The 56,197-nt window shown below is 67.1% G+C and carries 51 protein-coding genes (2 of these 51 cut by a window edge); 9 read left to right on the plus strand and 42 right to left on the minus strand.

Features of this window, described 5'->3' with window-relative positions:
- A protein-coding gene (locus tag AC6JAM_RS06940) for an alpha/beta hydrolase fold domain-containing protein (RefSeq protein ID WP_497934346.1) crosses the window boundary here: on the minus strand, positions 1–19 show its beginning. Its footprint begins 893 nt before the window's first position; the window shows 19 of its 912 coding nt (coding positions 1–19); its start codon is at positions 17–19; its stop codon lies off the left edge, out of view.
- A gap of 255 nt (positions 20–274) precedes the next feature.
- On the opposite strand from AC6JAM_RS06940, the gene AC6JAM_RS06945 reads away from it, so the two are divergent.
- Positions 275–1,027: a MerR family transcriptional regulator gene (locus AC6JAM_RS06945; RefSeq protein ID WP_018772154.1), complete on the plus strand. Its 753-nt coding sequence runs from the start codon at positions 275–277 to the stop codon at positions 1,025–1,027.
- A gap of 67 nt (positions 1,028–1,094) precedes the next feature.
- Here the strand turns inward: AC6JAM_RS06945 and AC6JAM_RS06950 are convergent, their stop codons facing one another.
- From AC6JAM_RS06950 to AC6JAM_RS06990, 9 genes are all read right to left on the minus strand, one after another.
- Positions 1,095–1,577 carry a hypothetical protein gene (locus AC6JAM_RS06950; protein WP_497934348.1) on the minus strand — a complete coding sequence of 161 codons (483 nt, stop codon included), beginning with the start codon at positions 1,575–1,577 and terminating at the stop codon, positions 1,095–1,097.
- Positions 1,574–4,039 (minus strand): molybdopterin oxidoreductase family protein, encoded by a 2,466-nt coding sequence (locus AC6JAM_RS06955; RefSeq protein WP_497934349.1) that lies wholly within the window; start codon positions 4,037–4,039, stop codon positions 1,574–1,576. Before AC6JAM_RS06955 ends, AC6JAM_RS06950 begins: the two co-directional genes overlap by 4 nt.
- A 126-nt stretch (positions 4,040–4,165) precedes the next feature.
- The gene (locus AC6JAM_RS06960; protein ID WP_056388250.1) at positions 4,166–5,164 is read right to left on the minus strand and encodes a bile acid:sodium symporter family protein; all 999 of its coding nucleotides are present in this window, start codon (positions 5,162–5,164) and stop codon (positions 4,166–4,168) included.
- 105 nt (positions 5,165–5,269) lie between these two features.
- Positions 5,270–6,829, minus strand: a complete 1,560-nt coding sequence (gene menE / locus AC6JAM_RS06965) for an o-succinylbenzoate--CoA ligase (RefSeq protein WP_497934350.1) — start codon at positions 6,827–6,829, stop codon at positions 5,270–5,272.
- Between the two features lie 7 nt (positions 6,830–6,836).
- Positions 6,837–8,165: an MFS transporter gene (locus AC6JAM_RS06970; RefSeq protein ID WP_018772159.1), complete on the minus strand. Its 1,329-nt coding sequence runs from the start codon at positions 8,163–8,165 to the stop codon at positions 6,837–6,839.
- Between the two features lie 119 nt (positions 8,166–8,284).
- Complete coding sequence (locus AC6JAM_RS06975) at positions 8,285–8,740, minus strand: MaoC family dehydratase (RefSeq protein WP_018772160.1); 456 nt, start codon at positions 8,738–8,740, stop codon at positions 8,285–8,287.
- Between the two features lie 58 nt (positions 8,741–8,798).
- Positions 8,799–10,013 carry an acyl-CoA dehydrogenase family protein gene (locus AC6JAM_RS06980; protein ID WP_497934352.1) on the minus strand — a complete coding sequence of 405 codons (1,215 nt, stop codon included), beginning with the start codon at positions 10,011–10,013 and terminating at the stop codon, positions 8,799–8,801.
- Position 10,014: 1 nt separating this feature from the next.
- On the minus strand, positions 10,015–10,905 hold the full coding sequence (locus AC6JAM_RS06985) for an amidohydrolase family protein (RefSeq protein WP_497934353.1): 891 nt from the start codon (positions 10,903–10,905) through the stop codon (positions 10,015–10,017).
- 2 nt (positions 10,906–10,907) lie between these two features.
- A complete protein-coding gene (locus tag AC6JAM_RS06990) occupies positions 10,908–11,846 on the minus strand; it encodes an SDR family NAD(P)-dependent oxidoreductase (protein ID WP_223993480.1) in 939 nt (312 codons plus the stop codon).
- Between the two features lie 133 nt (positions 11,847–11,979).
- Between AC6JAM_RS06990 and AC6JAM_RS06995 the strand changes: the two genes are divergently transcribed.
- Positions 11,980–12,447: a MarR family winged helix-turn-helix transcriptional regulator gene (locus tag AC6JAM_RS06995; protein ID WP_497935931.1), complete on the plus strand. Its 468-nt coding sequence runs from the start codon at positions 11,980–11,982 to the stop codon at positions 12,445–12,447.
- Positions 12,448–12,498: 51 nt separating this feature from the next.
- Here AC6JAM_RS06995 and AC6JAM_RS07000 read toward each other — a convergent pair whose 3' ends face one another.
- The 3 genes from AC6JAM_RS07000 to AC6JAM_RS07010 are packed head-to-tail and all read right to left on the minus strand — an operon-like array spanning position 12,499 to position 16,104.
- Positions 12,499–12,966 (minus strand): DUF3237 domain-containing protein, encoded by a 468-nt coding sequence (locus AC6JAM_RS07000; RefSeq protein ID WP_497934354.1) that lies wholly within the window; start codon positions 12,964–12,966, stop codon positions 12,499–12,501.
- Entirely contained in the window at positions 12,963–14,708 is a 1,746-nt protein-coding gene (locus AC6JAM_RS07005) for a CocE/NonD family hydrolase (protein WP_478222485.1), read from the minus strand. The genes AC6JAM_RS07000 and AC6JAM_RS07005 overlap by 4 nt, the downstream gene beginning before the upstream one ends.
- 28 nt (positions 14,709–14,736) lie before the next feature.
- Entirely contained in the window at positions 14,737–16,104 is a 1,368-nt protein-coding gene (locus tag AC6JAM_RS07010) for an MFS transporter (protein WP_018772239.1), read from the minus strand.
- A 177-nt stretch (positions 16,105–16,281) separates the two neighbouring features.
- On the opposite strand from AC6JAM_RS07010, the gene AC6JAM_RS07015 reads away from it, so the two are divergent.
- Complete coding sequence (locus AC6JAM_RS07015) at positions 16,282–17,217, plus strand: PaaX family transcriptional regulator (protein WP_134166162.1); 936 nt, start codon at positions 16,282–16,284, stop codon at positions 17,215–17,217.
- A gap of 77 nt (positions 17,218–17,294) precedes the next feature.
- Here AC6JAM_RS07015 and manD read toward each other — a convergent pair whose 3' ends face one another.
- The 7 genes from manD to AC6JAM_RS07050 all read right to left on the minus strand — a co-directional run bounded on the left by manD (position 17,295) and on the right by AC6JAM_RS07050 (position 24,623).
- Positions 17,295–18,524, minus strand: a complete 1,230-nt coding sequence (gene manD / locus AC6JAM_RS07020) for a D-mannonate dehydratase ManD (protein WP_478222488.1) — start codon at positions 18,522–18,524, stop codon at positions 17,295–17,297.
- 61 nt (positions 18,525–18,585) lie between these two features.
- Complete coding sequence (locus AC6JAM_RS07025) at positions 18,586–19,557, minus strand: sugar kinase (RefSeq protein WP_497934357.1); 972 nt, start codon at positions 19,555–19,557, stop codon at positions 18,586–18,588.
- Positions 19,554–20,237 carry a bifunctional 4-hydroxy-2-oxoglutarate aldolase/2-dehydro-3-deoxy-phosphogluconate aldolase gene (locus tag AC6JAM_RS07030; RefSeq protein ID WP_497934358.1) on the minus strand — a complete coding sequence of 228 codons (684 nt, stop codon included), beginning with the start codon at positions 20,235–20,237 and terminating at the stop codon, positions 19,554–19,556. The genes AC6JAM_RS07025 and AC6JAM_RS07030 overlap by 4 nt, the downstream gene beginning before the upstream one ends.
- Before the next feature lie 5 nt (positions 20,238–20,242).
- Positions 20,243–21,391 carry a galactonate dehydratase gene (dgoD, locus tag AC6JAM_RS07035; protein WP_497934360.1) on the minus strand — a complete coding sequence of 383 codons (1,149 nt, stop codon included), beginning with the start codon at positions 21,389–21,391 and terminating at the stop codon, positions 20,243–20,245.
- A 9-nt stretch (positions 21,392–21,400) separates the two neighbouring features.
- Positions 21,401–22,279 carry a carbohydrate ABC transporter permease gene (locus tag AC6JAM_RS07040; protein ID WP_497934362.1) on the minus strand — a complete coding sequence of 293 codons (879 nt, stop codon included), beginning with the start codon at positions 22,277–22,279 and terminating at the stop codon, positions 21,401–21,403.
- Entirely contained in the window at positions 22,276–23,229 is a 954-nt protein-coding gene (locus AC6JAM_RS07045; protein WP_497934363.1) for a carbohydrate ABC transporter permease, read from the minus strand. Before AC6JAM_RS07045 ends, AC6JAM_RS07040 begins: the two co-directional genes overlap by 4 nt.
- Before the next feature lie 95 nt (positions 23,230–23,324).
- Complete coding sequence (locus AC6JAM_RS07050) at positions 23,325–24,623, minus strand: ABC transporter substrate-binding protein (RefSeq protein WP_134165247.1); 1,299 nt, start codon at positions 24,621–24,623, stop codon at positions 23,325–23,327.
- 137 nt (positions 24,624–24,760) lie between these two features.
- Here AC6JAM_RS07050 and AC6JAM_RS07055 point away from each other — a divergent pair, with 137 nt between their 5' ends.
- Complete coding sequence (locus AC6JAM_RS07055; protein WP_497934364.1) at positions 24,761–25,516, plus strand: FadR/GntR family transcriptional regulator; 756 nt, start codon at positions 24,761–24,763, stop codon at positions 25,514–25,516.
- A gap of 36 nt (positions 25,517–25,552) precedes the next feature.
- Here AC6JAM_RS07055 and AC6JAM_RS07060 read toward each other — a convergent pair whose 3' ends face one another.
- From AC6JAM_RS07060 to AC6JAM_RS07070, 3 genes are read right to left on the minus strand one after another with little or no spacing between them, the layout of a single operon-like run.
- Complete coding sequence (locus AC6JAM_RS07060) at positions 25,553–26,497, minus strand: alpha/beta hydrolase (protein WP_488315207.1); 945 nt, start codon at positions 26,495–26,497, stop codon at positions 25,553–25,555.
- A 20-nt stretch (positions 26,498–26,517) separates the two neighbouring features.
- Positions 26,518–27,540, minus strand: coding sequence for an alpha/beta hydrolase fold domain-containing protein (locus AC6JAM_RS07065; RefSeq protein WP_488315208.1), 1,023 nt, complete (start codon positions 27,538–27,540; stop codon positions 26,518–26,520).
- On the minus strand, positions 27,537–30,269 hold the full coding sequence (locus tag AC6JAM_RS07070) for an alpha-L-rhamnosidase (protein WP_488315209.1): 2,733 nt from the start codon (positions 30,267–30,269) through the stop codon (positions 27,537–27,539). The genes AC6JAM_RS07065 and AC6JAM_RS07070 overlap by 4 nt, the downstream gene beginning before the upstream one ends.
- A 137-nt stretch (positions 30,270–30,406) precedes the next feature.
- Between AC6JAM_RS07070 and AC6JAM_RS07075 the strand changes: the two genes are divergently transcribed.
- Positions 30,407–31,237 (plus strand): IclR family transcriptional regulator, encoded by an 831-nt coding sequence (locus AC6JAM_RS07075; protein ID WP_488315210.1) that lies wholly within the window; start codon positions 30,407–30,409, stop codon positions 31,235–31,237.
- A gap of 5 nt (positions 31,238–31,242) precedes the next feature.
- Here AC6JAM_RS07075 and AC6JAM_RS07080 read toward each other — a convergent pair whose 3' ends face one another.
- The 10 genes from AC6JAM_RS07080 to AC6JAM_RS07125 all read right to left on the minus strand — a co-directional run bounded on the left by AC6JAM_RS07080 (position 31,243) and on the right by AC6JAM_RS07125 (position 43,754).
- Positions 31,243–32,394, minus strand: coding sequence for a cation:proton antiporter (locus AC6JAM_RS07080; protein ID WP_134165252.1), 1,152 nt, complete (start codon positions 32,392–32,394; stop codon positions 31,243–31,245).
- A 273-nt stretch (positions 32,395–32,667) separates the two neighbouring features.
- On the minus strand, positions 32,668–34,155 hold the full coding sequence (locus tag AC6JAM_RS07085) for a glycoside hydrolase family 43 protein (protein WP_497934365.1): 1,488 nt from the start codon (positions 34,153–34,155) through the stop codon (positions 32,668–32,670).
- A 77-nt stretch (positions 34,156–34,232) separates the two neighbouring features.
- A complete protein-coding gene (locus AC6JAM_RS07090) occupies positions 34,233–34,697 on the minus strand; it encodes a DUF8821 family protein (protein ID WP_497934366.1) in 465 nt (154 codons plus the stop codon).
- Between the two features lie 60 nt (positions 34,698–34,757).
- Entirely contained in the window at positions 34,758–35,210 is a 453-nt protein-coding gene (locus AC6JAM_RS07095) for a glycoside hydrolase family protein (protein ID WP_497934368.1), read from the minus strand.
- A 75-nt stretch (positions 35,211–35,285) separates the two neighbouring features.
- A complete protein-coding gene (locus AC6JAM_RS07100; RefSeq protein ID WP_497934369.1) occupies positions 35,286–35,714 on the minus strand; it encodes a family 43 glycosylhydrolase in 429 nt (142 codons plus the stop codon).
- Complete coding sequence (locus AC6JAM_RS07105; RefSeq protein WP_497934370.1) at positions 35,714–38,008, minus strand: family 78 glycoside hydrolase catalytic domain; 2,295 nt, start codon at positions 38,006–38,008, stop codon at positions 35,714–35,716. Before AC6JAM_RS07105 ends, AC6JAM_RS07100 begins: the two co-directional genes overlap by 1 nt.
- Before the next feature lie 57 nt (positions 38,009–38,065).
- The gene (locus AC6JAM_RS07110; RefSeq protein ID WP_497934371.1) at positions 38,066–39,073 is read right to left on the minus strand and encodes an oligopeptide/dipeptide ABC transporter ATP-binding protein; all 1,008 of its coding nucleotides are present in this window, start codon (positions 39,071–39,073) and stop codon (positions 38,066–38,068) included.
- Positions 39,070–41,184, minus strand: coding sequence for a dipeptide/oligopeptide/nickel ABC transporter permease/ATP-binding protein (locus tag AC6JAM_RS07115; RefSeq protein WP_056388288.1), 2,115 nt, complete (start codon positions 41,182–41,184; stop codon positions 39,070–39,072). Before AC6JAM_RS07115 ends, AC6JAM_RS07110 begins: the two co-directional genes overlap by 4 nt.
- Complete coding sequence (locus tag AC6JAM_RS07120) at positions 41,181–42,134, minus strand: ABC transporter permease (RefSeq protein WP_018770873.1); 954 nt, start codon at positions 42,132–42,134, stop codon at positions 41,181–41,183. The genes AC6JAM_RS07115 and AC6JAM_RS07120 overlap by 4 nt, the downstream gene beginning before the upstream one ends.
- A gap of 63 nt (positions 42,135–42,197) precedes the next feature.
- On the minus strand, positions 42,198–43,754 hold the full coding sequence (locus tag AC6JAM_RS07125; protein WP_018770874.1) for an ABC transporter substrate-binding protein: 1,557 nt from the start codon (positions 43,752–43,754) through the stop codon (positions 42,198–42,200).
- A 218-nt stretch (positions 43,755–43,972) separates the two neighbouring features.
- Between AC6JAM_RS07125 and AC6JAM_RS07130 the strand changes: the two genes are divergently transcribed.
- Positions 43,973–45,232 carry a glycoside hydrolase family 1 protein gene (locus tag AC6JAM_RS07130; RefSeq protein ID WP_497934374.1) on the plus strand — a complete coding sequence of 420 codons (1,260 nt, stop codon included), beginning with the start codon at positions 43,973–43,975 and terminating at the stop codon, positions 45,230–45,232.
- A gap of 73 nt (positions 45,233–45,305) precedes the next feature.
- Here the strand turns inward: AC6JAM_RS07130 and AC6JAM_RS07135 are convergent, their stop codons facing one another.
- The 3 genes from AC6JAM_RS07135 to AC6JAM_RS07145 form a co-directional block, all read right to left on the minus strand.
- Positions 45,306–46,139: a nucleoside hydrolase gene (locus AC6JAM_RS07135; protein ID WP_268002461.1), complete on the minus strand. Its 834-nt coding sequence runs from the start codon at positions 46,137–46,139 to the stop codon at positions 45,306–45,308.
- A gap of 78 nt (positions 46,140–46,217) precedes the next feature.
- Positions 46,218–46,655, minus strand: coding sequence for a universal stress protein (locus tag AC6JAM_RS07140; RefSeq protein WP_018770877.1), 438 nt, complete (start codon positions 46,653–46,655; stop codon positions 46,218–46,220).
- 36 nt (positions 46,656–46,691) lie between these two features.
- Positions 46,692–46,976: a metallothionein gene (locus tag AC6JAM_RS07145; protein WP_497934375.1), complete on the minus strand. Its 285-nt coding sequence runs from the start codon at positions 46,974–46,976 to the stop codon at positions 46,692–46,694.
- Between the two features lie 225 nt (positions 46,977–47,201).
- Between AC6JAM_RS07145 and AC6JAM_RS07150 the strand changes: the two genes are divergently transcribed.
- Entirely contained in the window at positions 47,202–47,507 is a 306-nt protein-coding gene (locus AC6JAM_RS07150; protein WP_497935933.1) for a hypothetical protein, read from the plus strand.
- Here AC6JAM_RS07150 and AC6JAM_RS07155 read toward each other — a convergent pair.
- On the minus strand, positions 47,492–48,229 hold the full coding sequence (locus AC6JAM_RS07155; protein WP_223993445.1) for a GAF and ANTAR domain-containing protein: 738 nt from the start codon (positions 48,227–48,229) through the stop codon (positions 47,492–47,494). The genes AC6JAM_RS07150 and AC6JAM_RS07155 overlap by 16 nt on opposite strands.
- A 118-nt stretch (positions 48,230–48,347) precedes the next feature.
- Between AC6JAM_RS07155 and AC6JAM_RS07160 the strand changes: the two genes are divergently transcribed.
- The gene (locus AC6JAM_RS07160; RefSeq protein ID WP_497934376.1) at positions 48,348–49,931 is read left to right on the plus strand and encodes a carboxylesterase/lipase family protein; all 1,584 of its coding nucleotides are present in this window, start codon (positions 48,348–48,350) and stop codon (positions 49,929–49,931) included.
- Here the strand turns inward: AC6JAM_RS07160 and AC6JAM_RS07165 are convergent.
- The 3 genes from AC6JAM_RS07165 to AC6JAM_RS07175 all read right to left on the minus strand — a co-directional run bounded on the left by AC6JAM_RS07165 (position 49,909) and on the right by AC6JAM_RS07175 (position 53,534).
- Complete coding sequence (locus AC6JAM_RS07165) at positions 49,909–50,349, minus strand: SRPBCC family protein (RefSeq protein WP_018770882.1); 441 nt, start codon at positions 50,347–50,349, stop codon at positions 49,909–49,911. The genes AC6JAM_RS07160 and AC6JAM_RS07165 overlap by 23 nt on opposite strands.
- Positions 50,350–50,437: 88 nt before the next feature.
- Positions 50,438–52,078, minus strand: a complete 1,641-nt coding sequence (locus AC6JAM_RS07170) for an amidohydrolase (protein WP_497935935.1) — start codon at positions 52,076–52,078, stop codon at positions 50,438–50,440.
- A gap of 1 nt (position 52,079) precedes the next feature.
- A complete protein-coding gene (locus AC6JAM_RS07175) occupies positions 52,080–53,534 on the minus strand; it encodes an APC family permease (protein WP_497934377.1) in 1,455 nt (484 codons plus the stop codon).
- Between the two features lie 155 nt (positions 53,535–53,689).
- On the opposite strand from AC6JAM_RS07175, the gene AC6JAM_RS07180 reads away from it, so the two are divergent.
- Positions 53,690–54,298 carry a TetR/AcrR family transcriptional regulator gene (locus AC6JAM_RS07180; protein ID WP_018770885.1) on the plus strand — a complete coding sequence of 203 codons (609 nt, stop codon included), beginning with the start codon at positions 53,690–53,692 and terminating at the stop codon, positions 54,296–54,298.
- Between the two features lie 24 nt (positions 54,299–54,322).
- On the opposite strand, the gene AC6JAM_RS07185 is transcribed toward AC6JAM_RS07180, so the two are convergent.
- Positions 54,323–54,814: an RpiB/LacA/LacB family sugar-phosphate isomerase gene (locus AC6JAM_RS07185; RefSeq protein ID WP_026266011.1), complete on the minus strand. Its 492-nt coding sequence runs from the start codon at positions 54,812–54,814 to the stop codon at positions 54,323–54,325.
- Positions 54,814–56,197, minus strand: the 3' portion of a protein-coding gene (locus AC6JAM_RS07190; protein WP_268002455.1) for a dihydroxyacetone kinase family protein. 365 nt of this gene lie beyond the right edge of the window; the window shows 1,384 of its 1,749 coding nt (coding positions 366–1,749); its start codon lies off the right edge, out of view; its stop codon occupies positions 54,814–54,816. The genes AC6JAM_RS07185 and AC6JAM_RS07190 overlap by 1 nt, the downstream gene beginning before the upstream one ends.

Below are 56,197 nucleotides of genomic sequence, written 5' to 3' on the forward strand. Positions count from 1 at the left end.
GGATCCGCAGTACCGTCATCGTTGACTCCATGTATGCCGCGCCGTTTCTGTCCTGTGTGCCTTTGAGCGGGCCAATCCCGGGCTCCGCGTTCATGGACTCAACTCTGGGCCATGGACGGCTCCGGACGCGCCGCCGGTTTCACTGAATGAAACCCCTTCGGCTGCACCTTCCTTCTGTTCGAGCAGCGCCTTCTGTTCAAGGAGCGCCGTCTGTTCAAGGAGCGCCGTCCCAGGACTTGAACCTGACGCGGCGTTAGGTCCTACCGTTGGCGGTATGGAACATCTGGATGAACCGCGCTGGAGCATTGGCGAACTGGCCGCGGCCACGGGGGTCACTGTCAGGGCGCTGCACCACTACGACAGCATCGGGCTGCTCCAGGCAAGCGCCCGGACCGCGGCAGGCCACCGCCGCTACACAGGCCAGGACCTCAGGCGCCTCTACAGCATCCGGGCCCTGCGGAGCCTGGGGGTGCCGCTGGGCGGGATCGCCGCCGTGCTGGACCGGTCGGGTGGCAGTCCGGAGTCCATGCGGGATCTCCTGCAGCGCCAACTGGACGCACTGGACGGGCAGGCTCTCCAGCTCGGGCAGCTCCAGCGGACCATCAGGGACCTGCTGGGCCGCATCAACCAGGGGGACGCCGCCCCTGCTTATTTCATGACCGTTTTGGAAAGGATGACGATGTTCGAGAACTACTTCACCGAGGACCAGCGCCGGGAGCTCGAGGAACAGCGCAAACGGCTGGGCCCGGAAGCCACTGAGGAATCCCGGACCGAATGGGCCGGGATGGTCAAGGAGGGCCTGCGCCAGGTGGACGCCGGTGTCCCTGCCAACAGCCCGGAGGCGAGGGAGCTGGTGCGCCGCTGGGATGAGCTGGGCTCCCGGTTCCACAGCAGCGAGGGCACCAAGGCGGCCGCCCGCGCCATGTGGAGCGACAACAGCGCCGAACTCAGCAAGGACCTGCCGTGGACGGTGCAGCAGATGCAGGCACTGGTGGCTCACCTGCAGGAAGCCCGTGAGGCGGGATAACCCGCTGACCAGGCCCCTCAGCTGACCGGGACCTCAGCTAACCCAGCCCCTCAGCTGACCAAGCCCCTCAGCTGACCAGGACCTGGGTGGCGGATTCCTTCAGCTTGCCGTTGGCCCACTTCATCTGGCGGATCGTCTGGGGATGGCACTTTTCGGCCAGGGCCAGCAGGTCCTTGTCCTTCATTCCCTGGGCAGCCTGGGCCAGCAGCTCCCAGTCGGCCGAGACCCCACACGCCATCAGGTACAGCTCCCGGAGGTCCCGCAGCAGCAGCATCCCGGTTTCCGGACGCCGGCCCACCATCTCACTGCCCTTCTCGCGAAGGGTCTCCATCAGCCCCGCTTCGCCGCGCGACTCCGGGTCCAGGTCCTGGCCGTAGTTCCTGCCGATCTCCGCGATGTCCCGCACGTGTTGCTGGGACCAGCGCGCCAGGTCACGGGCCAGATGGTAGATCTCGTGGTCCACTTTGTGGCGCTCCGAGATGACCAGCAGGTGGTGTGCCAGGTCGTTCTCGGAGCGGTGCATTTCCTGAAGTACAAGCCCGAATTTCATCGTGCCCCTCCTGCCGTGCCGGTTTTTTCGTCAGCCAGGGCGGCGGCGGTCCCCTTGGTCCTGGCCTCTTCCGGGAAGTCGCCGACGGGAGCCGACGCCGTGGTGGTGGGCGCCAGGGACGGCCCGTCACCGCCGGAAACCCGGGTAATGCGCGCCGCCGCTGTCTTGAAGATGGGCTGCTTGGAGGCGGCGTCCCAGTCCGTGATGGTCAGCTCATTGGCCGCCCGGCCCGGGCCGTCCGGCCGGTGGCCGCCGTTGGTGTCCCAGTAGCCGTAGTGGAACGGCAGGAACAGCACCCCGTTCCGGATCCCGCTGATCCGCACCCTGGCACGGACTGAACCGCGGGGTGTCTCCACCTCTGCAAGGTCGCCCTCGGCAATCCCGTACGCGCCGGCGTCGTCCGCTGACAACTCCACCCAGACGTCCGGCGCGGCCGCCTGCAGCTCCGGCGCCCGGCCTGTCTTGGTGCGGGTGTGGAACTGGTAGAGCGTGCGGCCGGTGATGAGCTGGAGCGGGAAGTCCCGGCTGGGCAGCTCGTGCGGCGGCATGTACTCGGCGGCCTTGATGATGGCCTTGCCCTCCGGGTTGAGGGCCTTGTATTCGGACGGCTCCACGGGCGCCCCGGTGATCAGGTCGCGGCCGTACGTTTCGCAGTATTCCGGGTGGGCCCAGAACTTCCCGTCGGCGTAGATGCGTTCCGTGCCGTCCGGGTTTTCCTCGTTGCACGGCCACTGGATGCCGGAGCCGCCGCGCAGCTTGTCATAGGTGATGCCGGTGTAGTCGCAGGGGCGGCCGCGGGTGCATTCCTTCCACGCTTCGAAGGCGGACTCTGGATCGTGCCACTTGATCAGCGGCTGCCCGTCCTTGTCCTGCAGGCCCATCCGGTGGGCGTAGTCGATGAAGATTTCCAGGTCGGGCCGGGCCTCACCGGGTGGGTCCACGGCCTTCTCCGACAGGTGGACGGTACGGTCCACGTTGGTGAAGGTGCCCGTCTTTTCGCCCCAGGTCGCAGCTGGAAGCACGACATCGGCCAGCTGGGCGGTCTCGGACAAGAAGATGTCCTGCACCACCAGGAACAGGCGGTCCTGTTCCAGGATGCTGCGGATCCGCTTCAGTTCGGGCAGCGAAACGGCGGGGTTGGTGCCGCTGACCCACAGCATCCGGATGGAGCCGTCCTCCGCGTACCGCATCATCTGCATGACGTGCGTTGGCGGTGAGTAGTGCGGGATGGACATGGGGTCGATGTTCCACACCCTGGCGAGGTCCTGGATGTGGGCGTCGTTGGACCAGTTGCGGAAGGCGGCCAGGTCGCCGTCGGCCCCGCATTCGCGGGTGTTCTCCGCGGTGGGCTGGCCGTTCATCTGCAGGATGCCGCAGCCTGGCTTGCCCAGCATGCCGCGGATGATGTTGATGTTGTTGACCTGGACAGCGGCGGCGGTGGCCTGGTTGGACTGGTAGAAACCCTGAAGCACCGTGGACAGCAGCCGCTCGGCGTGGCCGATGATACGGGCGGCTTCGGAGATCTGCTCCGCCGGGACGCCGCAGATCTCCGCCACCAGTGCGGGCGGGTAGTTCCTGACCTCTTTTTCGAGCTCCGGGAACCCCACCGTGTGGGCCTTGATGTACTCGTGGTCCACCCAGCCGTTGGCGATGATGTCGTGCAGGATCCCATTCATCAGGGCCACGTTGGTGCCCGGCCGTGGCGCCAGATGCAGGGTGGCCGCCTTGGCCACGGGGGTGAGGCGGGGATCCACGCAGATGATCTTGGGCGGGTTGGGTCCGGCCAGGCGGTCCAGCATCCTGGTCCAGAGGACGGTCTGGGTTTCCGCCACGTTGTGCCCGTAGAGGGCGATCACGTCCGCGTGGTCCACGTCCGTGTAGGAGCCGGGCTGGCCGTCGCAGCCGAATGATTCCTTCAGCGCCTCTCCGGCAGTGGCAGTGCACAGGCGGGTGTTTCCGTCCACGTGGTTGGTGCCGATACCGCCGTGCGCCAGGGTCCCCAAGGTGTAGTACTCCTCGGAAAAGAGCTGGCCCGTGGTGTAAAAGCCAATGGCGCTGGGGCCCTGTTCGGCCAGCAGCGCCTTGGAACGGTCCACCACGCGCTGCATGGCCGTGTCCCAGTCGGTTTCCACCAGCTTTCCGCCCTCGCGGATCAGGGGCGTGGTTAGCCGGTCGGCTGACGCGTTCGCCTGCCAGCCGTACAGGTCCTTCGGTCCCAGCCGGCCGTGGTTGACGCGGTCCACAGCCCGGCCGCGCACCCCGACAATGCGGTTGTCCTTGACCGCGATGTCCATGGCGTCGCCGTTGGAGTGCAGGAGGGACGCCGTCTGGACCCACCTGTCCACGCCCTCCGGGGCCACCCCTTCGGCCAGGTGGGTGTCCACCCTCACCGGCCACTCACCGCCACTGCCGTACGGTGTCCTTGTCCCCCATGGTTCAGCTATTCGGTCAATCCGAGCCATCTGTCCATCTCCTGTCCGGAACTGGCAGGCAACATCGGGAACGACGTTGTCCCTACCCGGTCCTGTACCCACGAAGTACGGATGGAAACAGGCCGGCTTCCGGGCCGTGGAGCGTGACGGCGCTGGTCAGGCCCGCTTTTCCTGCAGCGGGCGCCGGGCGAGCCAGGCAGCCACGATGGCGCCGGAAATGTTGTGCCACAGGGAGAAGACGGCGGACGGGAGCGCCGCCAGCGGGCTGAAGTGGGCGGTGGCCAGGGTCGCCGCCAGGCCGGAGTTCTGCATGCCCACCTCGAAGGCGAGGGCTCGGCGCGCCTTGTCGTCCAGGCGTCCGATTTTGCCGGCGAGGTAGCCCAGGCCCAGGCCAAAGCCGTTGTGCAGCACCACGGCAAGGAACACAATGGCGCCGGCCCCGATGATCTTGCCGGCGCTGCCGGCCACCACGATGGCCACGATCAGGGAGATCACGACGGCGGACGCCCACGGCAGTGCGGGCAGCACCTTTGCGACGAGCTTCTTGAGGAAGAGCCGGGCGAGCAGGCCTGCCACCACCGGCAGCAGCACGGTCTTGACGATGTCCAGGACCATGCCGGCGGCGTCGATCTGAAGGTAGGAACCGGCCAGGAACAGGACCAGCAGCGGGGTGACGATCGGGGCGATCAGGGTGGAGACGGATGCCACCGCCACCGAGAGGGCAACATCGCCCTTGGCCAGGAACGCCATCACGTTGGAGGCCGTACCGGAGGGTGCGCATCCCACCAGGATGACGCCGACGGCCAGCTCGGGCTCGAGGTTGAGGGCGCCGGCGATCAGCCAGCCGGCCCCGGGCATGATGATGTAGTGGGCAACGATGCCCAGTGCCACCGCCCACGGACGCTTGGCCACGGCGGCGAAGTCCGGCGGAGTCAGGGTCAGGCCCATGCAGAACATGATGATGCCCAGCAGGTAGGGCACGCTGGGCGCCATGGGTTTGAAGACCCCGGGGAGCAGGAAGCCGATGACACCTGCGGCCACCACCAGGATGGGAAACACCGTCACCGCGATGCGGGCGATCTTGCTCTCCGCTTGCAGCGCAGGGTTGACGGGTGTCCCGTCCGGGGAATTATGGGATTTAGTTGCCTCAAGCATCCAACCATGCTGTCACCGGCTGGTATGGTTCCGCCAATTGATGACCGTGAACGGTAACAACGGCGGAACCATACGGGCCAGCGGGCACCTGCCCCGTTTTGGTGCTCAGAGCTGCTTGCGGAGCTCCATCTTGCGGATCTTGCCGCTGGCCGTGCGGGGCATGTCCGCCACCACCACCAGCGACTTGGGAATCTTGTACCGGGCCAGCCGGCCGTCCAGGAAGCTGCGCAGCTGCTCCTCCGTCAGCGATTCGCCCTCCCGCAGGGTCACGATGGCCTGGGGAACCTCGCCCCATTTGTCATCGCTAACCCCGATGACCGCCACGCTGCTGACAGCCCTGTGCTCCGCGATCACGGCTTCCACCTCGGCCGGGTAGATGTTTTCCCCGCCGGAGATGATCATGTCCTTGAGCCGGTCCGAGACGAACAGGAAGCCTTCCTGGTCCCGGTAGCCCATGTCCCCGGAGCGGAACCAGGCCCCGTCCGCGTAGCTGGCGGCGGTGGCCTCCGGCCGGTTCCAGTACTCCTTGATCACATTGGGGCCGGAGATCTGGATCTCCCCCACCCCGCCCGGGGCCACTGCACCGCCCATCGGGTCGGCGATCCGGACGTCCGTGAAGAAGTGCGGCAGGCCTGCCGAGCCCGCCTTGTCCCGGGACCTGTCGACTGGAAGCATGGTGGCGCCCGGCGCTGTTTCGGTCATGCCGTAGCAGCTGGTGAAGCCGATGCCGCGGTCCTCGTACGCATCCAGGACGCGGCGGGGGATGGCGGAGCCGCCGCAGGTGAGCTTGTCCAGGGAGCTGAGGTCCGCCGCCTCCCATCCCGGATGCTCGCAGAGGAGCTGGAACGTGGTGGGCACCCCGTTGAGGGTGGTCACCTTGTGTTTCTGGATCAGGTCCAGGACCCTGGCGGGATCGAACTTCGCCTCAAGCACCACGGTGGCACCCTTCAGCAGCATCGGCAGCAGGCCCATGTCCAGCGACGCCACATGGAACAGTGGCGAGATCATCAGCGCCACATCGTTTCGGTTCAGGTCCATGTCCACGATGGTGTTGATGCAGTTCCACGTGATGTTCCCGTGGGTCAGCAGGGCACCCTTGGGCTTGCCCGTGGTGCCGGAGGTGTAGAGGATCATCGCCGCGTCATCGTGCCCCACCGGCACGTCGGCGGGATCCGGTGCCGCAGCCTGCAGCGCCTCCTCGTAGGGTGCCACCTCACAGGGAACGACGGCGGCGGGTGAGGTGCCGGCGGAAGGTTCCGTCCCGCCGTCGGCCGCTACAACCAGCCGGTGGGTGACGCCCGTACCTTCCAGGGCAGCAGCGGCAGACGCCTCCAGGGCGCCGGCGTTGACCAGGAGCCGGGCCCCGGAATCCTGCAGCTGGAACTGCAGTTCCGGCGGAGCCAGCCGGGTGTTGAGCGGCACGAAGATGGCACCGAGCAGGCCGCAGGCAAAGAACGTTTCCACGAAGGAAGGGTGGTTCTCGCCCAGGTAGGCCACCCGGTCGCCCTTTGCCACTCCCCTGTCCCGGAGCGCGCTGGCCAGGCGGTCGGTCCTGTCGGCCAACTCTTCATAGCTCAGCGTGCGGGCTCCGGACAGGATGGCTGCCTTGGCGCCTGACTTCCGGCGGCGGCGGTGCAGCCAGGATCCAACTCCGTTGTTGTCCATGGTTCTCCTAACGGACCGTGGTGAGGTCGTTGTTCTTAGACTCGCGCGTCAGGGCGATGAAGACAATCGAGACGAGGGCCATGACGGACAGGAACACCACCACGGGAACGATGCTCTGGCCGGAGTCCTTGTAGAGCCCGGCCAGGATGCCGGGGGTGAAACCCGCCCCGATCAGGGTGGCCAGCTGGTAGCCGACCGCAGCGCCGGTGTAGCGGGACGTGGTGCCGAACTGTTCGGAGACGAAGGCTGCCAGCGGCCCGTACAGGGATGAGTGCAGGACCAGTGCCACGGTAAAGGCCACGAAGACAAGCCCGACGTTGCCGGAGCCCAGCATGCCGAACATGGGGAAAAGGTAGGCGATGAACAGGGCCAGTCCGGCAATCATCACGGGCCTGCGGCCGAAACGGTCGGACAGGCGGCCGCCCAGGAGGACGAAGATGATGGAGATGGCCGAGGCTCCGGCGAAGGCGTAGAGCACGCCCTGCTGCGGCGCCCCCTTGGACACGGCATACGTCACTGAGAACGTGGGCAGTACCACCTGCAGGCCGAACCCGGCGGCGCCGGCAAACATGATCATGATCAGGGCCTTGGGGCGGCGCAGCACCTCAAGCAGCGGGATCTTGCGCTTGGTGGTTGCCTGGGCCTCCTCCTTGGCCACGGCCTCGGCGAAGATCGGGCTCTCCGAGACCCGCAGGCGGACGAACATGCCCACGATCAGCAGCACGAAGGACAGCAGGAACGGCACCCGCCACCCCCAGGCCAGGAACGCGTCCTGCGGCAATGCCGAGAAGATGCCCATCACCACGGTGCCCAGCACGGCGCCGGTGGGGGCGCCGGCGTTGACGAAGGAGGCGGCGAAACCGCGCCGCCTGGGGTCGGCGTGCTCCAGGGCCATGAGCGCGGCACCGCCCCATTCACCGCCGACGGCGATGCCCTGGCAGACGCGCAGGAGCACCAGGATCACGGCGCCCCACGGCCCGATGACGCCGGCGCCGGGAATCAGGCCGATGAGGGTGGAGGCGATGCCCATCATGGCCATGGAGATGATCAGCATTCCCTTGCGGCCCACCTTGTCACCGAAGTGGCCGAAGATGATGCCGCCCAGCGGCCTGGCCACGTACCCGGCGGCGAAGGTGGCGTAGGCCGCCACCACGCCCACCCATTCGTCCGTGCCGGCGAAGAAGACCTTGGGGAAGGCCACCGCTGCGGCCGTGGCGTACAGCAGGAAGTCGTAGAACTCGATGGTGCTGCCCAGATAGCTGGACAGGATGACCGTGCGCGCTTCCTTGCGCTTGGCGGCCGTGCCCGCGGGTGCGAGCGTGGTGTGTCCGGACATGGCTGTTCCTAGGGTTTGGGGAATGGGGTACGGAGGGAAGGGGATTTTGGGGTTGCCTGAAGAGGCGGCGCCGTGTGGTGCCGCCGGCGTGGTGAAGGGGTTACTGCCGGTAGTGCGGCCTACTTGTAGAAGCGGGCGAGGAATTCGGCGACGACGGCGGGGCGTTCCTGGCCTTCGATTTCGATGGTGGCGTTGACCTTGATCTGGGCACCGCCCTTGACCTCGGTGACCTCGGCGATGGTGGCCTGCATGCGGACCTTGGAGCCGACCGTCACCGGGGAGGTGAAGCGGACTTTGTCCAGGCCGTAGTTGACCTTGGTGGTGACGCCGTCCACGTCGAACAGCTCGCCCCAGAACGGGATGATCAGCGACAGCGTCAGGAAGCCATGGGCGATCGGGGCGCCGAACGGGCCGTCCTTGGCGCGTTCGGGGTCGGTGTGGATCCACTGCTGGTCGTCGGTGGCGTCGGCGAAGAGGTTGATTTGTTCCTGGGTGATCTGGCGGTAGTCGGTGGTGCCGAGGTCCTTGCCGGACAGGGTGAGCAGGGTGTCGAAATCGACGACGAGATTGGGCATCGTTGCCTCCTGGGAGTTGTTTGTTGGGTGTGGAAGTTAGGTTCAGCGGGTGGGTGGTTCAGCGGTTGAAGGCGCTTTCGCCCGTGAGGGCGCGGCCGATGATGAGGGCGTTGATCTCGTGGGTGCCCTCGTAGGAGTAGACGGCTTCGGCGTCGGCGTGGAAGCGGGCCACATCCGTGGCCAGCGTGATGCCGTTGCCGCCCACCACCTCGCGGGCAAGGGCTACGGTGTCACGCATGAAAAGGGACGTCTGCATCTTTGCCAAAGCAGAGTCCTGGTCACGGTAGATGCCTTTGGCCTGCTGCTCGGTAAGCCGGACCACCAGGGACAGGGCGGAGGTGACGTTCCCCAGCATGCGGGCCAGTTTTTCCTGGACCAGCTGGAAGGAACCAAGGGTGCGTCCGAACTGCCGGCGTTCGTTGACGTAGGCCAGCGCGGCCTCGAACGCGCCGGCGGCGATGCCGGTGGCGATCCAGGCCACGTCCGAACGCATGGCCCGGAGCATCGCGGCGACGTCCCTGAAGGAGTTCACGTTCTGCAGGCGCATCGACTCAGGGACGCGGACACCGGTGAGGGTGATGTGGGCGTTCTGCATCATCCTGAGCGACGTCTTTCCGTGGATCTTTTCCAGCGTGATTCCGTCCGCGGCGCGGTCCACGAGGAAGGCCTTGACCTGCCCGTCCGCGGCGTCCCGGGCGAACACGGCCAGGACGTCCGCGGTGGCTGCGCCCCCGATCCAGCGCTTGGCGCCGTCAAGGACCCAGCTGCCGTCAGCCTGCCGCCGGGCGGTGGTGGACAGTCCGCCGGCGATGTCCGAACCGGACCCGGGTTCGGTCAGCGAGAAGACGCCCTTGAGCGAGAAGTCGATGACCTTGGGCATCCATTCGGCCTGCTGTTCCGCCGAGGCACCCACGCGGATGGCCGTCCGGAACAGGCCGGCCTGGGCGGCGTACCAGGTGGCCAGGGACGCGTCGGTGCGGGCAAGTTCAAAGATCCGGAAGCCCTGGTAGATGCCCCGTGCGGGTCCGTCCGCCGTGAGCCCGGCCGGTTCCATCAGGTCCAGGTCGATCAGCGGCCGCGCCAGCTGTTCGGGAAACTCGCCGCGTTCCCAGTACTCGGCCAGGAGCGGCCTGGCTTCCGCGTCCAGGAATGACCGCAGCCGGGACAGGACCTGGCGCTCCTCGAGCGTGAGCAGGGACTCGGCGTCGTACCAATCCGCTGCTTCGTAAAGCCGGGCACCCAGGGCGGCATCCGCCGTCGTCAGCGTGCCCATGTCAGCCGCCCAGCCCGAGCAGGCGGACCGCGTTGTCCTTGAGGATCTTGGGCCGGACCTCGTCCTTCAGCGGGAGGTCGGCGAACGCTCCCAGCCATTTCTGCGGGGTGATCAGCGGGAAGTCGGTGCCAAACAGCACCTTGTCCTGAAGGTAGGAGTTGGAGGCCTTGACCAGCGACTCCGGGAAGTACTTGGGCGACCAGCCGGAGAGGTCGATGAAGACGTTGGCCTTGTGCGTGGCGATGGAGTTTGCCTCGTCCTGCCACGGCACCGACGGGTGGGCCATGATGATCTGCAGGCCCGGGAAATCGGCGGCCACGGCGTCCAGCAGCAACGGGTTGGAGTAAGCGAGCTTGATGCCATACCCGCCGGGCAGGCCCGCTCCCATGCCGTTTTGGCCGGTATGGAAGATGGCGGGCAGGCCCAGTTCCTGGAGCGTCCCCCACAGGGGGTAGAAGCGCTCGTTCGAGGGGTCGAAGCCCTGGAGGGACGGATGGAACTTGAAGCCGCGGGCACCGAGCTCCACCGCCTGGTGCTTGGCCCCGGCGATGGCGTCCTCACCCGTGCGCGGGTCGACACTGCCGAACGGAATCAGTACGTCGTTGTTCCGGGCGGCGCCGGCGATGAGTTCGGGGATGCTGTTGGGCTCATGCTTGAGCTGGGTGCGGGCGTCCACGGTGAAGACGACGGCGGCCATGTTCAGTCCGCGGTAGACCTCGGCGATACGGTCCAGGGACGGTGTGCGGTCTTCAGCCTTGAAGTACTTGGCCGATGCTTCGGTCAATGCCTCAGGCAGCGACCCGTGCCCGCAGCTGTCCACCTCGAGGTGTACGTGCATGTCGATCGCCTCGAGTTTGGCGGGGTCGATGCCCAGTTCGTATCGGTCTGCCATGATCAGCGCGCCTGGACCGGTTCGGGCTGCAGTTCTGCAGGCAGCGGCAGGAATTCCTCGCCGTAGCCCTGCAGCGTGTCCCGGTTGAACAGCTGGCCGGCGTTGTCCAGCAGGGCCTCATAGGTCCAGCCGCCGTCGCGGTATTCCGTGGTGGCCGCTTCCGGGTGGGTCCAGACCTGCAGACGGTCACCGCCGGCGCCGATGGCCTGGCCGGTGATGTTGGCTGCCTCGTCGGAGGCGAGGAAGGCAACCAGTCCGGAGACGTCGTCGGCCGTTCCAAAGCCGAGGTCATGGCGGAAGAATGACGGCATGGCCTCGCCACGCTCGTCCGCCTCCACTGCCTTCTGGAAGTACGGCACGGTCTTGGTCATGGCGGTGGCGGCCACCGGAATGACGCTGTTGACCGTCACGCCCGCCTTCTTCATTTCCAGCGCCCAGGTGCGGACCATGCCCACGATCCCGGCCTTCGCCGCAGCATAGTTGGTCTGGCCGAAGTTGCCGCGCTGGCCCGTGGGGGAACCGATGGTGATGATGCGGCCCTGCACGTTGTTTTCCTTGAAGTAGCCAAACGCCTCCCGGACGCAGGTGAAGGTGCCCTTGAGGTGCACGTTGATGACCAGGTCGAAGTCCTCGTCAGTCATCTTCAGCAGGGACTTGTCCCGCAGGATCCCGGCGTTGGTGACCAGGATGTCCAGCCGTCCGAACGCGTCGACGGCGCCGGCCACCAGGGCCTTGGCCGCGTCCGTGGTTCCCACCGGAACCACCACAGCGGTGGCCCGGCCTCCGTCGGCCTCGATCCGGGCCACGGCCTGCGCGGCGGTTTCAGCGTTGACGTCATTGATAACGACGGCGGCACCCTGGCGGGCCAGTTCCCTTGCGTAGGCGAGGCCGAGGCCCTGCCCGCTCCCGGTGACGATTGCAACTTTGCCGTTCAAGCTCATGGCCTGCTCCTTCGCATGCGCCGGCCGAAGCCGTTGGGTGGTCCCACTGCGGTGTGAGATCCTTGTTGGATTCAATGAAATTACGGATCATTGAAAAAGTCAACGATTGTTTTTTACCAGTACCGGAGTTGTGATGGCCACCTTGGGCACAGACGTTCAGATCCCGCGCCTTGCGGCAGCCAGGATCGGCGGTGACGTGGGACTGCTGCTGGCGAAGCTGCATGCCGCAGGCTCGGTCCTGAACAACAAGGCACTGGCGGACTTCGGCCTGCGGGAGCGCTCCTTCTCAGTCCTGACACTGGCGTGCAGCGGGCTGGAGCCGACGCAGCGGGAGCTTGCCGACTTCCTCAGCCTGGACCCGAGCCAGGTGGTCACGCTGGTGGACGACCTGGAACGCCGCGGACTGGTGGAGCGGGCGCAGGGGAAGCAAGACCGGCGCGCCAAGATCATCGTCTCCACGGCCGAGGGCCGCAGGATGCATACCAAGGCCCGCGCTGCGCTGGACGCGGCGGAACTGGACCAGCTTTCCACCCTGTCCGGGGAGGAGTCGCAGGAATTGAAGCGGCTGCTGCGCAAGGCGCTGTGGGGCGCGGAGGCCTAAGTCGTAGTGCCCGTCCCGGCCGGGTTCCGCAATGCCCGGCCGGGACAGTGCCTAGCGGACGATGAAGACCGCGATCCGCACCGAATCCGGGTAGCGCTCACCAGTGCCCACGGCGATCACGTGATTGAGCCATGCCCACTCTTCGGAGGCCGTGGAGAACCGCAGGGAGCAACGGAAGTAGATGGCACCCGGGTCCACCTCCTCGCCGCGGTTCAGGCGTGCAATGTCCGCCGCTGAGCCGTGGCGGAGCGCGTTGTTGTGCACGTGGATCAATGCCCCGTCCTCCGCCTCGACAACGTAGCGGGCATCAAGCTCGGTGAGTTCCGGGCTGTGCAGGGTCTGGAAATCCGCGCCGCCGGGCAGCACCGTGCCGCGGAGGGCGAGCCCCGTCATCGTTCCGCCGGTGATCGGTATGATCCTGCGGTGGCCGGTGGGGGCGGGCCCAACATCAATGGGTGTTTCCACCGTTACGTTCAGCTCCGTCAGGAACTCCAGGCGCGGCCGTAAAGGTGCGCTCACAGCAGGCCCACTGTCAGGCGGCTGGGGTGGGAGGCGCCAACGTGGATACGCTGGTTGGCGGTCACGGCAACTCCCGATTCGTAGGCCAGTTTGCCGGTGTTGAGGTTGCGGTCCCAGCGCGGGTGGCAGCTCGACGTGACCTGGACGCGCAGGCGCTCCCCGGGGGCGAGCGTCAGAGCCGTCTCCCAAAGGCTGATGGTGTACTCGTAGACCTGGCCTGGCTCGATGGGAGACGGCGGATGCCCTTCCTCGAACAGCCCGGTTTCCGCATAGGCATCGCGCCAGGACGCCCGGACGATCCCGTCGGCAATCCCCAGGGAAACCCCGTCCGCTGACACCCTGCAAAGCCGGACCACCCAGTCCGTGTCCACGGCACTGGAAGATGCAAACAAGGTGGCGGTGACGGCACCGAAGATGGTGGTGGTTTCGGTGAAGGGCTCCGTGGTGAAGACGGCGACGTCGGTGCGCGCCTCGACGGCGTCCTGCCGCGCCGGACCCGCGGGAAAGGCGCCGGCGAGCATGGTGGCCCCGCCCGTAGTGGGCACGGGATCCAGGGGGTCGTAGGCGTACTCAACGTTTCCGTCCACACCCGCCTGGTCCAGCAGGTCCCCCTCGGCGGAAAGGAACCACGACCTCTGCCCGGCGGGAACCGGCAGTTCATCAAAGCCGCGCCAGCGGTTCTCGCCCAGGAAATACAGCAGCACCTTGGGGACCGCGGCGATGGCCGCTCCGTCCTCCTTGAGGACGGCGTCGAACCAGGCCGTGTGGAGGGACGACAGATCTCCGCGGCCATCGACGATGCCGGAGGACGCGGCTGCGCCGAAGTGGATGTCCGGGTACCCGCCCGTGAGGTTGGTGTGTGTCCAGGGGCCAAGGATGAGGCGGGGTTCAATGCCGGGGAAGGTCTTGCTGAGGACCGCCTGGCGGCGGTACTGGTCCAGCGTGTTCGGGGCGAAGATATCGAACCAGCCGCCGATGTGCAGCGTTGGCAGCGGCACCGCCGCATCGGAAGCGGCATCCCACAACCGGCAGAAATCACTCCCCGGCCCCTCCCCCGCGGACGGGGTGACCTCGTTGCGAAGGAAGGTGCCCAGCCTGGGTTCCAGGTCCCGCAGCGGGAGGACTCCGTAGCAGGAACCATCGGCAAATCCAGTGTCCAGGGCAAGCCATTCCTGGAGCTCCTTCGCGCGCCGCTCGGGATCGTCAGCATGTTCCCGCATCAGTTCATTCAGGGAAATCGAGGCGTGCCCCCAGGCCAGGCGGCTGCCCAGCTCATGGGCACCGCCCCTGTACAGCGCACCGTTGTTGGCGTTGCCGCCCGCCGAGACCCCCGGCGCCAGGGCCTTGAGCGCTGCCGGGGACTGCCGGGCGGCACGCCACTGGGTTTCCGCGAAGTAGGACCGGCCCCACATGCCCACCCTGCCGTTGGACCACGGAAGGCGCGCGGCCCACTCCACTGTTGTGGCGCCGTCGGACGCTTCATTGACCGAAGGCTCAAACCTGCCGTCCGAGCCGAACCTGCCGCGGCAGTCCTGCATCACCACCACGTACCCGGCCGCCGCAACGGTCAGCGGATTGAAGTACGCCGAGTTGACCGCCAGGTCCCGCCCGTAGGGCGTGCGCGTGAGCAGCACCGGGAAGGTTTCATCCGGCGCGTCCGGCCGGTAGACGGTGGACCGGAGGATGGTTCCGTCGGTCATGGTTGCTTCAACATCGCCGTCGACGACGACAAGGTAGCGCACGTGGGTGCCTTTCGTTTGGGTGGGGGTGCTAGGCCGCGGAGGCGGGTTGCTTGCCGAGGTCTTCGGTCCGGGTCCGGTAGGTCTCCTTGACCCACACGGCGGTCACGACGGCGGAGACGAGGCAGCAGGCGGCCGTGAAAAAGGCAACGGGCAGCCACCCGTCAGGGCCGGGCTGGACGATGGCGGCGGCAATGGCGGGAGCAAAGCCGGTGACGACGAGCCCCAGCTGGGAGGCAGTGGCAGCTCCGGTGTAGCGGATCCTGGTTTCGAACATTTCCGCGGTCATGGATGGGCCAAGCGGGTTGACCATGCCGTAGCCGACGGTCATGAAGAGGATGGCCGTGGCAAAGATCAGCGGGATGGAGCCGGCGCTGATCGACCAGAAGAACGCGAACACCGACGCCGCGCAGACGATGTTGCCGGTGATGAACACCGGTTTACGTCCGATCCGGTCGGCCAGGATGCCTGCGTACGGCTGGACGACGATGCCCAGGGCCGCGGTGACGATAGTGACGGTGAGCATGACGGCCGCGGGGACTCCGAGCTTGCCGGCGTAGGCAAGACCGAAGGCCGCGAACACCGAGGAAACGACGCTCCAGAGACCGAACAGGATCACCTTGAGGATGGTGGCCCAATGGTCGCGCAGGACCACCTTGATGGGCAGTTCCTGGGCGCCCGCAGATTCCTTGGCGGCCTCGAACACTTCCGATTCCGGGAGGCGGAGCCTGATGTACAGGCCCACCACGACAACCAGGATGCTGGCAAGGAACGGCAGGCGCCATCCCCATGCGAGCAAATCGTCCTGCGGCAGCAGCGATACCGCAAGGAACGCGAGCGACGCCAGCATGATGCCGGCCACCGCTCCCGTGTTGACCCAGCTGGCGTAGAAGGCCCTCCTGTGGGTAGGGGCGTGTTCCATGGTCATGGTCACGGCACCCACGGACTCGCCGGCGGCCGAAGCCCCCTGCAGTGCGCGCAGGAGTACCAGCAGGATCGGGGCGGCGGCGCCGATCACCGACACGGGCGGAAGGCAGCCGATCAGGAACGTGGCGACTCCCATGAGGACCAGGGTCAGGACCAGCATCTGGCGGCGGCCTATGCGGTCACCAAAGTGGCCAATCACGCCGGCGGCCAGGGGCCGCACCACGTAGCCGATGCCGATCGTGGCCATGGAAAGGACCATGCCCAGGGATGGGTCGATGCCGGGAAAGAAGATTTTGTTGAATATCAACGCCGAAGCAGAGCCGTAGATGAAGAAGTCGTAGTACTCGAGGGTGCTGCCAATGAAGCTTGCGGCAGCGGCACGGCGGGCGTTGGCGTTGCCCTTGGAAGCTGTGGCGGGGACGGAAACGGTGTCCGGTGACAACGGCGTCAGCGGACCGGGACCTGCGGTCATTGCGGATCTCCTGGAAAGTTTTGAAGCAGGGCCTGACTCGCTCCTGCGGCGGGAAAAGCTACCGGCGCGGGGTGTGGGCCGGATCACTTGGATAGATATTATGCGCTTATCGCAACGGCCGTCAAGAAAACTGCAAGGTTCAATTTGCCGTTCCCTCTCCTCCTGAGAAGATGGACCGTGACCAGCAACCTCCACGTCCACTCCGGCGACCCCGCCGCACACCGCGTTGCCGCCGAGCAGGTCAATTTCCCGCGGCCGTTGAAGGGATCCGCTTCCCAGCACCTGGTGGTGACGATGATGGCGGACTATTGGCGGGAGTACACCGGATGGCTGCCCTCACGACTGATCGTGGCCCTGGCGGGAGCACTGGGCGTCAGCGCGTCGGCCGCCTCTACGGCGCTGAGCCGCCTGGCCGGACGCGGGGTGCTGGAACAGTCGAGCGCGGGACGAACGTCCCGTTACCGCTTCACGCCGGAAGCCCAGGCCCGCCTCGACGTGGGTGTGGGCCAGGTCAGTGGTTTCGGTTCCGAGGACCGCCGGTGGGACAGAATGTGGACTGTCATGGCCTTCACCGTTCCCGAGAGTTCCAGGGAGGTGCGTGACCTGCTCCGCAGCCGGCTCAAGTGGCTTGGTTTCGCTCCGCTGTACGGCGCGGTCTGGGTTTCCGCGTGGGACACGGTGCAGGATCTGGAGGACTCCTGCCGGCATCTGGGCGTGGACAACTATGCCATCTTCCGCACGCCTGAGGAGGAACTACGCGGCCGGCCGTTGATCGAGGCCTGGGACCTGAACGAACTCCGCGGGCAGTACGCACCCTTTATCGATGCCTACCGTGGGAAGGCCCAGACACTTGACGCCCAGCGCCTGAGCGGGGAGGAGGCCTTCCGGCTGAGGACCGAGGTGATGGATGCGTGGCGCGCTTTCCCCTGGGAGGACCCGGGCTTGCCTCCGGACCTGTTGCCCCACGATTTTCCACTGTTCGAGGCGCGCCGAATTTTCGTCACCCTCTACAACTCACTGATGGAGAGGGCTGCCTCCTACGCGGAGGAGACGGTAGCCCGGCTCGCCCCCGAACTCGCCGGGGAGAGCCGGGCCTTCCGGCTCAAGGGTTAGGGCGCCCCCGCAAGCAGCGGCTTGCAGGTCGTGGCCAGCCTCACGCGTCGTGGCGGTCCTTGCCAGTCGTGGCGGTCTTACCAGTCGTGGACGGTGCCGTCGACGAGGCGGTTGTAGGGCAGGTAGGCCTGCTGGTAGGGGTAGGCCGCGGCGGCTTCTTCGTTGAATTCGACGCCGATGCCCGGTTTGTCGCCCGGGTGCAGGTACCCGTCCACGAACGTCATGGACTGCTCGAAGACCTCGTTGGTCTTGGCCGAGTGCTGCATGTACTCCTGGATCCCGTAGTTATGGATCGCCAACCCCACGTGCAGCTGCGCCGCGAACCCCACCGGGGAAATATCGGTCGGACCGTGGAAACCGGACTTGATCTGGTACTGCGCCGCGAAATCCATCACCTTCTTCAACGGACTGATCCCACCGAAGTGCGTGGACGCCGCCCGCACATAATCAATCAACTGCTCCTTGATCAGCGTCTGGAAGTCAAACACCGTATTGAAGATCTCCCCGATCGCCAACGGCGTGGTGGTGTGCTGCCGCACCAGGCGCAGCCCCTCCTGGTTCTCCGCCGGCGTGCAGTCCTCCAGCCAGAACAGGTCATACGGCTCCAGCGCCTTGCCCAGCTTCGCGGCCTGGATCGGCGTCATCCGGTGATGCCCGTCATGCAGCAACGGGATCTCCGGCCCAAACTCGTTCCGCACCGCCTCAAACACCGTGGGCAGGTGCCGCAGGTACGCCCGGGTATCCCAGTCCTCCTCCTGCGGGAACGCACCCCGCCCGGCCGGCTCATAGTCATACCGCTCCCCCGACGCCTGCGCCTGCGCCGCCACCCCATACACGGCCTTGATCCCCGGGATCGCCGTCTGGATCCGGATCGACTTGTACCCCAACTCCAGATGCTCCCGCACCGAATCAAACAACGACTCAATATCCGCACCCGAAGCATGCCCATACGCCCGCAACCCGTTCCGCGACGCACCACCCAGCAACTGGTACACCGGCAACCCGGCCACCTTGCCCTTGATATCCCACAACGCCATATCCACCGCAGCGATCGCCGCCATCGTCACCGGACCCCGCCGCCAATACGCACTCCGGTACAGGAACTGCCACGTATCCTCAATCCGGTGCGCATCCTTGCCAATGAGCAACTGCGCCACATGTTCCTTCAGGTAGGCGGCGACGGCGAGCTCGCGCCCGTTCAGGGTGGCGTCGCCAATGCCGGTCACGCCGTCGTCCGTGGTGATCCGGAGGGTCACAAAATTCCGGGTGGGGCTGGTCACAAACACATCGGCGGCAATAATCTTCACAGCTGGCTTTCGGGTAGGGGCTTTGGGTAGATGGGAATTTCCCGTTGGGGTGGGCAGTTTCTCAGCGCTGGGTACTGCCCCTGGCGGAGTCGAGCAGGGCGAGTTCTTCGCGGCGGGGCAGGCCCTCCCAATCGCCGCGCGTGCTGACGGCGAAGGCGCCGGCGAGGATGCCGCGCTTGAGGCGGCCGGCGACGTCTTCGCCGTCGAGCAGGGCGGAAAGGTAACCGGCGGTGAACGCGTCCCCGGCCCCAACGGTGTCCACGCACGTCACCGGGATGGCCGGAGCTTCAAGAAGGCCGTCGGCTGCATGGACCGCGGCCCCCGCGGCGCCTCGCTTCACCACCACTTCGCTGACCCCCAAGTCCAACAGGTGCGCGGCCGCACGGACCTCATCGGCCGGGGGCGTCGCCTCCCCGTTTCCGTCCTGCGGGACGGCAACCAGGTCGAGTTCGTCGTCGGACGCTATGACGATGGTGGCGTGCCGGGCCAGGGGGCCGAGCACGGCCCTCGCCTGGTCGCGGGACCAGAGCTTGCTCCGGTAGTTCACATCCAGGGATACCACCAGCCCTTCAGCCGCAGCCCGTTCCGCGGCGTACTCCACCGCGTCCCGCGCTTCCGGGCTGAGTGCCGGAGTGATGCCGGTCAGGTGCAGGATCCGTGTTCCGCCATCCAGGGCCGCAGCAACCTGGCCGCGGGAGATGGTGGCTCCCGCCGATCCGGCGCGGTAGTAGAAGGCCCGGCTGAGGTCGGCGGTGCGCTGCTCCAGGAACATCACCCCGGTGCTCCGGTCCGCATGCACGGTGTGGTGCAGCTGGACGCCTTCGCCGCGCAGTTGCTTAAGGATGAACTCGCCGTGCGGGTCCGCGCCCACCGTCCCGGCCCAGGCAGCGCTGTGGCCAAGCCGCGCGACGCCGATGGCAACGTTCGATTCTGCCCCCGCCACCTGCATGTTCAGGGTGCCGCCGTTCGCCAGGGGGCCGCCGGCGCGGAGTGAGACCATGGACTCGCCGAAGGTCATCAGGCAAACGCTCATGAAGGGGTCCCGGTTCCGGCACGGGCAGCAAATTCGGCCGCAAGGGCCAGGAAGCTGCGGGCACGTTCCCGCATTTCCGTGAGGTCGCCGCCGGAGGCTGCGCTGCCGAACAGCGGACCGCCCAGGCCGACGGCGATCGCCCCGGCTTCCCAGTACCCGGCCGCCTCGCCGAGGCCCACGCCGCCCACGGCGATGAAGGGGATGTCCGGGAAGGGATCGCGGACTGCCTTCAGGTAGCCGCGCCCGCCGATCGATGCCGGGAAAAGCTTGATGGCGGTGGCACCGCGTTCCATCGCCTCATAGGCCTCGGTGGGGGTCAGCGCGCCGGCCAGGACCGGGATGCCGGCACTGGCCGCCTCGCTGATGGAGGGGGCAAGGGAGGGGGTGACGATGAACTGGCCGCCGGCAGCGGTGACGTGTTCGACGTCGGCCTCGCTCAGGACGGTGCCGGCGCCCACCAGGCAGCCGGCCGGCGCAGCCGCGCGGACCTCGCGGATTGCCTCCAGCGCGTTGGGCGTGGTGAGGGCGATCTCCACGTACCGGAAGCCTTCCTCCATGGCGGCCAGCGCCGCCTTGGCGGCAGCACCGCCGTCGTTCCCGCGGACAATGCCGACAAGCCGCGACTGCCGGATGCCGGCCAGCAGGCCGGCGGAGGTGACGGCTGGATTTTGGGATGTCATGGGATTCACCATTCTGCGAAGGATCCGTCGGGGTGGCGCCACACAGGTCCGCGCCAGGCATGGCCGCGCTTGTCCGCTGCCCGCACCACGGCCTCGTCGATTTCGACGCCCAGTCCGGGCCCGGTGAGACGCTCGATGTGGCCGTTTACGAACTTGAACGGCGTCTTGTCCACCACGTAGTCCAGGACTTCGGCGCCCTGGTTGTAGTGGATGCCGATGCTTTGTTCCTGGATGAGGAAGTTGGGCGTGGCGAAGCCCACCTGGAGGCAGGCGGCCAGCGCCAGCGGTCCCAGCGGGCAGTGCGGTGCCAGCTGGACTTCATAGACCTCGGCCAGGGCCGCGATCTTCCGGACCTCGGTGATGCCGCCGGCATGGGAGAGGTCCGGCTGGGCCACCGCGATGCCCGCCTGCAGCGCCGGCAGGAACTCCTGCCGGCTGTACAGCCGCTCCCCCGTGGACACCGGGGTGGTGGTGGACGCGGTGAATTCCCGGAGCAGGTGGGTGTTTTCCGGCACCACGGGCTCTTCGAGGAAGAAGGGCCGGAAGGGTTCCAGCAAGGGGGCCACCCGCCTGGCGTTGGCCAGGCTGAACCGGCCGTGGAAGTCAACGGCGACGTCCCGGTGGTCGCCCAGGACCTGCCGGGCCGCGGCAACACGGCGGATGACGCCGTCGATCTCTGCCACCGACGCCACCGGGCTCATCCGTCCGCTGGCGTTCATTTTGACGGCAGTGAGGCCCACGTCCAGCTGGGCGCTGATCTGGTCCGCCACCTCGTTCGGCTCGTCGCCGCCCACCCAGCCGTACATCCGGATGCGGTCGCGGACGTGGCCGCCCAGCAGCTGGTGCACCGGAGTGTTGAAGTGCTTGCCCGCGATGTCCCACAGCGCCTGGTCCAGGCCGGAGACGGCACTGGCAAGGATGGGTCCGCCCCGGTAGAAGGACCCCTTGGTCATCACCTGCCAGTGGTCTTCGATCCGGAGGGCGTCCCGTCCGATGAGCAGCTCCGAGAGTTGCCCGACGGCGGTGCGCACCGTCTCGCTGCGTCCCTCGCAGGTGGCCTCGCCCCACCCCACGATGCCGCTTTCGGTCTCGACCCGGACAAAGAGCCAGCGGGGTGGAACAAGGAATGTTTCGATCCGGCTGATGACGGTCACGCCGCGGTCCTAACCCTTGGTGGCGCCGGCGGTCAGGCCGGAGACGATGTACTTCTGCGTGAAGAGCGCAATGATCATGATGGGGATGGTGACAACAGTCGCCGCGGCCATCAGCCCGCCCCAGTCGATGCTGGCGTAGGAGACGAAGTCGAAGATCGCCACCGGCAGGGTCTTGGTCTTGGAGCCGGAGAGCACCAGCGCGAACATGAAGTTGTTCCAGGAGAAGATAAAGGACAGGATGCCGGCTGTGGCGATGCCGGACACCGCCAGCGGAAGCGTGATCAGCCGGAACGCACCGATCGGCGTAAGCCCGTCCACTTCGGCTGATTCCTCCAGCTCCAGGGGCAGCGAGTCGAAGTAGCTCATCATGATGTACACGATCAGCGGGAGGGCCACGAACATGTGGCTGAGGATCAGCACCTCGAACTTCCCCACCATGCGCAGGTTGGAGAAGACGTAGTACCAAGGCACCAGGAGCGAGACGCCGGGAATGACCCTGCCCATCAGGACCACCAGCGCCGAGCGGTGCATGGTGAACCGGCTCATGGCGTAGGCAGCCGGGACGCCGAGGACGATTGACAACGCGGTGGAGACGAAGGCAACCCAGAAGCTGTTGAAGATGAACACGAAGTAGTTGTTGCGCTGCAGCACATTGGCGTAGTTCTCGATGGTGGGCGAGAACAGGAACGCCTTGCCGGTGTCGTAGATATCCACGTTGGTCTTCAGCGATGCCAGCAGCATCCAGAAGAGCGGCGCAAGCAGGAACAGCACCACAAGGATGAGGGCGACGACCCGGAACACCTTGTAGGCGCGCGTGGCCAGGGGCTTGCGGCGGCGCGGGGGCCGGCGGTCCGCGGCGGTGGCGGCGGAATCTGTCATGACGGTCATTTGCTTACCGCTTTCTTGCGCATGGTGAGCAGCCACATGGAGCCGATGATGATCATGAAGAACAGGATCAGCACCGCCGAGGAGAGCCCGTACTGGTTGTAGTCGAAGCTGAGTCCGTAGGCGTAGACGTTCAGCGTCTCCACTTCGTGGAACGAGCCGCCGCCCTTGCCCTTGGTGGCGTAAAGGATGTCGAAGGTCTTCAGTGCATCGATGCCGCGCAGCAGGATGGCCACGATCACGGTGGGCATCATGAGGGGCAGCGTGATGTAGAAGAACCGCTGGAAGGCGTTGGCGCCGTCCACGCGGGCGGCCTCGTCCGGTTCGTCGGACAGCGAGGTCAGCCCGGCCAGCAGGATCAGGACCACCATGGGGGTCCACTGCCACACGTCCATGAAGATGGTGGTGCCCAGGGCGGTGTCCTGGCCGGACAGCCACGGCTGGGGCGGAATGCCCACCATGCCCAGGAGCTGGTTGACGAAGCCGATGTTGGGATCGAAGATCAGCCGCCACATCATGCCCACCGCTACGGGTGTGGCCACGAGCGGCAGCAGGATGGCCACCCGGACCCACTTTTCACCCCGGAAGGGCCGCCACAGAAGCAGCGCCACGCCCATGCCCAGCACCACTTCGAAGGCCAGGGCGACGCCAGTGAAGGAAAGGGTGCGGCCCACGGCGGGCCAGAAACGCTCGGTATCGCTGAGGACCGTGATGTAGTTCTGCAGCCCGATGAACTCCGTTGGGGCCCGCACGGATCCCTGGGAGTCGGTAAGGCTGAGGTACACGGTCCAGGCCAGCGGAAAGATGATCAGGACGCCGACGAAGATCATTGCCGGTGCCGCGAAGAGCCACTTTCGGTGCCGGTTGGCCCAGGCGGAAAAGTTCCCCCCGGCACCGGCGGGGCCACCGGGCCGGCGGGTGCGGGCGCTGCGGGGAGGATTCAATACAGACATGGTTCACCTAAGGAGTTTGGGGGTGAAGTGGGCCGCGCCGGGACGGCCATGGGCCGTCCCGGCGGGATGTTGGTGCGCGATAGGCGCCCGGTGTCCTACTTCTTTTCGCTGTCCAGGAAGGTCTGGAAAGCAGTCTGGGCGTCGTTTGCCGCTGCGGCGGCGTCCCCGCCGGTGATCGTGGCGACAATCGGGGCGCCCACGATTTCGCGTGCCTTGCCTACGGTGACAACCTCGGGCCGGTCGTGGCCCACGCCGTTCTTGGCGCTGGCGGAGATCGCGTCGGCGAGGTCCTTCGGGTAGGTGGAGGTTCCGTCAGGGTTGGACCAGACGGAGGTGCGCGGGCCCGGGACGCCGGCCTTCTGGGCTGCCAGGGTGCGTTCCTTGCTGGTTGCCCACTGGATGAACTTCCAGGCGTTGTCCTGGTTGCTGGAGTTCTGGTTCACGCCCAGCGCCCAGGAGGGGATGTTGTACGGCTTGGAACCGGCGGGACCTGCAGGCAGCGCAGCGAATCCAACTTTGTCCGCAACCTTGGACTTGGCGGGGTCTGTGGCGTTCTTGTAGAGCGAATCTGCCTCCGTGTAGAAGGCGGCACCGCCCTGGGTGAAGATGGCCATCGCCTCCGGCCAGCTCATGTCCGTGCTGACGTTGGCGGGACCGTAGTTGCGGATCAGGCCGCCGTAGTAGGCGTAGGCCTTCTTGGCGGCGTCGGTGTTGACGGAGGCCTTGCCGCTGGAGTCCATGAAGTCGCCGCCAAAGCTGTACAGGAAGCTGGAGAACTGGGTCACCGCGGCGGACTTGCCGGTGCGGGCCACGAAGCCTGCGGTGTCAGGGGAGGACGCCTTGATGGCCTTGGCCGCCGCTTCCAGTTCCTCCATGGTCTTGGGGACCTGGAGGCCTGCGGCCTGCAGCAGGTCCTTGCGGTAGTACAGGACTTCGCGCTCGGTGATGATCGGAACACCAACCACCTTGCCGTCAACGGTGGTGGCCTTGACCGGGCCCTCCTGGTAATCCTTCCAGTCCCAGCCCGAGTCCGATGAGACGTTCTTGGTCAGGTCCGCAAGGTAAGCGTTCTTGGCAAAAGCCTTGCCTTCCTGCAGCGGGCGGTACATCATCACGTCGATCTCGTCGCTGCCTGCGTTGAGCTTGACGTTGTACTGGTCAGAGAGCTGGTCCTCGCCGAGCTGGGTCAGCTCCACCTTGAGCCCGCTGGACTTCTCGAATTCCGGAATCGCGGCCTTGATGCCCTCGGTCCACACGTGGTTGGCCAGGGTGACACGGACGGTGCCGGACTGCTTGGCCTGGTCGCTGCCGCCTCCGCCGCCGCTGCAGGCGGTCAGCCCCAGCGACATCGCTGCGGCAATTGCCGCGTACTTCACAATTGAATGCCGCTTCATTACGACTTCCTTTGCCTTCAGGCCCGCAGCTTCGCGGGCGGGTGACAGACGCCTCGTTACGTCTGTTGTGTTCAGCGAGCATAAACAAATAAGGCAGACATATACAAGACCTTGCTATGCCCCCATATGATTTATTCATGACCATCCCAAAGGCGGCGTTGTCCCCGGACCTGCATTCATCGCTGGTCGAGAACCTGGGGCTCGCCATTGCCGAGGGAACGCTGGCCCCGAATTCGATCCTGCGCTTGGATGAGCTGGAGGCGCAGCACAAGGTGTCCCGCTCCGTGATCCGGGAGGCCACCCGTGTCCTGTCGTCGATGGGCATGCTGGAATCGCGCCGCCGACTGGGAACGGTGGTTCAGCCGGAAGCCAGCTGGAACCTCTATGACCCCCAGGTGATCCGGTGGCGGCTGGCCTCGGCCAAGCGGCTGGAGCAGTTGCGGGCCCTGAATGAACTGCGCGGCGCCATTGAGCCGCAGGCCGCCCGGCTCGCGGCCGAGCGCGCTTCACTCGACCAGGCCAGCGACCTTGTTTCCATGGCAGCCCGGCTTTGGGCCGCCGGGCAGCGGGGAGATCAGGAAGATTTCCTGCGCCTGGACATCGAATTCCATGCCGCTGTCCTCAACGCCTCCGGCAACCTGATGTTTTCGCAGCTGCATAAACTCGTGGCGGAAGTGCTGGCGGGGCGGACCCAGCACGGCCTGATGCCCCATCTTCCGGACCATGAGGCACTGCAGATGCACGTGGATGTGGCCAGCGCCATCCAGCGGGGCCAGGCAGCCGCCGCGCATGCCGCCATGAGCCGGATTGTGGAGCAGTCCACCGAGGAGATGGGTGACATCTGGTCCAGCAGCCATGCTTCCGTCAACGACGGCGCGGCCAACCCCGGGTAAGCCAGGTGCCGGCAGCACCAGCCGACGCCGGAAGCGTTACGCCCGCCGGACTGCCAGCAGCTCACCCGCCAGGAAATCCAGGGCCGCCTGCCCTTCCGGCAGGCCGGCGGTGTGGTTGAGGTGGCCGTGGACCGCGCCCTGGGCGAGGAAGCAGGACACCGGAACCCCTGCGCGTTCCAGCTCAGCAGCAAACAGCTCTGTGGAGCCGCGGGCGTCGTCGTACTCGCAGGCGAGCAGGGCCGTGGGCGGCAGTCCGGCAGGGTCCGCGTAGCCGGGCATCGCATAGGACGATGCCATGCTGACGGGGCCGCCCACGTAGTTCTCGGCCGTCCGGATGCAGTCCTCCACGGTGAACCGCAGGTGCCGGGGCAGCCCGGCCATGACCCGCTGATCCAGTCCCCCGGCCGGCGGCGGGAGTTCCGCGTGCAGGAAGGGGTAGGCCAGCAGGAGCTTGGCGGGCAGCGGCTTTCCGGCGTCAATCAGGTAGAGCGCGGCGCCCACCGCCAGGTTGCCACCGGCACCGGCACCGCCCAGGCAGAGCAGGTCCGGATCCAGCCCCAGGGATTCGGCGTTCTTCCGGGCCCAAAACCAGCCGGCCAGGGCGTCGTCGTGCGGGATGGGGAAGGACACGCCGTCGCGGGCCAGCCGGTAGTCCACGGACAGCACCGGCGTGCCCTGGTTAGCGAGCACCCGCGCCAGGTAATCCGACTCCGGGCTATCCACGCTGCCGCTGACGAATCCGCCGCCGTGCAGCCACACGAGGGCGGGGCTGTCCGCGCCGGCCGGTTCCCCGTAGATCCGGATGGCCACCGGCCCGTGCCGGCCGTCGGCCGTCACGGCGCGGATGGGGACGTCCGGCCCGGGTGAGCGAACGGCGTCCGGGTTAAGGAACTGCGGTCCTTCCGGGCTGGCCAGGTACTCAGCGAAACCGGCGGCGGCCTCCCCCTGTGGGCCGGCCGGGGTGGCGTCGGGGGAAGCCACGTCTGGTTTTGTGCGGGGTGTCATGGTGTTCCCAACTTCCGTGAGAAGTAGTCAACGGCTGTGGCCAGGATGGTATCCAACTGGTCCTCGGCGCCGAAGAAGCAGTGGTCGCCGCCCGTGATGGTCATGACGTCATGTTCCACGCCGGCGCCGGCGAGCGCGGCGGCCAGAAGCTCGGTCTGCGAGTGCGGGACCAGTCCATCCGAATCGCCGTGGACCAGGAGGAACGGGGCGGCATCCGCCGATACGTAGCTGACGGGGCTGGCCGCGGCCAGCAGTTTCGGGTCGTCCGACCCGCCCACCAGCATCTGCTCGGGCTGCAGCGACATTCCCGGCGGGACAGCGGCAGTCAAGGAAGGGGGAAAGAGCCCGTCCGGGGTGACTATTGGCGGGATGTCCACCAGCGAAGACACGCCGTAGAAGTCGACGACGGCGCTGACGCTGCTTGGGTGCCCCTGCGCACCGAGACCGCCCTCCAGGTCTTCGCGCTTGCCGGTGAGTCCCAGGAGCGCTACCAGGTGGCCGCCTGCTGATTCGCCCCAGGCGCCAAACCTGTCCGGGTCGATGCTGAGGTCCCCGGCGAACTCCCGGAGGTAGCGGACCGCGGCTTTGAGGTCGTGGAGCTGTGCCGGGAACGGCGCCTCCAGCGAGTGCCGGTAGTCTGCCGTGGCGCAGGCGATGCCTGCCTCGTTGAGCAGCCGGAACACGGAATCGGGGGCGAAGGTGGGCGGCAGTTCGCGGCGGTCGCCCAGCTGGAACGCTCCGCCGTGCACCCAGAGGACCACCGGCGTGGTCCCAAAGGCCTTGCGGGGCAGCCAGATGTCCATCTTCAGCGGCCGGAATCCGATGGCCCGGGCGTAGGTGACTTCACGGTGCACGGAGGATACGTCCGAGACCTGCTCCGCCGTGCCCGGGGCATCGAAGACAGGGAACGGCGGAACCTTCCTGCCTCCGGGACGGGAGGTGTCGGGACGGGATATGTCAGAACGCGACATGTCGGAAGGGGACAGGTCGAGTACCCCGGTAGCGTCATCCACTGTCATAGTGTGCTCCTCATCAGCGCAGGTTGTGCAGTGCCCGGGCCGGTGGCGGCAGGGAAAATGTGGTGTCCCGGCCCGACGACGGCGGCCGGCGCGCCGGGGAGCCGCACCTCCGCGGTGGTGCCGGAGGGAATCGTGGCTGTGAGCGTCAGCACGCCGTCGTCCATTGCTCCTTCCGCCGCAGTCCAGGCCACCTGGATCAGGCCCCGTGGCCCCATGTGTGAGGTGGAGGCGGATGCCAGGCCGGCGCCGGGGCGGGGCTCAATGATGATGCGCTCCCAGCCTGCGCTTCCGGGCGCCTGCCGCAGGCCGGCGGTGTAGCGGTGCAGGAAGGAGACCACGGCACCCTTGCTGTAGTGGTTGAGCGACTGGTGCGGCGTGCCGTTGGCATCGATGCCGTTCCACAACTCCCACACGGTGGTGGCGCCGCGGTCCACCATGGTCAGCCAGGACGGTTCCGAGTCCTGCATCAGGAGTTCATAGGCCAGGTCCAGTTGTCCGTTGTCCGCCAGGACCGGGAGCAGGTAGGGCGTGGCCAGGAAGCCGGTGCCCAGGTGGGTGCCGGCGTTCCGGATCAGGGCGGCCAGCTGCGAGGTGACCGTGGGGCGGTGTTCGGGGCTGACAAGGTCGAAGGCCAGGGCGCGGACGCAGTTGGCCTGCGTGGCTTGGATTACGCTGCCCGAAAAATCAAGGTATTCCGTCTCCCATGCGTCCCGGATCAGGTGTGAAAGTTCCGCGAGCTCGGCGGCCTCTGCATCAAGGCCCAGGACAGCAGCGATTCGTGCCATCACATCCGTGGTGTGCCGGTAGTAGGCCGTGGCCACGATCCCGTGGTCGGCGCTGCGGGCGGCGAACAGGTCAGGTTCGGGGCCGTCCGGTTCCATCCATTCACCAAAGTGGAAGCCGGTGTCCCACAGGTACCGCTCGTGCGGCGCGGGCGCTGCGCTAGAGGCGGCGCGCGCGGCGTGCCGCTCCGTTTCGGCGGTAGCCTGCACAAAGTGAAGCCACCGCTGCATGGCCTCCCAGTTTTCGGCGAGGATCCCGGCGTCCCCTGACGCCAGGTAGACCTCCCAGGGCACCATCACCACCGCATCGCCCCAGCCGGCGGACCCGTTGGTGAAGCCCATGAACTCCGCCCAGGTGGCCGCGGGCCCGGGGGACGGCGAGATGTTGGTGATGACGCCGTTGTCCCATTGGTCTGCACGGACGTCGCGCAGCCACTTGCGGGAGAAGCCTGTGACGTCGAAAAGGTATGCGGCAGTGGGGACAAACAGCTGCCAGTCCCCGGTCCAGCCGGCTTTCTCGCGCTGAGGGCAGTCGGTGGGGACCTCGCAGGAGTTGCCCAGGAAGCTCCATTCCACGATGTCATGCAGTGCGTTCAGGCGCGCATCGCTGCAGCTGAAGGTGCCAATACGTTCCAGGTCCGTCCGCACCAGGCAGCCGGTGATGTCTCCCGGTTGGAGGCCCGCGGCGAGGCCCTGGACCGAGACGTACCGGAAGCCGTGGGTGGTGTGCCGGGGTTCGAAGACTTCCCCGGGGGCACCCGAGGCGGTGACGGTGTCCACCTGGCCTGCGTCCCGGAAGGCTCCCGGCGCACGGAAGTCGAGGGGGCGTAGATGGTCCCGGTTGACGTCACCGTCCGCTCCGAGCGCTTCGCCGTATTCCAGGGTGACGGTTTCGCCCGGTGCGCCGAGCCTGGTGAGCCGGACCCAGCCGTGGATGTTCTGGCCAAAGTCCACCACCTGGCTGCCGTTGGCCAGCCGCGTGATGGACGCCGGAACAAGTTCCTGCGCCACCCGGGTGGGCGGCGCAAGGGGTCCGGCCAGTGCGGTGAAACTGCCGGGACGGACGACGGCGGAACACGGCCGGGGTGCGCGGGCAACCGGGGCGCCGTTGCCCGCCTTAGGTGCGCTGCCGCCGTCGGCCTTCCTGAAATCCACGCCCTGGCCCGCCATAAGGTCGGCGCTGAGGATCTCCGTGGCGGACACCAGCCACGAGCTGTCGGTGCCGATGACCTGCCTGCCGGCCCGTGACTCCAGTTCGAGCTGCGCCAGGAAGGCCGTGTGCGTTCCGTACATGTCGGCGTCGCGCGTGTATCCGAACGTGCCGCGGTACCAGCCGTCGGTGAGGACCGCGCGCACGGTGTTGCTGCCTTCACGGATCAGGGCGGTGACGTCGTGGGCCTGGACCTGGAGCGTGGTGTTGTAGCTGGTGGAGCCTGGGGTGAGTTGCTGGTCGCCCACGCGGTGGCCGTTGATGAATAGCTCATAGATGCCGTGCGCGGTGGCGTAGGCGCGGGCCTTCTGCGGGACCGCCGGCAGGGTGAAGGTCTTGGTGAGGGCGTAGCCGGGCCGGTCTCCTGGCGCCGGAACTTGGGGCTCGTCTGGCCCGATCCACTGCGCCGTCCAGTCCTCGGCATGCATCAGCCCCAGCTCCACCGGCATGGGGCTGGACCAGCCGCTTGGTGTTTCGGTGCCTTTTTCGTCCCTGTCCCAGGTGCGGACGCGCCACTCGAACCGGTCCCGCGAGCGCAGCGCCGGCCCGCCGTACGGGATGCCGCTGCAGGCGGCCGACTCGACCTTCCCCGTGTCCCAGCCGTTGCTTGCGGTGATGCGGTATGCCGCCTGGCTTGTGGTTCCGCCGGGAGGCGTCCAGCTGAGCCTGGGCTCCCGGATGGTCAGGCCCATCGCTTCTAACAGGTGCTCGGCCCGAAGCCGGGTGGGGGCGGTCATGCGGCAGGGCTCCTGGGGTGCGGGTGCTGGGAGTTCCAGCTTCGTTGGCGTGCTCCTGTCACCCACACAGCATTTTCATTGGTCGAAATAGTATTGTGGGGCAGCTCACCAATGCATCAGCGCTAGGAACCACCGCCATGACTGTCATTCCGGACCCGGACACCCCGCCTGCCCGCGGAAAGCGGCCCAAACAGGGCGAACCCGTCATCGACCGCGCGCTGAGCTTGCTCGCCGTCTTCTCCGACCGGCGGCGGGCACTGACGCTCTCGGAACTCGCCCGGTATGCGGACATGCCCGCGCCCACCGCACTGCGGCTGATCGCCCGGTTGGTGGCATGGGGTGCGCTTGAAAGACTCGACGACGGCCGGTATGTCGTGGGGGTCAGGCTGTGGGAAGTGGCGTCGCTGTCGCCCCGCGGGCACGGGGTGCGGGAAATTGCCCTTCCCTACCTGGAGGACCTGTTCGAAGTCACCCGGCACCACGTGCTGCTGGCGGTGCGGGACAACGAGCAGGCGGTGCTGATCGAGCGGCTGTCCGCGAAGGATGCCACGGAGGTGGCGTACCGCGTGGGTGGCCGGGCGCCCCTGCGGTCCACGGCGATCGGGCTGGTGCTGCTGGCGGGCGCGGACCAGCAGTTCCAGGAGACCATCCTGAAGCGGCCGCCGGAAAACGAGCCCGGAGTGCCGGAGATGCCGGAGGGCCAGCTGCGCAGGACCCTTTCGGATGTGCGGCGCACCGGGATTGCGATGATCCGCCGTACCGTCCCGTCCCGGACCGTCTCCGTGGCGTCCCCCATCTTCGACGCCCAGGGCTCCGTGGTGGCGTCACTGTCCATCGTGGTCCCGGACGGGTCCACTCCCCCGAACGTACTGGCCCCCGCTGTCCGCGCGGCCGCCCGCGCCGTCTCCAGGAACCTGGGGCACCAGGCTGCCGTCAGCGCCGGCAGCCGGACGCACTCGCAGGGGTAGCGGCCCTACGCGGCCGAGGCCGGGGTGTTCCGTGCAAAGGTGTGGGCCGCGCGTGAGCCTGCTGCCGCGCTGGCCCCGATGGTGATGAGTGCGCCGAGGATCATCGCCGAGGCTTCTCCGGGCACCAGGAGATCCAGTGGGGAGCCGATGGTGGCAGCGGCAACCGGCACGCCCAGCTGGGATGCCGAGAGCATCGCGAGCGGCAGCGGGTGGCCGAGCAGGCGCAGGCTTCCGTGGACCAGCAGGGCACCCAGTCCCAGGCAGAATCCGAGGAGAACCATCGTGGGACTGCCGGCGAGGGCGCTCAGGTCAAGTGATGCGCCCAGCCAGACGAAGAACACGGGCCCCAGGAAGCCGTCGCTCACGGCGAAAAGCTGGTGTGCCAGCCGCCTCGGTTCACCCACCGCCGCCACAACCAATCCGAAGGAGAATCCGGCGAGCATGACGGATACGTGACCTGCCACGGCAAGGCCGGAGAGCGCGAAAAGCAAGGCAAGCTGGATCCGCAGTTCCAGGGCAAACTTCCGGTCCTCGGACACGTCGTGGACGCGTTTGCGGGTGCCACTATCCTCCAGCCAGCGAAGCAAGAAGAACAACACCACGGAACACGCAGCGACGCCGGCCGCCCCGATTGCTGCCCTGGGAGCATTGGGCGGGTCGACGGCGAGCGGAAGCGCCACGATGCAGGCGATGTCCGCCACGGCCACCTGCGCCGTCATCGTGAGGACCTTGGGGCCCGTCAACCGCAGGGAATCGATAATTGGCAGGACCAGGGCCGCTGAGGACGATGCGAGCAGGACGATGTAGAGCGGAGCATGGCCGGTCCCAAAGGCGAACGCTGTGACGGTTCCGACGGCGGCCGCGAGCAGTGCGGCGATGGCGGCGCTCAGCGCGCCGCCGGCCAGTGCGGGGCGGAGGGCACGGTCCCGCACTGGCACATGCGTTCCGGCGACGAACATGATGAGGGCGAACCCCACGTCGGCAACGAACGTGAACGTCGGATCTGAGGAATCCACCAGCCCCAGGCCGGTGCGTCCGATGGCGATGCCGGCCAGCAGTTGCCCGAGCACCGTGGGAAGGTGCCATGTTCGGGGGAATGCCAGCAAAGGTCCGAGGAGCGCGACGGCGGCGATCAGCGAAAGCTGGAAGAACGACATCTTCCTCCTTTTGCCGGCGCGCCCGGACCGTTACCCGCCCCAGGCATCGGCGGCCGGCCGATGTGGCGGACGGATAGTGCGCCCACAGTACTCACGCCCATGCACGCGGTCAACGGCACGGGCAGTGGGCCGGTACGGGCGCCGACCGCGTGACAAACGCTGCGGCTGATTCCCGCAGGAGCCGCGCCACGGTATCCCCTGGAGGGCACACCGGGCACATCGGTCCCTGACGCGCCGCCCGTACAACTTCCCGGTGCCGTGGCGGCTTGGCGGTCAGTCCCCGCCGCGGTAGGACAGGCGGCGGACCAGGACCTCGCCGTCCACCGCGAAGACGCCAAAAGCCCTGCCGGTGAAGGCCTTGGCAGTTTCAAAGGCCCAGTGCCGTCCGTCCAGTTCCGTGAGCAGCTCCCCTTCAGCGCTGCCGCCCGGCCGTGCGCCGCGGACCAGCAGGCGGATCCTGTCGCCGCCCACGGCGCCGGCGCGGAAGTCCGACGGCGGCGGGCTGGCCACGACTGCCAGCTCAACGTCACCGGGCGGAACAGTTGCTTCCCAGGTGCGGTCAAAGCCCGCGACGACGGCACGCGCCGTGATCCTGACGGCGTCGCCGTCCTGGCGGGCCTCGATGCCGAACCAGTTGTCCTCGGCGTTCCGCACGGCGATGCCGCCCGTACCGGAGCCGATGTCCAGCAAAGCCCTGAATTCCATCCCGAGGTGGCGCTGGCGTTGGGCGACGAAACAAGGCCTGGGCGCTCCCATGGTGTTGCCTTCGCCCCTAAGCAAAAGCCCTTTGGAGGTGGGTGCCGAGAAGTCAGCGGGCGTCCGGCGGACACCGATCCATCGCGGATCGTCCAGCCCGGCACCGTTGCTGAAGTCGTACTCAAGCTGTTCCGGCGGCGTCGCACCGAGCTGGGGCATCCGGGCGTGCGGCCAGCCGTCGATCCAGTCCACGGCGGCCAGGAACGTCTCACGGCCCAGCGGTGAGAACGACTTCGCCAGCCCCACCGGACGGACGCCCAGCAGGACCATGGCTGTTCCGCCGTCGGAAAGCTCAACGAGGTCTGCGTGCCCGGTGTTCTGGACGGGCGAACCGGTTCCCGCGGCGGTAAGGAGGGGATTGTGCGGAGCGGATTCGAACGGCCCGTCCGGCCGCCGCGACCGTGCCACGGTCACAGCGTGGCCTCTGTCCGTGCCGCCCTCGGCCGCCAGCAAGTACCACCAGTCACCGCGCCGGTAAAGGTGCGGGCCTTCGGGCGAATACAGCCCGCTGCCGGACCACAGCGGCCGCGGCTTCTCGAGCGCTTCTCCGGTTGCGAGGTCCACCCGCACCTGCTGGATCGCGTCCGGGTGGCGGGCAAAGGTCACGTACGCAGTTCCGTCGTCGTCCCAGGCGAGGTCCGGGTCGATGCCGTCCACCGCCCCGATGACCGTCCCGTCGCTCCATGGCCCGGCGGGATCGGCGGCCGTGAAAACAACGCAACCGCGCCCACCGAGGAACACGGAGACGATCAGGTAGAACACGCCGTCCCGGTAGCGGAGGGTCGGGGCCCAGACGCCGCCGGGCGTGGGGACATGGGCAATCCGGACTTGCTCCTCCCGCGTGGCCACATGGCCCACCAGCTGCCAGCTTTCCAGATCCGGGCTGTGATGGACCGGCAGGCCCGGCAGGTATTCGAAGGACGATGTGACTAGGTAATAGCCGTCCGGCGCGCGGACGATGCTCGGGTCAGGGTTGAAGCCGGCAAGGATGGGGTTGGCGTGCATCCAGCCATCCTGCCCTCCGGCGGCACCTGCAGCGGGGCCGGTTTCAATGGTTGGAACGCGTTCTTCGGCGCTCCCGCCTAGTAATGGCCCTTGATCACGAAGTAGGAGCCACGGATGGTGCCCGCAAGCTTGGACTTCTGGCGGGCGAACTTGAAGCTGGACGCAAGTTCCTCCGGAACGTCCATGCCGTCCGAGAGCTTGAATCCGACCGCCCGCTTGCCCCCATCCTCGAGGGCATACATGACGTTGACGGACAGCCCTGACTCGTAGAACACGTACGCCATTCGCAACCCGTCCACTTCGAAGGAGGACACCTCAAGGGGTTTGGAGGCAATCACCAGGTTGCGCTCGGCGGACAGGATGTTGTCCACATAGTCCAGCACTTCCGGCGCTTCCCCGGCAGGGACCACCGTGAAGTCGTGGTCGTATTTATTCTTGTAGTAGCGGGCCTCGTTGGCGCGCAGCCCGGCCAACGCCTCCGCTACCGGTGACGATTCCAGACCGGCGGTGGACACGTTCTTGAAATCCACGGTGTAGGGCATGAGTCCTCCCTGGGAATGATCTTTTGCCACATCGTTGCAGATCAGCGCCTCCGCTGCACCTCATCGAAGGACGCGGATGCTGTTCCCGTCGATTTCCACGCCAGTGATCCTGACCCTTTCGTTGGGTGTGTCGTTCGGCCCGTGAAAGACCAGATAGTCACGCCCGCCGGATGTGCGAAGGACCATTCCATGCCCGCCATTGCTGGACCACACAGGGTCCGCCTGCTGGATCCAGGGCCCCTTGATGGTTCCGCTTTTCGACTCGGCGATGCCCATTGCATACCCGGCCTCGCCGTGGCTTGACCACAGCATCAGCAAAGACCCTTCCGGCGAACGGACAACAAACGGTCCATCGGTGAACAGGGGATCTGCGGCAAGGTTCAGGTCCTTTGGGGGTTCCACCCCCTCCGGGAACCGCAGCGGCCGGGTCCAGGCCGCCGCGGATGCCTTGAACAGGAGAGCAGGCTCACCGGCTGCCGTGCGCAGGTCCGGCGCCAGGCGGACGGCACGCATCTCGCCGTCAGTGATCCCTGGTGCATCAGCGGTTCCCCCCGTCCCCCGGCTGTAGACGAGCCAGCGGGTGGAATCCTAGTCGATATACAGCGTCCCGTCGAGGCACGGTTCGGCCGCCGGCGTCACGGCTCCGTCACTCCAGGGCTGGTACGGGCCCGTGGCCAGATCCGAGGCAAGAACCGCGACGCCCCGGGGGCGGTTGCCCGTTGACGTCGCAAAGGTGCCGAACATGAAGAAACGTCCGTCAAGGGCGTACACCTCCGGAGCCCAGAACTGCGCGTCCGCCCAAAAATCCGCTGGCGGCCGGAAGGCCGCAAAGGGGCCTTCCCAGTGTTCAAGGTCATTGCTGGTATAGCAGTCAAAGCCGGTGGCGGGGCCACTCCACACGTTCCTGTCGCTGGTTCCGAACAGGACAAACTCCCCCGGAACCGGTTCCAGGATGAAAGGGTCCCGCATCCGGATTTCATCGAGGCGCAGGAGCTGAACCGTCTCCTGTCTGCCCATCAGCGGCTTGCCTCGTAATCGGGCATGGGGGCAACGCGCCCTTCGAAAGAGTGCGTGCCGCCCTCAACGGTGCGCCGCACACCGTCCGGAAGGACGACGTCGGCCGCCACCCCGTCGGGGACGGCCGCCTCGAGGCGGAACGCACCGCCGTCGAGCGTCCATTCAACCCGGACCTCACCGTGCGGAGTCTTCAGGGAGGTCCTGGCCCAGTCGATTCCTTGGCCCGGCTGCGGGGCGATGAGGACGCGCGCGTAGCCCGGTTCCAGCGGTCGGATGCCGCCGATGGCTTTGTGCATCCAGTCGGCAACGGCGCCCAGGGCGTAGTGGTTAAAGCTGGTCATTTCGCCGGGGTTGATGGTGCCGTCGGGGAGCATGGAGTCCCAGCGTTCCCAGACCGTGGTGGCTCCCATCGTCACGGGGTACAGCCAGGACGGGCAGCCCTTCTCCAGCAGCAGCCGGTAGGCCTCAGCCACGTGGCCGGTGTCGGTCAGCGCGTGCGTGATGAACGGGGTGCCCGCGAATCCGGTGGACACGCGGTAGCCGTTGTCCCTGACCAGTTCCGCCAGGCGGGTCCCGGCGAACTCCCGCAGCTCCGGGGTGGCCAGGATGTCGAAGGCGATAGCTAGCGCGTAGACCGTGGTGCAGTCGCTGCGGATGGCGCCGTCGGCAGCGACGTAGTTCTCGGCGAAGGCGGTACGCACCCGGGCGGCGAGCGCCTCGAAGTGGGCCTCGTCGTCGTGCCTGCCCAGCAGCCCGGCAGCCTGGGCGGTTAGGCGCGCGGTGCGGTACATGCAGGCGGTGGCCACCACGCCGGTGTCTGCCTTGGCCGCCCATGGCTGGTCCGGCGCGGCGTCGGGGTCCAGCCAGTCGCCGAACTGGAAGCCGGAGTCCCACAGGCCCGTGGGCGAGAGCAGCCCCTCCACCCGGCGGGTGTGCGAGGCCATCGACTCGTACTGGTTCCGCAGCACGCTGAGGTCCCCGTAGGCCTCCCAGAGTGCCCATGGCACCCACACGGAGGCTTCACTCCACAGGGCGGACGATTCCGGAGCCGGGAATTCGGGCGGCTGCGGGCAGTATTTCAGGGCATCGGGCACGGTGATGGGCACCAGACCGTTCGCCGCCTTCTGCTCGGCAGCCAGGTCCAGCAGCCAGTCCTGCAGGAACCCTTTGACGTCGTACAGGTAGGCAGCAGTGGGGGCGAAGACCGCGATGTCGCCGGTCCAGCCCAGCCGCTCGTCGCGCTGCGGGCAGTCGGTGGGCAGGTCCAGGAAGTTGCCGCGCAGCCCCCAGACGATGTTGCGGTGCAGTTGATTGACGAGTTCGTTGGAGCACTCAAAGGTGCCGGTTCGCTCCAGGTCGGAGTGGACCACTACGGCTTCCAAGTCACCATCGGTGAGGTCGCCCGGCCAGCCGGTGATCTCGGCGTAGCGGAAGCCGTGGAAGGTCTTGGTGGGTTCAAAGTCGTCTTTCCCGCCGGAGAGGATGAACGTGTCCGTGGCCTTGGCCGACCGCAGGGGCCGGACGCCGAGTTCGCCGTCTTCCAGGACCTCGGCGTGCCGCACGGTAATGGCCTGCCCGGCCTCGCCCCGCACCGTGAAGCGGAGCCAGCCCACCAGGTTCTGGCCGAAGTCCACCAGCGTCCGGCCGGTGGGTGAGGTGCGGATTTCCACGGGATGCACGACGCCGGCACGCACCACGGGCGGGCCCACCGGCTCAGCCAGCCGGCCGCCGTCGAACGCCAGCCCACGCACACCCGTCCAGTCAGCACCGGGTACAAAGCCGGGCTCCGCCCAGCCCTTTTGCAGGCGGCGGGCGTCGATGGTCTGGCCGTCGTAGAGGTCGTTGAAGGTGGTGGCGGAGGGGCCTGCCTGCCAGGAGGTGTCAGAGGCGACCGACTGGACGTGTCCGTCGTCGAACTCGATGTCCAGCTGGCCGAGGAACCCCAGCTCACTGCCGTACAGGTTGGACATCCCGTGCCAGGCCAGCCGTCCGCGGTACCAGCCGTTGCCCAGTTCCACCCCCAGCACGCTGGTTGGCGCCAGCAGGGAGGTGACGTCGTAGCTGCGGTAGCGCAGCCGCCATTCGTAGGAACTCCAGCCGGGGCCCAGGACGTCTGGCCCCACCGGAGTGCCGTTGATGGATGCCTCGTAGACGCCGAGGGCGGTGGCCCGGAGTGTCCCCTTCACCACGCCGCCGTGGCCCTCGTCGAGCGTAAATTCCTTGCGGAGCAGGGGGGCGCCGTCAAAGTCCTGTTGGGGCGTGATCATGGCGGCGTGCCAGGGCGTGGAGGTCATGGAAGGAGGGTTCCGTTCTGGTGGAAGCTGGTCAAAAGCAGGTGGAAGAAGTGCCGGTCAGGCGTAGTGGCAGGCCACATCCGCCGCACCCACACGCCGCAGGGCCGGCCGTTCGGTGGCGCACAGGTCAGTGGCCAGGGGGCAGCGGAGCCGGAAGGGGCATCCGCCGGGCCCGGGGACCGCGGCCGCCCCGGTGCGGACGCCAAGCGATTCGCGGGCTTCGCGGCGTTCGGCCTGTTCCGCCGGCCGGGGCACCGGGGACGCTGCCACGAGGGCCTGGGTGAAGGGGTGCCTGGGGTTCCCGGTGACGGCCGCGGCAGGTCCGCTTTCCATGACCTGCCCGCGGTAGAGCACCACCACGCGCTGGGCCAGGAACTGGACCACGGCGATGTCATGGGCGATGAACAGGTAGCTCAGGCCCCGCTCGTCGCGGAGGTCGGCCAGGAGGTTGAGCACCTGCGCCTGGGTGGAGAGGTCAAGGGCGCTGACGGCTTCGTCGCAGACCACCAGTTGGGGATCGCAGATGAGGGCACGCGCCACTGAAATGCGCTGGCGCTGGCCGCCGGAGAACTGGCTGGGGTAGCGGTCCACGGCGTCCCGCGGCAGGCCCACGCGTTCGAGCATGTCCCCGGCCTTGGCGCGTGCCTCTGCCGCTGAAACCCCTCGCAGGCGCAGCGGTTCGGCCAGGGACGTGCCGATGGTGTTCCGCGGGTTCAGCGATGAGTTGGGGTCCTGGAAGACGGCACGCAGTTCCCCGCCCAGGGCCCGGCGCTCCTTGGCGCTGGCGGAGGTGATGTCCTTGCCCTGGTAGGTGATGGTGCCGCCGGAGACCTTTTGCAGGTCCAGGATTGCCTTGCCAATGGTGGACTTTCCGGATCCGGACTCCCCCACCAGTCCCACAGTCTCCCCGGGTGCGATGCTGAAGCTGACATGGTCGACGGCGGCCGGTGCGGCGGCTGCCTTCCGGCCCCGTCCAAAGCGGACCACCAGGTCCTTGATCTCAAGCATGGGGGTGGCGGCGGAGGAAGCCGCGGAATCTTGGCGCTCGGTCACTGCGGTGCTCATGCCGGGTCCTTTTCAACGATCGGGTTTTGCTTGGGGGTGACCTCCAAAACGCGGGAGGCGGGCACGTCCGTGGCCAGCCAGTCCATGCCTTCGACGGCCAGCTGGTCCGCTTTGACACACCGCACCAGCCCTTCGCCGGCGCCGGAGCGCAGCAGCTGAACGGGTTCCATGCAGGCTGAGCCGGCGAACTGGCAGCGGGCCGCGAACCGGCAGCCGGTGGGCCAGTCCTTGGGCTGCGGCACCTGTCCGCTGATGGTGGCAAGGCGCTCCGGCATGTCGTCTGCGTGGTTGGCGTGTGGGTCGGCGGCCAGGAGCGCCAGGGTGTAAGGGTGGCGGGGGTGGTCCAGGACGGCCTGGGTTGTGCCGTTCTCCACCACCTGGCCGGCGTACATGACGGCCACCTGGTCGCAGATGTCCGCCACCACACCAAGGTCGTGGGTCACCATCACCACGGACATGCCTGTGTCCTTCACCAGGGTCCGGAGCAGGGACAGGATTTCGGCCTGCACCGTGACGTCCAGGGCCGTGGTGGGCTCGTCCGCCACCAGCAGCTTCGGCTGCCCGGCCAGTGCCAGGGCAATCGCCACGCGCTGGGCCATGCCGCCGCTGATCTGGTGCGGATAGGTCTTCAGGATCCGCGCCGCGTCCACGATGCCCACCTTTTCCAGCAGGGTCTGCGCCTCCTGGCGGGCCTCGGTCCTGCCCATGCCGCGGAGCCGGCGGATGGTCGCGGTGAGCTGGTACCCCACGGTGAACATCGGGTCCAGGGCGCGCATGGGTTCCTGGCTGATCAGCGCGATCTCCCGGCCGCGCACTGCTTCCATGTCCCTCTCCGCCACCGCTGCCAGGTTTCTTCCGTTCCAGAGGATCTGGCCGCCGGTGACACTTACGCCCGAGGGAAGCAGGCCCAACAAGGACAGCGCGGTCATGGTCTTGCCACAGCCGGACTCCCCCACCAAACCCAGGACGGTGCCGGGCTGGACGTCGAACGAGACATCGGTGACCAGGCGGACGCCGGTGCCTGTACCTGCACTGTCGACGCCGACGGACAGGTTACGGACGCTGAGCGTCCCCTTATCGGCAGAGGCGCCGTCCAATGCGGCCAAGTCCTCCGATCCGGGCGCCCCCGCCGCGATGGCGGCGACGGCCTTGGCGCGCTGCCGGCGTGCCGCGGCGGAGGGCAGGTGCGGTGCGGCCGCGTTGGGGGCCTTGCCCAGGGCATTGCCGATGGCATTGGCGGAGAGGACGGTGAGCGCCAGCACGGCACCGGTGGGCACCATCATCCAGGGGGCGTCATAGACGTGCTGTGAGGCGCCCTGGATCATGCCGCCCCAGCTGGGCTGCGGGATGGGCGGGCCGAAGCCGATGAACGCGAGGCCGGCCTGGATGAGCATGCCCACAGCGAAGATGAGCGCGGACTGGACCACGATGGTGTTCGCCAGGCCGGGCAGGACGTGCCGGAGGCTGATCCGCAGTGGGCTGACGCCGTCCACCTTGGCCGCATCCACGTAGAGCTGGGACTGCAGGGACTTGGCCTGGCCCAGGATCACGCGGTAGATGCCGGCGGACATCAGGATGCCCAGGATGGCCATAACCACTGGGATGTTGGTTCCCACCGCGCCGATGACGGCCAGGATGATCACGGTTCCCGGCAGGGACATCATGATCTCGGTAACCCTGCTGATCACGGCCTCCACGCGTTCGCCGGTGCCGGCAGCAAGCATGGCCAGGATGGTGCCGAGCCCGACGCCGACAATCACCGTGAGCATGGACGTCCCCAGGGTGCCGGCTGCGGCGGCGAAGATCCGGCTGAGGATGTCGCGGCCCAGTTCGTCCGTTCCCAGCCAGTGGGCGGCGGTGGGGCCGGAGAGGACTGAGGCGAAATCCTGGTCCTCTGTCTTGAAGGGCAGCCACAGCGGCGCTGTCAGCGACGCGGTGACAAGCGCCGCAAGCCAGGCCAGGCCGGCCACGGCGCCCGGCGAAGTGAACAGCCGGTGCCGGGATACCTTGGTGATGGCCGCCCTGCCGGCGTTGCGCGCGGGGGCTGCTGCCGGCGTCGTACTTCCTGCCTGGTCCGCGTCCGCAGGGGCCGGGGTAACTGTTGGGATCATGAGGCACGCAACTTCGGGTCGAGGAACTTGGTGGCCAGCTCCAGCACCAGGTTGACAGCGACCACCACCACGGTGGCGATCACCACCACGCCCTGGACGGCGGGGGCATCATGGGTGCTGACGGAGGTCTGGACAGCCTGGCCCAGGCCCGGCATGGCGAACAGCTGCTCGGCGATGACGGAGCCGCCGAACAGGCCGATGAACTGCAGGGCGATGCCGGCCACGATGGGCAGGCTGGCGTAGCGCAGGGCATGGACGTAGAGGATCTTCCAGGTGGGGGTGGCCGTGGCGCGCAGCGTGCGGATGTGTTCCTGCTGCAGCGCCTCGAGCATGGACGCCCGGGTCTGGCGGGCTATGAAGGCAGCGCCGCCCACGGCGAGGGTGATCACCGGCAGCGCCAGGGACAGGGCCCAGTCCTGCGGTGAGGCCTCGAACGGCACGTAGCCGGTGGCCGGGAAGATGGAGGACTGGACGGCGAACAGGTACACGAAGAGGACGCCCACCCAGAACGCCGGCAGGGCGACCAGGAGTCCAACGAAGCCGCCGATCACCTGGTCCAGGAGGCCGCCGCGGACCGCTGCGGTGACGCCCAGGGCGATGCCCAGGACCGCGCTGAGGACGGTGGCGCCGGCGGCAAGCGAGGCTGTGACGGGGAGGCGGCCGGCGAGGTCGGCGCTGACGGAGCGGCCATCGATGAGCGAGACGCCCAGGTCGCCCTGGACGGCGGAACCAAGCCACGTGAAGAACTGTGTGAACAGCGGATCGTTCCAGCCCATCCTCTGGTTGACCTCGTCGATGGCTTCCTGGGAGGCGCCTGCGCCGAGGGAGACGGCTCCCGGGCTGCCGGGCATTGCGTGCACCAGCAGGAATGCCAGCACCGCAACCACCAGCACGGTGGCCAGCGCCATCAGCAGGCGCTTAGTGATGAATAGTGCCATGGTGACCTCCATCGGTCAGGCCCTGCCCGGCCGGGCCCTCCTGTTTGGGGAGGGCCCGGCGGGAAGGTGCGGGTATTAGCTGGCCGGCGTGTAGGACGAGAGGAGCGGGTAGGCGTTGGTGCCGGCGAACTTCACCTGGGCCACCTTCTTGGTGTTGTAGCCCTGGTTGGTCAACGCCTCATACAGCGGGATCATCCAGCCTGACTCCACCAGGCGGGTGTTCAGCTTGGTGGCGGCTGCCTTGACGGCGGCGTCGTCTTTGGCCGCGGCCAGCTCGCCGGTAGCGGCGCTGAGCTTGTCATCGGTGGCCTTTTGCACGTTGGTGAAGCCGTTCAGAATGGCTCCGTACATCACGCCGACGGGGTTGTCCCAGTTCAGGGGAGCGTAGCCAAGGGGTGTGGTGGCGACGGCGGCGAACGCTTCGTCGGTGGAGGCTGCCATCTTGACTTTCATGGTGATGCCGACGGCGGCGAGGTCCTTCTGGACGGCCTGCAGGTCCGTCTGGGTCTGCGCGCTGGCGATGATGGTGAACTCGAAGCCGTTGGGGTAGCCGGCCTCGGCCAGCAGGCTCTTGGCCTTGTCCGGGTTGTACGCGAATGTGGTTTCCAGGTCCTTGGTGAAGCCGGCCGAATCCTTGGGCAGGGCGTTCCATGCAGGGATGTCGCCCTTGTGCAGGGCATCCACCAGGGCCTGGCGGTTGATGGCGTACTGAATGGCCTGGCGGACCTTCTCCTGGGCGAACGCCGGTGCGGTCTTGCCGATCTTGTCGAAGGAAATCATGGTGTTCACAGTGCCGCCGATCTGGGAAACGCCAACGCCCTTGGACTTGGCGAAGTCCACCGTGGAGGACGTCAGCATGGCAACGTCGGCCTGGCCGGAGACCAGGGCGTTGGCGCGGGCCTGCGGGTCCTGGACCACGCTGAAGACCACCTTCTTGTAGGCGTACTTGGAGGCGTCCGCGCTCTTGTCGTTCTTCACCAGGACGTACTTGTTGCCCTTCACGGTGGAGGGGTCAAGGGTGTACGGTCCGGAGCCGTCAGGGGTTGCAGCGAGGCTGGAGGTGTCGGTGACGCCGTTCCTGCCCACGATCATGCCGGTGGTGGAGGCCAGGTTTTTCTCGAATCCGGGCTGCGGCTTGGCGAAGGTCAGGGCCACCTGGGTGGGGCTGACCACGTCCACGGAGGTGATTTCCTGGGCGCCGCCCTTCGCGACGGCGGAGTAGGCGCTCAGCGCGGGATCGGAGCGGCGGTCCAGGTTGGCCTTGACCAGGGCGGCATCCAGTTTGGAGCCGTCGGTGAACGTGACGTCGTCCTTGAGGTTCAGCGTCAGGACGGTGTTGTCCGCGTTGTAGCTGAAGTCCTTGGCCAGGCCCGGACCTGCGGAACCATCCGGCTGAAGGGTCATCAGGCTGTCGTAGAGGCCTTCGAAGAACTGGCGCTGGGCTGCGGAGACGCGCAGCGGGTCGAACCCGAAGGAGGCTGAGTCGCTGTCGATGGCCAGGGTGAGGCTGCTGGTATCAGCCTTTGCGGCGGCCTGGCTGGACCCGCCGCCGCAGGCGGCCAGGGAACCCATCAGCAGGGCACCGGCCAGAACGGCGGAGCTCGCACGGGCGGTGGAGTTCGGAAGTTTCATGTAGTGCGCCTTTGCATTCTGATGTGATGACGGAGGAACGGTTGTGGGGGCTGGCTGCTCGCCGGCTCCCTTCAAGAATCAGCCGGGGCCACAGGCGCCAAACATGACAATGTCATTGATTGAAAAGGTATTGTGGCGGCGGTCACGCCGGGCGGAAGGATGGATGGAAGGCAACGAAGCCTCGGACGCCTGCACGCGTCCATCACGAAAGGAACCCCATGACCAACCCGTTCCCCCGCGACTTCCTTTGGGGCGTGGCCACCGCCGGCCACCAGGTGGAAGGCAACAACGTCAACAGCGATACCTGGTTCCTGGAGCACCTTCCCGGAACGATCTTCGCGGAGCCGTCCGGGGACGCCGTGGACCACTACCACCGCTACCGCGAGGACATCGCACTGATCGCCGGCCTCGGTTTTAACAGCTACCGGTTCTCCGTTGAATGGGCCCGGATCGAACCGGAGGAAGGCCAGTTCTCGGTGGCTGCGCTGGACCACTACAAGCGGGTGCTGGAAGCCTGCCACGAACATGGACTCACCCCGGTGGTCACGTTCCACCACTTCACGTCACCGCTGTGGCTCCTCCGGATCGGCGGCTGGGAGGGCAGCCGGACGCCCGAACTCTTCGCACGCTACTGCGACCGGGTCATGGCCCACCTGGGTGACCTGATCGGCGTCGCCTGCACCCTGAACGAGCCGAACCTCCCTTGGCTGCTGGAGTCATTCGGCATCGGCGGGGAAACCCCGGAGAACCGCGGTTCGGTGCCCATCTGGGCGGCCGCCGCCCAGCGCCTGGGCGTGGATGCCAGCACTGTTGCCCCGTTCCAGTTCTGCTCCACGGAGGCGGGGTTCCAGGTCAAGGTGGCGGCGCACCGGGCCGCCACCAAGGCCATCAAAGCCCATCGCCCGGACCTCCAGGTGGGGTGGACCCTCGCAAACTCCGATATCCAGGCGCTGCCCGGTGGCGAAGGGATTGCAGACCGGGTGCGCCGGGACGTCAACGAACGCTTCCTCAAAGCCTCCCGGGGTGACGACTTCGTGGGCATCCAGACTTACGGGCGCACCATGTACGGCCCCGATGGCCATGCGCCCGCACCGGAGGGCGTGCCCACCAACCAGATGGGCGAGGAAATCTATCCCCAGGCACTGGAGTCCACCATCCGCGAGGCCCAGCGGATCGCCGGGATCCCCGTGATCGTCACGGAGAACGGCCTGGCCACCGAGGATGACACGCAGCGGGTGGCGTACCTGCGGACGGCCGTCGACGGGGTTGCTTCCTGCCTTGCGGACGGCATCGATGTCCGAGGGTACATCGCCTGGACCGCGTTCGACAACTTCGAGTGGATCTTCGGCTACGGGCCCAAGTTTGGCCTGATCGCCGTGGACCGCTCCACGCAGGAGCGGACGCCGAAGGACAGCGCACGCTGGCTGGGGAACCTGGCCAGGGAGCACGCCGGGGCCGGGGCGCCGCAACCCGCTTAAGCGTGGTTCATAATGGCCCGGACTTCCCTGTGAAGTCCGGGCCATTCCTCTGCCGCAGGCCTTTTGCCCTTGTCTACGGCCGCCGGGCGTGCAGGTGCAGCTTCGCAAAGAAGTCCGCAAGAACCAACCGGCTGTCCACACCCGTATAAATCCGGCGGGACGGCCTCGCGGACGTTTCGGTGAACACCGAGGTGACGTCATCCAGCCCGGTGACCACCAGGGGTGCACTGTCTCCAAGGCACCACACCGGCCCGAATTTCACGAAGTCCGGCACCTCAAGACTGTTGAAGTGCTCCCACAGCCACTCGCCGGCCGGGCCGGCAACCCTGAAGGCATGATCGAGTTCCGCGACGGACGCCACCATCTGCCGGTACGTTTCGGCGGGGAACTGCCAGACTGCGAGCTCCTGGTTCGCCAGCACGAAGTCCGCAGCGGCGGGGTCCGTGAAGTAGTTGTACTCGTCGTCGTTCCGGGCGGCTCCGCCGACCCAGGCAAGCGTCAGCAACCGGGCGATGCCCGGCTCCAGCAGGAGCGCGTCCGCAACATTGGTGAGCGGACCGGCGCACACCAGAATCAAGGGCAGGTCATCCGCCGTCATTGCGGTTTCAATGATCGCGCCCGCCGCAGCGGAGCTCCGTGGCTGTCCGGTAAAAGGGCTGTCCGGTCCGGGATGCACCGCCGCCGGTTCGGGGCGCTCGAGCACCCGGAGCAGTTCCCCGGCCAGGCAGGCGCCCCGCTGGGATCTGCCCTCCGGCAGCCCGAACATCGGATTCGTCAGGGAACTTGTGACGGCTGCGATCCTGTTTGCCGGGGACAGGGCATGGTGGGCCAGTCCAAGCAGGCCGTCGGGGTCGCCGGCCCAGTCGTTGTCGACAATCACGCGGCACCGGGGTTCAATCCGAATCATGTCCATCCTGCAAGCCTTGCAGCGCAGGCAGCATCACACGACGACACTTTCCATTCACCGAAAGGTGGAAGGTCCGTCCTAATCTGCGGCAGGCTCGCGGATGACCAGTACCGGGCAGTGCGCATGGTGGATGGTCTGGTGGGATACAGAGCCGAGCAGCATGCCGGTAAATCCGCCATGGCCCCGGGAGCCGACGACAACCAGGTCGGCATCGCGGGAGGCGTCAATGAGTGCCGCTGCCGGGTTGCCTTCCACGACCCGTCCTGTGATCGTCACGCCCTGGTCCTTGATGCGCTCAAGCTCCGCCTCCAGGATCGCTTGGGCGTCCTTCTGGAAGATCTCGTAGTCCCAGGCGGTGCCCAGGGCATCGCTGACATAAGGGAAGCTCCAGGCGGTCAACGCCTGGACCTCACCCTTGCGCAGCCTGGACTCCTCGATGGCCCAGTCCATTGCCGACCGGGACTGGTCGGAACCGTCCACGCCCACCACGATCCTGAAGCTTCCGTTACCGGCCACGGCTTCCCTTTTCCTGTTGCGTTAGTGCCGGCGGGACTAGGCCTGACCCGCTGATGCACCGTGTGCCGGAACGGCCACCGTGGAGTGCTCAGGTTTGGCGGCCTGGTGGGGATTCCCTGTTTCCTTGGCACAGTGCAGGCAGCAGTAGATGCCTGCTTGGCTTTCCACGGGGTGGCCCAGGATCCGGCAACCGCAGTGCTCACATGCGGGAGCCATCATGTGGATGGCGCATTCGAAGCTGTCGAACGTGCCTGTCTGGTTCCCCATATTGACGGTGAACATGCGGCCCTCGCTGCTGCCGCAGACATCACATGCGCCCATGGTCTCTGCCTCCTGTTGTGCTCGCCTGTTGTGCTCGCCGGGTGTACTCGCCGGCTCCGGACACTCCAGTTGACTGCTTCCGGGAGTTGCCTGCCTAGGGGCAAAGGTCCCACGGCCCGCCTGGGTCAATTCCCCTTGTGGATTTTCCTGGATCATTTCCCATCCACGGTGCCGCCGGTTCCGAATCCCAACCGTAGAAGTGCAACCAAAGGCAAGGACGTGACGATGGATGCCGTGGACCAGCAGGCCCTGACCGGCGCTCTGATAAAGGAGTACCGGCTGGATCTGGCACAGTTGTGGCTGGAGTTCGTTGGGCTGGGCGGGGACGCCTCTGAACAGCTCATCCGGGACTACTGCGCAGGCGAAGCCACCCTTTCAACGAAGGAACGCGACGCACTGGCGCAGGCTGTCAACGAACATTGCGCTTCCGAAGGCCTGCCGCTCCGTGCTCCGCTCAGCGGTTCCGCCCTTTCCACCCTGCAGCCGGAACACCGTGACCCGGAACGGAAGGATCCCTACTCGTCGAAGTAGGTGAAGGTGTCCGCGGCGCCGGCGACTGACGCGACGACGGCGGCCGCAACATCCCGGAGTTTCATGTTCCGCGTGCTGGACGCGTCCCGCAGCAGCTTGAAGGCCGCAGCCTGGCTGCACCGGTTCTGCGCCATGATGGCCCCGGTTGCCAGGTCGATCACGGTACGCGTCTGCATGGCGGCGCTCATGCCGTCCCTGGTCTCTTCCAGCTTCAGCATCCGCAGGGCAAGTGTCAGCCCCTTGGAGGCCTGCCGGACAAACGCTTCCGCGGCACCGATGCCATGGCTGCCAAAGACGAGGGGCTGTGAACAGTGGAACGTAATCACGCCTTGGGAATCGCCTTCCAGCAGCGCGGGGATACTCAATACCGAGCGGAAGCCCTGCTCCTGGACAGCGTGGACGTACTCCGGCCAGCGGTCTTCGCGCCGGAGGTCGGAAACCAGCACTGTCTTTCCTGCCCGCATGGCCGTGGCGCCGGGACCATCGCCAAGCGTGGCCTCCAGCTGGCAAAGGAGTTGTGCACTGCGGTGGCTGCTGGCACATGCCGCGGGTTTTTTGGGCCGCAGCACCACGATTTCGCAGGAGCACACGTGCCCCTCCCCGCCAAGCCGGGCCGCCGCGTAGGCTGCAAGATCCTGGAGAAATGCCTCAACTTCAGGGTTCTGCAGGAAGGACTCCTGGAGATGCAGGGCAACGTCTGCAAAATCCTCGTCTTCAGGCACGCCGGCATGGAGCACGCGTCTTACCTCCCGGACATTGGTTAAAAGCCACACCTCTGTGGCCGCCCACTGCCGAACGGTGATGCCAGCCTACCTTCGCCCGTGTCGTAACCTGTCAACCATGACGCCCCTCTCCACTCCGGACGGATCCGTCCTGGGCAATTCACTTGAGACTGACGGGACCACCGTCCACCGGTTCCTTGGCATCCCCTACGCGGAGCCGCCGTCGGGAAGCAACCGATTCCGCCCGCCGGTACCGGTATCGCCATGGAGCGGGGTGCTTGATTGCACCGCACCTGGCCCCGCCGCGCCCCAGAATCCCGAGTCCCATGCCCCTCCCGGCACTACGCCGCGCACCTGGAGCGAAGAGGCTTGCCTCAACCTGAACATCTGGACGCCGGCAACGGAAGGCCCGGCCAGGCCCGTAATGGTATGGATCCATGGCGGCGCCTACCTCATGGGCGCCAACAGTGACGCAATGTACGACGGCGCCCGGCTGGCGGCTGCGGCGGGCGTGGTGCTGGTATCCATCAACTACCGCCTGGGCGCGCTGGGTTTCCTGCACCTGGCGGACCTGCTGGGGCCCGGTTACGCCGATTCGTCCAACCTCGCCCTGCTGGACCAGCTGGAGGCCCTGCGCTGGATCCGCCGCAACATCGGCGCCTTCGGCGGCGACCCGCACAACGTGACCATCTTCGGGGAGTCCGCAGGCGCCGCAGCCATCGGCACCCTGCTGGGCATGCCGGCGTCGGAAGGGCTCTTCCGCCGGGCCATCATGCAAAGCGGCACGGCCGAGCGCTGCCGCCGGCCGGAGGACTCGGCGCGGATCAGCGCCACATTCCTTGAGTTGTGTGGTCTGGATGCCTCCTCCGCCAACCAACTGCTGACCCTCCCTGTGGAGCGGCTGCTGGAAGCGCAGGCCGCCCTGGAACAGCGTGCTGCGGCGGAGTCCTTCGCGGTTCCATTGCCATTCCAGCCCACGGTGGGCACGCCGTCGCTTCCGTTGCCACCGCTGGAAAGTATCGGCAACGGGGTCAACTTCGGGGTGGACCTGCTGATCGGCACCAACCTGAACGAGGGCTCATTCGCCGTCGAGATGCGCCCGGACACGGGGTCGGACCCGGGCTACCCGGACCGTGCGGCCGCCGTGCTGTGCGGAGCGGGGGTGCCGCCGGCGCTTGCCCCCGGCTATACGGAGGCGCTCACCAGGGTGCTGGGCAGGGAACCGTCAGGCAAGGAACTCCTGGAAGCCGCCATCGCGGATTCCCTTTACCGCCAGCCCAGCAACCGGCTGCTGGACGCGAGGCAGGCGGCTGCCGCAGGCCGGTTGGCCCACGGAGCGACCGGTGAAGGAGCCGCCGGGAAGGACTTCGCCTACCTGTTCACATGGCGCAGCCCGGCCATGGGCGGGAAACTGGGGGCCTGCCACGCCCTGGACATCCCATTCGTCTTCCGGCACCTGGACGCGCCGGAGGCCGCCTTCCTCACACGGGGCAAGGCACCGGCGTCCCTCAGCGACGCCATGAGCCGGGCCTGGACGGCCTTCGCCGGAACCGGGACACCTGGCACGGAACGCCTTCCGTGGCCGGGAGTTGGAGGGCAGCGGCGCACCATGGTGCTCGACGGCGAGTCCCGGCTTGAAGCCGACCCCCGCCATGAGATCAGGGAGTTTTTCGAAGCCGTCAGGCTGCTGCCAGCGCGTTGAGGGTGTCCCGGATGCCGTTCAGGGCCGGATCCCGCAGCGACATGAAGGCGGGCTTCAGGAGGGGCTGGATGATCTTGGCCGGTCCCTTGATGCTGAACTCGGCCGTGTACTTCACCACCGAACCGGTCCCGTTGGGGGTGACGTCGATGGAATCGAAGGAAGTCACGGTTTTGTTCTCGCCGCGCAGCTTGATGTGGTTGTCGGTCAGCTCGATGACCTCGTAGACCAGGGTCTGGCGCTTCCCCCGGAACTCGGACTCGGCATGGTACTTGTGCCCCACGGCCACCGGCCCCGGGGTGGTTTTGTCCATGACGGGCGTGTTGGGGTCCCACTTGGGGGTGTTCTCGAACTCACTCATGAAGGCAAAGGCCTTCTCCGCGGACAGGTTGGTTTCCACACTTCCGGTGACTGTGATCATCACCCCAGTCTAGGAAGGGGGATCACGTAAGCCCAGCCCCCGCGCGGCGGGGGCTGGGGCAAAACCCCTGGGGCAAAATCCGCCGCCGCTAGCCGGCGACGCCCACGGAACAGTGCTGCAGCAGGCCGTTCACCACAGTGGCCAGCACGTGACCCTGCGCCAGCTCATCAGGGGCCGTTGACAGTGGATCAACGTCGAAAACGGTGAAATCAGCGCGCTTGCCCACCGTTACCGAGCCCGATACCGTCCGCTCCCCTGCAGCTTCGGCCGCGTGCGAGGTGTAGCCTTCCAGCGCCTGGCGTGCTGTGAGCGCCTGGCCCGGCACAATCGGCTGTTCATCCGGGTGGCCCGACCGCCGCCGAAGTTGCGCGTCTGCGAGGATCGGAAGGGGCGGAAAGGGGGCGACAGGCCAATCGGAGCCAAGTGCGAGCGTTACGCCTGCGGACCGGAGGTCAGCGGACCGCCATCCACGGTCCGCCCGTTCTTTTCCCAACCGCCTTGACCAGTTGTCCGTCTGGTCCGCGCGCGAATAGTGGGTGCAGTGGCTGGGCTGCATGCTGGCGATCAGGCCGGAACCGGCGAACCTTTGGATGAGTCCGTCCGGGACCGTTTCAAGGTGCTCGATCCGGTGCGGAGCCCGGGGCAGGTCCGCCGGAAGATCCTCGAACGCTGCCAGCACTGCAGCCACGCCGGCGTCACCGATGGCATGGGTTGCGGTGGGAATGCCCTGGCTTGCGAAGAACCTGATGGCCCGGTTGTACTCCTCCGGGCTTGGCCAAAAGGGTGCGACGGACTGGCCGTGGCTGTCGGGCTCAAAAAGCCAGGCCGTGCCGTTGTCCACCGTGCCGTCCACGAACAGCTTGATTCCGGCCACTTCCCACCGGGAGCCCCGAGCAGTCCTGACCTGCTCCACCAGCCGCCGCCAGTCGGCCTCTCCGCTTCCCGGCATGCACCATGGCGAAACCCGCACGCGCACCGGCAGGCCCCTGCCGCATCCGGCCAAATCGTTCTCAAGGGCGGCAAGGAGCTCCAGGGTTCCCTCCCCGCAGTCCATGACATGGATGCCTGTCAGGCCTGCCCGGGAGAACGAATCAAAGAGCTCACCCAGCCGGCGCTTCCGTTCCTGGAAAGTCTCCTGGGGCATATGTTTCAGGACCAGGTCCAAAGCCGCGGCTTCGAGCAGGAGACCGGTGGGGTTCCCCCTGCCGTCGCAGACCACTTCGGCTGCCTGGTCGAAGTGCCGTGGCCCGGTGATGCCGGCGGTCTCCAGCGCCGCCGTGCTCGCCAGGGCGGAATGGGCATCGAACAGCCGGATCACGGCCGGGCGGCCGGCCACGACGTCGTCGATCAGCTCCCGGTGCGGCGGCGCTGACCCGAAGGCATTTGGGTCGAGTCCCCAGCCGCGGACCCATTCGCCCGCCGGCGTTGCCGCCGCCTCTGCCCGCAGCAAGGCGCGCACGGCGGCAAGGTCCGTGATGCCGGAGAGGTCGCAGCCGCGTGTCATGTCCAGGCCCATGACGGGGTGGACGTGGCAGTCGACCAACCCCGGGGTAAGGACGGCGTCACCGAAATCGATGACCTCGGCCGGACCCCAGGACTGCGCGTCGCGCCGCGTTCCAACCTCCTGGATGTGCCCGTCCCGGACCGCTACAGCCTGGGGCGCAGGTCCGTTGGGTGTTCCGTCCATGGTGTGGACTGTGCCGGCAAGGATAATGAGGTCAGGATTCATGTCATTCATGTGCTTCGAAGCTTCCAATGCGGTCAAAGGTGGCAGGACGACGGCGGCGCAGCCACCGGGCGGCCAGCAGGCCCCCGGCGAACACCACAGGCGTAACCAGGATCAGGATGGTGTTGGTCAGGGCGTCGGCCGCGGTAAGGAGTTCGATGTTCAGTGCGATGAGGATGACGACGCCGAAGAGCAGGACCGCTGATACGAGGCTGAGCGGGGCGAGAAGTTTGTTGCGGGCAGCAGCAGGGTTCCGGCGGAGGTACAGGAATGCTGCCACGGACACCAGCCCCTGGAGGCCCACGATGCCGAAGATGCCCGGGGTGTTCACCCAGATCAGGAGCTGCTGGTACGGGTCCGCGTTCAGGATGGCGCAGACAGTGATGACCACCGCTGCCAACAGGGTCTGCAGCTGCCCGGCACGGTGCGGTGACCTGAACCGGTGGTGCGTGCGGCCGAGGAACGCCGGCAGGACCCCGTCCTTGGCCAGCATGTAGACATAGCGGTTGATGGCGTTGTGGAACGCCAGTTGTGATGCGTAGACGCTGGTGACGATCAGGACGTACATGGCAGTTTCAGCCCAGGGTCCCACATACTGCCCTATGGTCTGGAAGAACATCCCGCCGGACAGTTCGCCAGCGGCTTCCACCACCTGGTCGTCGCCAAAGGCCTGGATGACGGCCCAGACGATGAAGGCATAGAACACGGACATGAAGCCCACCGCGATGTACATGGCGCGGGGAACTGACTGATCCGGGTTGCGGGCTTCGGAGCGGTACAACACCGTGGATTCAAAGCCCATGAAGGCGGCGAAGCAGATGCCCAGGATTGCCAGGACGCCAGGTCCAAAGGCCTGCCCGGGGCTGAAGGAGCCCAGGCTGATACCGTGTGCGCCACCGCTGCTGAGGATGCCCACACCCATCACGCCGAGAATGCCTGTTTCCGCGACCAGGAGGACGCCGAGGACTTTGGCGCCCACGTCGATCCCCCGGTATCCCAGGAACCAGACGGCCGCGACGGCGATGAGGGCAATGGCGGGCCACGGAACCTCAAGCCCAAAGAGGACCTGCAGCATGTCATGCGTCTGGACGGCGAAGAGCCCGTAGACGCCGATCTGGAGGCAGTTGTAGGAGATGATCGCAAGGATGGCGGACGCCAGCCCCACGGTCTTTCCCAAAGAAATCGAGATGTAAGTGTAGAAGCCGCCGGAGGCTTTGACGTGGCGCGTCATCGCCATGAAACCGATGGCGAAGAGGGTCAGGACGATGCCCGCCAGGAGGTAACCGGCAGGGGCGCCGATGCCCGCTACTCCGATCGCCACCGGGGCCACGCCCGCCATCACTGTCAGGGGTGCCGCAGCCGAGATCACCAGGAAGGCTATGCCTCCGGTGCCCAGGGCATTGCGCTTGAGTGCGCCATCCACGGACGGCGCAATTGGTTTTGTTTTGGTCTCGGGCACAGCTCTGTCCTTTCCTTGAAGCCCACTTAAACGAAAGGCTTTCGTTTAGTATGGGACCAAGTGGTCCAGAGCACAATAGTTTTGCCGGCACGGGCGGATATGTGTCAGCCCGCTAGGCTGGAGCCGATGTCCAAGAGCTGCAGTGAGGAGAACCGATGGGCCGCCCGCCCCTCCCATTGATTTCCGTGGAGGCCCTTACGACGGCCGCACTTGAACTGGTGGACCAGAGCGGGGATTTCAGCTTTCCCAAACTCGCCAGGAAGATCGGCGTGAGTCAGTCCTCGATCTACAACCACGTCTCGGGACGGGACCAGATCCTGGAACTGCTCAGGCACCGCATCATCACCGAGGAGCCGTATCCGCCGGTGGACCATGAGGACTGGGAAGGTGCCCTGCGGATCCTGATCCGCGCCTACCGGGACGCCTTTGCCCGCCATCCGCGGCTGGCACCCCTGATGGTGCTCCAGTCCATTACCGACCCCGAGGTCATCGGGCTTTACGAGGACCTCGCGCTTGCCTTGGAGGCTGCCGGTTTCCGTGGCCGGGACGTGGTGTCGGCGATTTCCACGATTGACAGCTTTGCGTTGGGCGCGGCCCTGGATCTGGCCGCGCCGGACGTCGTCTGGGATCCGCCGGCGGAGGGCTATCCCACGCTCAAGCGCGCCGTCAGCCATGCCGGCCCTCCGGCGGAGCGCGGCAACCATGCGTTCGACTTCGGGCTCGACGTCATCATCGGAGGGCTCCGCGCGAAGCTGGACGGGTAAGCCCGCCCAGCTTCAGCGCCAGCGCTAGCAGCCCTCAAAGTCGGTGAGGACCTTGACCTTCCCGGCGGAGGCCGACGTCGGATCGAACGTGTAGCCGATCCATTCCTTCGCAAGCCGCCGTGCGAGCTCGATGCCCACCACGCGCTGGCCCATGGTGAGCACCTGGCAGTCGTTGGACAGGATGGAGCGTTCCACGGAGAAGGAGTCGTGGGCAGCGGTGGCGCGGATGCCGTCCACTTTGTTCGCAGCGATCGCCACGCCGATTCCGGTGCCGCAGAAGAGGATGGCCCGGTCAGCGGCACCGTCCCGGATCATCTCGCCGGCTGTGATGCCCACGTAGGGGTAGGGCCTGGTGAAGTCGTCCGGGGCGTCGCTTCGGTTGACGCCGATGTCGAGGACCTCGCTGACCCGGGGGTCGGTGCGCAGGTCCGCCAGGATCTTGTCCTTGTAATCGACGCCGGCCTCGTCCGCGCCGACAATGAGCCGCAGCCCCATGGTGTTTCCTTTCGTTGCCATTACTTCGCTGACGCCTGCACAGTGGCAGCGGTTGCGCGGGTGAAGTGCGGCCCCACCACGGCGAAGACCATCGCCAGGGAGGTTGCACCGGGGTCCGGCGTGCCCAGGCTCTTCTCGGCCAGCGGGCGGGCACGGCCCTTGAGCGGAAGGAGGTCCGCGGTGGCTTCCGCCGCAGCAGCGGACTCCTGCGCGGCCTCCTGCCATGCACGGCCCGTTTCCACGCCCTCGGCCACTGCGCGGCTAAAGGCGGAAGCGAAGGGCAGCAGGGCATCCACCATGGTCTTGTCGCCTGTTTCGGCCTTGCCCAACTGGATGATCCGGTCAGCGAATGCGGTCACGGCTGCCGCAAGGGCACCGGGTTCGGGCGCCGAGGAGTTGCCCAGCGTCTCGCCAAATGCACGCAGCGCCGCTCCCCACAGGACGCCGGAGGTGCCTCCGGCCTTGTCCGCCCAGGCATCACCGGCAGCGGCAAGCACATCCCCGGCGCCGGCCCCGCCGGCCAGGGCATCCGACGCTGCGGCGGCTGCCGCATCCACGCCGCGCACCATTCCACGTCCGTGGTCGCCGTCGCCGGCAATAGCATCCATGCGGCCCAGCCGCTCTTCGGCGTCGTGCAGCGACGAACGGGCGGCGTCAATGGCCGCTACGCAGGCGGCGGCGTACTCGCGGGAGGCGTCCGTGGCGACGAACGAAGCGGCGGCCGCGCCGCCGTCGGACGTTTCCTCGACGCCACGGGTCCCGGACTCCAGGGCCGCGTTGCCACGGCGGTAGGCGGGCGTCTCCGCAGGGGCAACCCACAGCCGCTCAAGTTCCTCATCCAGCCAGGTGACCGTGAGCGAGACGCCGGCCATGTCCAGGCTGGTCACCAACTCGCCCACCTCGGGCATCACCAGCGTGTAGCCGGCCGCGCGGAGCAGCGGCGCCACGGCTCCCCAGAGGACAAAGAGCTCCTCATGCTTCGTGGAGCCGAGGCCGTTGAGGATGACGGCGATGCGCTTGCCGGCGTGAGGTGGCGTTTCAGAGAGCACCCGGGACACCAGTTCCTGCCCGAGGTCCTTCGCCGAAGGCAGGTCCGTGTCGTGCAGGCCGGGCTCGCCGTGGATGCCCAGGCCCAGGCCCATCTGCCCTTCGGGCAGCGTGAACAGCGGTGAGTCGGCGCCCGGGAAGGTGCAGCCGGCAAACGCGCTGCCGATGGTCCGCGTCAGGTCGTTGGCCTTGCGGCCCAGCCGCACCACCTCCGCGAGGTCCGCGCCGTTGTCCGCCGCCGCCCCCATTACCTTGAACACGGTGAAGTCACCGGCGATGCCACGGCGCTTAGCGGATTCCGACGGCGGGGCGCTGGCGATGTCGTCCGTCACCAGGACGTTCTCCACGGGGATGCCC

It is taken from the genome of Arthrobacter sp. GmRoot5-12, assembly GCF_059739365.1.

Coding starts and splice junctions, on each gene's coding strand:
- AC6JAM_RS06945 (WP_018772154.1), top strand. CDS start 275: ATGGAACATCTGGATGAACCGCGCTGGAGCATTGGCGAACTGGCCGCG.
- AC6JAM_RS06950 (WP_497934348.1), bottom strand. CDS start 1,577: ATGAAATTCGGGCTTGTACTTCAGGAAATGCACCGCTCCGAGAACGAC.
- AC6JAM_RS06955 (WP_497934349.1), bottom strand. CDS start 4,039: ATGGCTCGGATTGACCGAATAGCTGAACCATGGGGGACAAGGACACCG.
- AC6JAM_RS06960 (WP_056388250.1), bottom strand. CDS start 5,164: ATGCTTGAGGCAACTAAATCCCATAATTCCCCGGACGGGACACCCGTC.
- menE (WP_497934350.1), bottom strand. CDS start 6,829: ATGGACAACAACGGAGTTGGATCCTGGCTGCACCGCCGCCGCCGGAAG.
- AC6JAM_RS06970 (WP_018772159.1), bottom strand. CDS start 8,165: ATGTCCGGACACACCACGCTCGCACCCGCGGGCACGGCCGCCAAGCGC.
- AC6JAM_RS06975 (WP_018772160.1), bottom strand. CDS start 8,740: ATGCCCAATCTCGTCGTCGATTTCGACACCCTGCTCACCCTGTCCGGC.
- AC6JAM_RS06980 (WP_497934352.1), bottom strand. CDS start 10,013: ATGGGCACGCTGACGACGGCGGATGCCGCCCTGGGTGCCCGGCTTTAC.
- AC6JAM_RS06985 (WP_497934353.1), bottom strand. CDS start 10,905: ATGGCAGACCGATACGAACTGGGCATCGACCCCGCCAAACTCGAGGCG.
- AC6JAM_RS06990 (WP_223993480.1), bottom strand. CDS start 11,846: ATGAGCTTGAACGGCAAAGTTGCAATCGTCACCGGGAGCGGGCAGGGC.
- AC6JAM_RS06995 (WP_497935931.1), top strand. CDS start 11,980: ATGGCCACCTTGGGCACAGACGTTCAGATCCCGCGCCTTGCGGCAGCC.
- AC6JAM_RS07010 (WP_018772239.1), bottom strand. CDS start 16,104: ATGACCGCAGGTCCCGGTCCGCTGACGCCGTTGTCACCGGACACCGTT.
- AC6JAM_RS07025 (WP_497934357.1), bottom strand. CDS start 19,557: ATGAGCGTTTGCCTGATGACCTTCGGCGAGTCCATGGTCTCACTCCGC.
- AC6JAM_RS07030 (WP_497934358.1), bottom strand. CDS start 20,237: ATGACATCCCAAAATCCAGCCGTCACCTCCGCCGGCCTGCTGGCCGGC.
- AC6JAM_RS07040 (WP_497934362.1), bottom strand. CDS start 22,279: ATGACCGTCATGACAGATTCCGCCGCCACCGCCGCGGACCGCCGGCCC.
- AC6JAM_RS07045 (WP_497934363.1), bottom strand. CDS start 23,229: ATGTCTGTATTGAATCCTCCCCGCAGCGCCCGCACCCGCCGGCCCGGT.
- AC6JAM_RS07050 (WP_134165247.1), bottom strand. CDS start 24,623: ATGAAGCGGCATTCAATTGTGAAGTACGCGGCAATTGCCGCAGCGATG.
- AC6JAM_RS07055 (WP_497934364.1), top strand. CDS start 24,761: ATGACCATCCCAAAGGCGGCGTTGTCCCCGGACCTGCATTCATCGCTG.
- AC6JAM_RS07065 (WP_488315208.1), bottom strand. CDS start 27,540: ATGACAGTGGATGACGCTACCGGGGTACTCGACCTGTCCCCTTCCGAC.
- AC6JAM_RS07070 (WP_488315209.1), bottom strand. CDS start 30,269: ATGACCGCCCCCACCCGGCTTCGGGCCGAGCACCTGTTAGAAGCGATG.
- AC6JAM_RS07075 (WP_488315210.1), top strand. CDS start 30,407: ATGACTGTCATTCCGGACCCGGACACCCCGCCTGCCCGCGGAAAGCGG.
- AC6JAM_RS07080 (WP_134165252.1), bottom strand. CDS start 32,394: ATGTCGTTCTTCCAGCTTTCGCTGATCGCCGCCGTCGCGCTCCTCGGA.
- AC6JAM_RS07085 (WP_497934365.1), bottom strand. CDS start 34,155: ATGCACGCCAACCCCATCCTTGCCGGCTTCAACCCTGACCCGAGCATC.
- AC6JAM_RS07090 (WP_497934366.1), bottom strand. CDS start 34,697: ATGCCCTACACCGTGGATTTCAAGAACGTGTCCACCGCCGGTCTGGAA.
- AC6JAM_RS07095 (WP_497934368.1), bottom strand. CDS start 35,210: ATGCGTGCCGTCCGCCTGGCGCCGGACCTGCGCACGGCAGCCGGTGAG.
- AC6JAM_RS07100 (WP_497934369.1), bottom strand. CDS start 35,714: ATGGGCAGACAGGAGACGGTTCAGCTCCTGCGCCTCGATGAAATCCGG.
- AC6JAM_RS07105 (WP_497934370.1), bottom strand. CDS start 38,008: ATGACCTCCACGCCCTGGCACGCCGCCATGATCACGCCCCAACAGGAC.
- AC6JAM_RS07110 (WP_497934371.1), bottom strand. CDS start 39,073: ATGAGCACCGCAGTGACCGAGCGCCAAGATTCCGCGGCTTCCTCCGCC.
- AC6JAM_RS07115 (WP_056388288.1), bottom strand. CDS start 41,184: ATGATCCCAACAGTTACCCCGGCCCCTGCGGACGCGGACCAGGCAGGA.
- AC6JAM_RS07120 (WP_018770873.1), bottom strand. CDS start 42,134: ATGGAGGTCACCATGGCACTATTCATCACTAAGCGCCTGCTGATGGCG.
- AC6JAM_RS07125 (WP_018770874.1), bottom strand. CDS start 43,754: ATGAAACTTCCGAACTCCACCGCCCGTGCGAGCTCCGCCGTTCTGGCC.
- AC6JAM_RS07130 (WP_497934374.1), top strand. CDS start 43,973: ATGACCAACCCGTTCCCCCGCGACTTCCTTTGGGGCGTGGCCACCGCC.
- AC6JAM_RS07135 (WP_268002461.1), bottom strand. CDS start 46,139: ATGATTCGGATTGAACCCCGGTGCCGCGTGATTGTCGACAACGACTGG.
- AC6JAM_RS07145 (WP_497934375.1), bottom strand. CDS start 46,976: ATGGGCGCATGTGATGTCTGCGGCAGCAGCGAGGGCCGCATGTTCACC.
- AC6JAM_RS07150 (WP_497935933.1), top strand. CDS start 47,202: ATGGATGCCGTGGACCAGCAGGCCCTGACCGGCGCTCTGATAAAGGAG.
- AC6JAM_RS07160 (WP_497934376.1), top strand. CDS start 48,348: ATGACGCCCCTCTCCACTCCGGACGGATCCGTCCTGGGCAATTCACTT.
- AC6JAM_RS07165 (WP_018770882.1), bottom strand. CDS start 50,349: ATGATCACAGTCACCGGAAGTGTGGAAACCAACCTGTCCGCGGAGAAG.
- AC6JAM_RS07170 (WP_497935935.1), bottom strand. CDS start 52,078: ATGAATCCTGACCTCATTATCCTTGCCGGCACAGTCCACACCATGGAC.
- AC6JAM_RS07180 (WP_018770885.1), top strand. CDS start 53,690: ATGGGCCGCCCGCCCCTCCCATTGATTTCCGTGGAGGCCCTTACGACG.
- AC6JAM_RS07185 (WP_026266011.1), bottom strand. CDS start 54,814: ATGGCAACGAAAGGAAACACCATGGGGCTGCGGCTCATTGTCGGCGCG.